The organism is Photobacterium sp. SP02, assembly GCF_038519165.1.
GTDB lineage: Bacteria > Pseudomonadota > Gammaproteobacteria > Enterobacterales > Vibrionaceae > Photobacterium > Photobacterium halotolerans.
This window is the reverse complement of sequence record NZ_JASJOJ010000037.1, coordinates 1-47,485: the sequence shown is the minus strand read 5'-3', so window position 1 is coordinate 47,485 and position 47,485 is coordinate 1. Positions and strand designations below refer to the sequence as shown.

Genomic DNA, 47,485 nt, shown 5'->3' with positions numbered 1-47,485 from the left:
GGCGCTGTAACTGGTGCCGCTGCCGGTGAAGTTCGACAGGCTGCCGCCCGTTACTGCCACATCACCGATAGCGAAATCGCTGCTGCTCTCGCTGAGGGTGAAAGTAATGGTGGCGGTTTCACCCGATTTCAGAACAGCTTTATCACTGCTGATACTGACAGTGGGCAGCACGGTATCAACCGTAATAGTTGTCTGTGTGGCCTCGGTGTTGTTATTGCCGGCAGCATCAGTGAACTTGTCGGCAGCGATATCGATCGTACCGCTTGTGACATTGGCATCAGGGGTAAAGGTGGCGCTGTAACTGGTGCCGCTGCCGGTGAAGTTCGACAGACTGCCGCCCGTCACTGCCACATCGCCGATAGCGAAATTGCCGCTGCTCTCGCTGAGGATGAAGGTGATGGTGGCGGTTTCGCCCTGTTTCAGCGCTGTTTTATCGCTGCTGATAGTCACTGTCGGCAGCACAGTATCAACCGTAATCGTTGTCTGCGTGGCCGCGCTATTGTTATTACCAGCGGCATCAGTGAATCGGTTAGCGGCGATATTGATGGTCGCCCCGGCAGTGCTGTTGTCTGTTGGGGTAAAGGTGGCGCTGTAAGTCGCGCCACTGCCGGTAAAGTTCGACAGACTACCGCCCGTCACTGCCACATCGCCGATAGCGAAATTGCTGCTGCTCTCGCTGAGGGTAAAGGTGATAGTGGCCGTTTCGCCAGATTTCAGGGCAGTTTTATTGCTGCTGATACTGACGGTGGGTGGCGTGGTGTCAGAATCATTACAATCTGCATCTGTCGAACAGACTTGATTATTATTGGTACAGACATACAGATAGCACTCACCAGCAGCCAGCATCGCCTCGCCGGCTTGTGCGCTCCGGTTCGGTACGTTAACGGGTGAGAGTTCACCAACTATATGTTTGGATGCCTGTACACTACGATTGAGATTCTGGGTTTGTGCCAGAAAGGTATTCAGATCAAACTCAAGACCGGCAGACGCAGACTGAGAAATAGCACTGGATGCAGAAACTGGTGCCTGTGAGCTGGTTTGCTGAGTCACTTCGGCATGCGCACTGGCAATCAATAGCTGGCTGCCTGCCAGTCCAAGCGCCAGCGTGGCTACCCACTTTTTAACGTCTTGCTTCACGGGGTGAAGTGAGAGTGTTTCAACATTCACTTCATCCGAACATGCGAAAAACTGCCGCGTAGCTGTTGCTAAACGCGACATCATCAGCCCGTTGTTCATAATTTGCCTGCAATAGTGTGATGCTTCAAAACGAGCCAACCCCGCTTTCCGCCAACCACTCAGGAATGGGCCTTAGCTCCAACAAAAAAATAAAAATTTAAATGCAACTTGTAGCTATTAAATCAGAGGCTAATAAATGTACAAGAAAGCCATATAAAAAATATGACATAGCAGGATATTTTAAACGCAAAAAAATGAAGGGGAACTTTGTCAGAGGTGAAATAAATCAGATAATTCTTCCGAGTTTAAATCAAAAATACGTGGATTATTGCAGCCAAAAACCATTTCGACGTCATAGATCTGATTGAGATCGCCTGAAAAAGTCAGACAGGCAATTTCGCTGCCATCACGGAGATCTATCACACAAATGCCAGAGCGCAGATCTTGCTGTTTTTCCAGCAGAGGCATATCGGTATGCCGGGAGGATCCGTCTTTTGCCTTTCGCACCTTAGAGAGTCCGACGAACGCTATATCACCCACGATACGCAATCCGCGGGTGAAGCCATTCAGTTCGGCCACCAGTTCCAAATCGCTTTTTGATGCCGGCAAGCGCGCTTCGGAACATCGCCATAAGCGCCCGGTTCCCGATTCACAAAAGTAAAGATAGTTCTGGTGAATACGTGGTGAATGCGGAAGACACAGATCTTTAATCACTGGCTGTTCATCTGAAATACGCATAATGGCACCGTCAAAACTGCTGCCATCGCGCCAGCCAAAACGATGATCGGTGGCGGAAAAATAGCTGACATAAGCCGGCTCTCCGTGTTTGAGTGCCAGGCCATTTAAGTGACACCGATCTTCTGCCACCAGCGCGGAAATAAAGGGGGGTTTCCAGACAAAATTGAAACTTTTGCCATAAACAGGGCTGGCAATGCAATTAAACCGGGTATTGACCATGTACAGTCTGTCTTTGCCCCAGGCAAGATCGTGGGTATTAAGGTGCCCTGTGGTCATTGAACCACAAGGGTAAAAAACGGCATCTCTGCCCTGGGTGGACTGGACAGAAGCATGCAGCTCCGACAGCACCGTTATGCGCTGGTAATCCCATACCTGATGATAAGCCGCTAATGACAGGCGCTGTTGATCGTCGCTGAGCGCAATACCCTGTAACTGCGGCAGGCGGACATGCTCAACCTTTATCTCTTCACCGTCACTGCTGATCACAAATAAACAGTCCAGATTATGGGCACTGACCAGTAAGCTGCTCTTCATTGCCTGCAGCAATAATGGAAAGCGGGCACAGCTGGTAATGACATAATTCAGTTTCACTTCGTTGCCTGTCATAGCGATTGCTTTTCATCCAACAATAACGATAAGGTTTGTTATCTCTTTTTGACTTTATACAGGCGAATTATGCTTCTTGACCAAGCCTGCATCCAGATAGGTGACGTCGATATCAGCGACATTAGCCGGTTCCTGAAACAATTACCGGATTCCGCCTGGAAGGCAAACACTTATCGTCAAAACACCTATGAAGTACACAAACAAACTGAAAGTGTCGTGCTGTACTTTAAAACCGATGAGTTCACCGAAAGCAATGATTCGTTGCTCTCTGTGGTTCAGCCGCTCCTCGCCCCGATATTTGCGCGCTTTGCCCAATACTACGGTTATACGCGCCTGGATATCTCCAAGCTGATGTTTGCCAGATTACCTGCAGGGGGAGAAATTGCCGAGCACAGAGACAGCGCACCGATATTCGCCCGATACCACAGAGTCCATGTCCCGATTATTACTCACGACCAGGTGCATTTTTATCTGGGCCGGGAACTGCACCAATTAAAAGCCTGCGTCATGTACGACATTAATAATCTGGGACTGCACAGGGTCATCAACCGCTCTGATACAGATCGCATCCACCTTATTTTTGATGCCCGGCCCGTCAAACGGATTCACAATGCCAAACATCACCTGTTTATTATGAGTCCGAACAATTCAGGCTCATCCCTGGTCTCTGCCGCGCTCGCCGATTGCAAACACGCCATCACACTGCCCGGCGAAGGGCATTATGTGGCGGGTTTTGCCGGCCCGAATCCCAACCGGGACAACAGCCACTTTGTCTGGAGCCAGTTCAATACCATAAATAAGCTCCGCAACCCCAAGGCCTACGACTGGCCAGCTATCCGTAACCTTTGGTCCGGTGCTGCAACGCCACAATCCGATCACGCCAGCGTATTGGTGGAAAAATCCCCCTGCAATATTGCCAGAATGGCCATGCTGGCCGAGGAATTTGATGATGCGAAATTTCTGTTTCTGATCCGAAATCCGTACGCCATGTTTGAGTCGGTTGTCAGGGCAAGGCGTGATTTAGCCGGGATAGAAACCCTCGCTGCACAGCATGTTTTATGGTGTTTCCGGCAACAGGCTTTGAATCTGGAACAATGCCAGTCACCACATATTTTGATTCGCTATGAAGATGTATGCGACGCCCCCGCGCAGACAGCTGAAGTCATACGCCACTTTATTCCTGAATTTGATGACCTGGATTTCAAGCCGCCTCGCTGGGTCAAAGGCCAGCAATCCGCGCTGGAAAACCGCAATGCCAGCCAGATTGCCCGTCTGAGCACCCAAGAGCGCGCCGTTGCTGACAAGCATTTCAAACCGCATGCCAGCTTGTTTGCCCAATTTGGTTATCAGGTGTAGCCCTGCCTGAGACCCGTATCGTCAGAGACCCGCATAAATCTGCCGGGTACCGGGCGGATACCAGATCATCCGCTCATAGGGAGGCTCTATCTGATCAAGCACAAACCCGAGTTTATGGTAAAGCTGTCTGGCACTGTGATTAAGTTGCTGGACAGACAGGAGCATCGGCGCCTTCAACTGGTTAGCGGAATACATGAATGAGCGGATAACCGCCTCCCCCAAGCCGTGTCCTCTCGCCTCTCTTTTAAACACAATATCAATCAGGTGGACTTTGTCCTGCGAGAAATCGAGTACCGCCCGCCCGACCGTCTCTTTGTGATACTCGATAATGAAGTACAGGGCATTGGGGAACTGATCGCCATAGCCCTGATTCATCGCGTTGAACTGCATCTCAATCAGCGATTCAATAAAATCCCTTTCGCCGTCAATTAATCGCAAATCATCCCGGCGTTCATTGTGCAGCTTCTCCAGAAACACCCTGTCTGCGGCAGAAGAATTTGATGGCCGGACATGTAATCCACCCGGCAACTTTAAATCTTGTAATTGCATAATCTGACTTCCCTGAACCGATCGCTTTTAGTGCGTGATACGATTATTTTGCACATGCTGCATCATGCTTTGTGCATTAAACGCTGGCTGGCTGTATTGCCGGATTAACTGGCCCAGCTGTTTGGCGGACAGTGACGGTTCAACACCCAGCACAGCCGCCAACACGCCTGTCATGGCGGCCGTTGCCGCCGAGGTATTGGAATACACCAGGCTGTATTTGCCCGTCGCGCTGGAATAGACCTGATAAGGCACCTCGACATAGCTGGCAATATGGCTGCCTGTCACCGGCCACTTAACACCTTGGCTCACCGCATTCACACTGAGTACCTGAGGTTGAGCGGCCAATGAAAAACCGTTATCAAGTTGATCAGCATGATTGCCTGCTGCCGCAACAATCACAGTGCCTTTTCCCTGCCGTCCATGATAGGACAGATAATCTAACGCCTCCGTGAGTGCTTGCTGGGTAAAAGGTAATATCCAGGCCGCCTGAACCAGATCTGCGCCAGCCAGATAAGACAATTGCAGCGACATTAAAATATCCGAGGTCCAGTTTTTATCACGGCGTAATAAAATGGCACCGGCGTCAGGCGCTATGCCGGGGTAATCGGGATGACGTGACCAAATCGCGGCCAGGCTGGCATCACCGTGTAAAGTGTCAAGCGCAAGCAAGGCCGGGTCTGGCTTCACCGGTAAGGTGCGCCGGTTATCGATATCGTAATGCATCTCAACAGGCATGGAATCAAGCATGGGATCAGACAGGCTGAACGCAGAATCAATCACCGCAATCTTAACTCCACGTCCGGCAACTTCAGGCCAGGCGGTCAGTGACAGTTGCTGCCTGACAGCGGTTGCCGGTGCGCGGGAGACAGGGTTGTTTCCGCTGTCCCGATATAGCCTGACCTGTAACAAATCAGGCTCTGCCAGAGTGATACCTTCTGTACCGCGCAGCTGTTCAATCAAAGACAAAGACTCACTGGCGCTTTGGCTTATGGCTACAGACCAGCAGGCTTGTTCGAGCTCAAACACCCTGGCAAAGCGTCGGCCGGAAAGCGCCTTCACCTGATCTAAATCCAGGGTTTTACTGTGACGGAACAACACCCTTTGACCCAACCGCAACCCTTTGTTTGCCAGCGCTGAATGCGTATAAACCGGCTCGCCCTGCTGGAGAGAATACAAGGTCAAGGCGAGCGGCTGCCCCTGATACAGTATTGAGAGCGAGTCAGGCCAGTCTGTGCCTGCGGCCACCCGGCCCGATAGCAAAACACAGAGCATCATTATGAATCGCATCACGCTGACCATAGACTCCAACAAAAAAGCTCCGGCCGTAATAAGGGCCGGAGGACAAAAGTTACGGTCGCCGCGGAAAGATACCATCTACGCAAATACAAAAGTTGATCGCCAGATAAGGCTGCATATTCTCATGTGCCTGCGTCTGCCCGGTTTCACTCAGGCTCTCCATACTCAATGTCGTATTCGGATCGCCGGTACTGTAGCGGTTTTCAACCAAACCATTTTCGATCAGCAATCCAGGCACTGCGCCTTGTGCCTCAGTGGTCGAAAGTGGTTTCACCGCACCTCTCATCTGATGGCTATGCTCAGGCAGGTTGGCCTCCCACAGGGTGACGACATCACTCCCCGCCTTCTCAGCCAGAAATTGAGGTGTCAGTCCGGGGCCATTGCCGGCTCCAATCGGCGCTCTTGCTCTCAGATCCGGCAAATTGAGATATGTCCGGTTATCCGATCCAAACCTGTCGCCAATGACGGCATACAAAACCTGATTTTGCATCAGGCTGACTTGTTGCCCATTGCAATATGCCCACCCTCTCGGTGCATAGGAATAAGGCATCATCATTATTTCACCGTAAAATGCTTCACTCATTAGCCTTATCCTCTAGCTTTGGGATGGATAAACACCTGCAGTGCAGATGATAAAATTCAGCGCCAGCGAGGGGGCCATATTGGAATGCGCCCGTCCGTCGCCCGTGGAAGCAATTGCCGCTTGCTGCATCTCAACAAGATCCCCGGCGTCAGGATCGGCAAAGTACTGATTCGCCTGTCCCATCACCAAAGCAGCAGAAGGCTCTGGAGACAGGGCCGGATTTGCCGAGGCCTGAAGTCCATGACTGTGATTTGGCAGGTTATCCACTGTTAACTGGACCGTTTCCTGCCCGGTTTTTTGACCCTGTGTTCTTAGTGTCAATCCCGCGCCTTGCCCCATTCCAACAGGGACGCGTCCCTGAAGATCCGGTAACGCAAAACTGGTGCGGCCATCGCCACCATTGGTAATTCCCAGCAAAGAATACAGGGCTTCGTTATTGGCAATCGGCATCAGGGTGCCAGAACAGTATGCCCACTGCACAGGCGCATAGGAGCCTGCAAAGAGGGTGATTTCCGACAGATAACGTGTAGACATATTGGATCTCCGTATCAATCTCTTGCAGGGAAAAGGCCGGTCAGCGCGATACAAAAATTGATCACAGTACTGGGCTGCATGTTGTTGTGGGACTGGCCGGCACCGGTTGAGCTGATCGCCTTTTCGTTCATCGCAACGAGTTGATTGGGCTGTGCGTAAACCGGCGTGTTAAAGGCCGATGACGACAAAACGCTGGCCTGGCTGGCGGCTTTATTGTTCGGCCTGGGCGAATTGCCGGGCTCTGTAGAGGCATACAACTCGTGGGTATGGGCTGGCATTTGCGCCAATGACAAGGCTACCGCTTCCATACCACCCGATTGGCCCTGATCCACCTGCCGGCCCGAATCCTGAAAGACTCCCGGCGCAACAGGCATTCTTCCCCGCAGATCGGGTAATTTAAAATTGGTATTCACCGTGCCGCCAAATGTATTACCCAGCAAGACATATAAAGCTTGATTTTGATTGATCAGAATCGTTTGCCCGTTACAAAAGGCATAATCTTTCGGCGCAAAGCTCGCCCCGAACATTTGAATATTACCGATATAAGGTTCCATGCTGACCTCTGATGGTTATGAGTGAGTGATCTTGCGGGAAAAAATCACTTCCAGCTCTTTTTCAGAATTAGGCGAAACAAACAAAGACGCTTCCCCTAAGCTATCGTGACCAAAAAGATAAGTCCCTTGTTCCACCGCCCCATTCAGCCCACTGCTATCCAGGTACAATGCAAAAGATTCCCATGTTTTACTGTGCGTGCCAGTGCGTTTCACCCCGGTAATTTCCACATCAACCGATGCCCCTTCATCCAGCATCATCGACATCTTGTCGCCCACTAATTTTTCCAACTGTTCAAATGTAAACTGCTCCATTTCGGCTTCCTTAAAAAGGTTGAATTCCCTTTGTCCGTGTATTTTCCACCCGTTAGGTTTAGAGCATGGTTGCATGTGTGAACAAATGTCAGAGTGAAAACTTGATGATTGATCATAAAAATAATGAGCTGCGACTCCTCACGTCCCCTTTGTATTTCCAGCGAAAAGTCAAGCTGAGCCGCATCGATTGGTCGCCATGATCCGGCCCGCTCTTTTCGTAACTTTACATTAGAAATATTGATATGTTTTTCAAAAACCATATAGTAATCGTAATGATAATAATTATCGATTAGGTAAAGGAATTGGAAATGAAATGTTTCGCAAAATCGGGTTTGATCGCGACCGGCTTACTCAGTGTGGGTCTTATGGCCACATTGCCTGTCATGGCTAAATCCGTCACCGTTGACCACATTATGGGTTCAACCACTGTAGAGACTTCACCCAAACGTGTCGTGGTGATCGGCATTGGTGCGTTAGATGCTGTTGATGCGCTGGGAATTAAGCCGGTTGCGGTATCAAAAGGCACGCCATTACCCGGCTATCTCACTCACTATAATGACAATACTGTCTCTTCTGCGGGCACCATTTTTGAACCCGACTTTGAATCCATTTATACCCAGAAGCCAGATCTTATTGTTGTCGGCCCTCGCAGCTCCAAACACTTTAAAGAACTGACTAACATTGCGCCTACCTTTGTCTTTGCGGTTGAAAATGGCAGTGATTACTGGCAAAGCACCCAAGCGCTGTGGCACGACTTGGGGGAAATCTTTGATAAACAGGATGTCGTCAATCAAAAAATCGAAACATTAAACCAGCGCTTTGCGGTAATCAAAGACTACAACCAGAGCCATAATATGGATGCGCTCATGCTGATGAGCTCCGGCGGCAATGTGACGTCATTTGGTGAAGGCTCTCGCTTCGCAGTCTTGTATCAGGATTTCGGCTTTACACCCACGATTGAAACAGCAGTAAAAGATAAAAAATCAGAGAAAACTGGCGGACACGGTCAATTGGTCTCGTATGAACTGGTCAGCCAGGAAAACCCTTCCACCTTGCTGATTTTAGACCGCGATAAATTAGTCAATAAAGGTAAAAGTACGACCCGTCAGGATTTTGATAACGACTTAGTCAAATCAACCAAAGCTTATCAGAACAATCGTATGGTTTACCTTGATATTCCAGCCTGGTATGTCGCCAGCTCGGGTATTACTGCCACACAAACCATGATTGAAGACATTGAAGCGTTGAGCAAAGCGCAATAATCAGATCCGAGGTTGTTGTGACTAAATTGCTGTTTATTTTAGTCTGCCTGAGTCTGTCTTCATTATTTATTGGGGTGGGCAACGTATCGTTAGCCCACCTTATTAATGGTGATGCCAATGCCTGGCAATTATTTATGTCTAGCCGTGTTCCCCGTTTACTTGCAATTTTGCTGGCCGGTGGGGGACTGAGTATCGCTGGCCTTATCATGCAGCAAATCAGCCAGAACCGATTTGCTGCGCCTTCTACCTCAGGCACGATTGAGTGCTCAATGCTAGGTTTTGTCTTAAGTTTAGTGATTTTTGGCAACGGCGATCAACTGTGGCTTATTTTTGCTACTGCAATGATCGGCACGCTTTTCTTTGTACAGCTTATCCAGCGAATTCAATTTAAAAACGCGGTTTTTGTCCCTTTAATTGGGATCATTTTCGGCAATATCATTGCTTCTATGGCAACCTTCATCGCCTATAAATATGATGCACTGCAAAACCTGTCTGGCTGGGCTGTCGCTAACTTTGCCAACATCCTGGCAGGCAATTATGAGCTGCTCTATATTGCCCTGCCTGTCGCCATCTTCAGCTATGTATACGCAACACGCATTTCAGCGGTGGGGATGGGCAAAGACTTCGCAATCAATCTTGGTCTGAATTATCAGCAAGTGATGACGATTGGTGTCGCGCTGGTCTCGATTATGGCCGCTACTGTGGTGATGATTGTCGGCCAGTTGCCCTTTCTCGGCTTGATTGTTCCCAACCTGGTTAACCATTTTTATGGCGATAACCTGCGCAAGAACATTCCGCGCACTGCTGTGTTAGGTGCGATTCTGGTTCTGGCATGCGATCTGGTTGGCCGGGTGCTGATTTTTCCTTACGAAATTCCAATCTCCATGGTGATCAGCCTGCTCGGTGGCAGTGTCTTTATTTTCCTGGTGTTGAAAGGAATGCGCCATGAGCAATAAACAAATAACGGATCAGCATAAAATGTTTATCCTGCTGATTTTAAGCATAGTCATGGCCGGGCTGTTCATTGGTTATGGCCTAACGGCTGACAACTACCAATACTTCTTATCGCGCCGAATTCCCAAGGTACTGGCAATGATCATTGCTGGCTTCGCCATTGGTATTGCGTCTTTTTGCTTTCAGACCATTACCAATAACCGGATACTAACCCCGGGCATCATGGGCTTTGACTCGCTGTATTTGCTTATTCAGGTGCTGGTCGTCAGCCTGTTTGGCGGGCTGAGTGTGATGATGACCCATGCTGTGATCAACTTTTCGATCTCCGTGATCTTGATGATGGCATTTTCTTTCATCTTGTTCTTACTCTATTTCCGGTATTCCGCCAGCAATATTATTTCACTGCTGTTATTAGGTGTTATTTTTGGTCAGCTTTTCCAAAGCGGTTCGTCTTTTCTCACCATGCTGATGGATCCGGATGAGTTTGCCAATGTACAAGCCAGTATGTTTGCAAGTTTCAATAATATTCATGTGGAATTAGTGTATTGGACATTACCTGTTCTGATTCTGGTGTCAGCCTGGTTATTTAACATTCATCGAACGCTTGATGTGTACTTACTCGACCAGGATAACGCCACCAGCCTGGGTGTGGATATTCAGCGAACAACGCGTACCGTTTTATTGCTGTCCTCTGTGTTAATTGCCATTGCAACCGCGTTAATCGGTCCGATTATGTTCTTTGGCCTTTTGATCACCAACCTGACCCGGGAATGGCTGAAAACCTATCAACACAAATATTTATTAACCGTCTGCGGCTTGATGTCTGTCGCGACTTTGCTAACCGGTCAATGGGTTATCGAAAAAGCATTTGGCTTTGAAACCACACTGAGCGTAGTGATTAACTTTGTCGGCGGCATCTATTTCTTATTCTTACTGTTACGAAGTAAAGTGGTGTAACCCTGATGATTGAATTAAAACAATTAACCAAACGCTTTGGCGATCACCCTGTGGTGAACAATGCCAGTGCGGAATTTGCAAAAGGGAAAGTCACGGCAATTATTGGCCCCAATGGTGCCGGGAAAAGTACACTGCTTTCTATGGCCGGACGTTTGTTAAAGCGTGATGAGGGCGAAGTCTGGATTGATGGCCGGGAGCTGGTGGCGTGGGATACCAAGGCCTTGGCCAAACGTTTATCTGTGTTGCGCCAGGCTAACAGCGTTAGCCTGCGGTTTACCGTGCGCGAGCTGATCGCCTTCGGCCGGTTTCCTTATTGCCAGGGCAACTTAACCACAGAAGATAAAGATGTGATCGATAAAGCCATTGCGTATTTAGATCTCGGTAACATCCAGGATAACTACCTCGACGAGCTCAGTGGCGGGCAACGTCAGCTCGCTTTTATTGCCATGGTGATCGCACAAGATACCGATTATGTCTTTTTAGATGAGCCGCTCAATAACTTAGATATCAAGCACTCTTTGCAAATCATGCACACCATTCGTCGTTTAGCCCATGAATTACATAAAGCGGTGGTCATCGTCATTCATGATATCAACTTTGCGTCCTGCTACTCCGACACCATCATTGCGCTGAAAAAAGGTGAAATTGTCGCCAAGGGCCGGGTTGAACAAGTGATTGATGCTGATGTGCTGTCTGAGATATACGAAACCCCTTTTAACGTTATCGAAATCGACGGCAAACGTATGTGTTTATACTTCTCGTAAGCACTGATATCCACTCTTCTACTCGGCATCAACCCGCTTCAGACAAGCTACCAGAGGTTTGAGCAGTCAGGTTAATGGGTTCCAGCCATTCTCTCGGGGCATGCTCATTCAGCGCTTTGATCAGGGTTTGCACTCTGAGCGGCAGCACGCCAGCGGCAAAATAACACACCACAGGGCGGGCAGCGGCATACCACTCGGGTAAACAGGGCATTAAATTACCCGGGTGCGCTTTGAGGTAATTATTGGCAATCCAGGTCGGTAATAACCCGACGCCATAACCCGATGAGATGGAATCAAGCTGCAGCACCAGGTTATCGCTGGTTAACCGGCTGATGGGCGGCATCACCACACAGTCCTCTTGCCCGTTAGAAAGGTAAACGGTATCGCTTTTATCGCTGTCAAACGGCAGCCACTGATGAGAATTGAGCTGTTCAGGGTGTGTAATCACGCCGTTTTTCTGGATATACCGGGGTGATGCATACAAGCCAAACTGCCAGTAGCCGAGCGTTTTCTTACGCCATGTTCCCGGCAGTTCCTGTTCCCCAATCGCTAGCACTAGGTCCGGCTCGTGCTGGAAATATTCATCACGGCCCTCGGTAAATAAGCGGATATTGACTTGAGGATGGGCATCCAGAAAATGATGCAGCTCATGCCTTAACCAGCCTCGCACCAGGCTTTGGGGCGCCAGTAACGTGACTTCGCCTGCCACACTCTGCTTGAGCGATTGCAGCGCATTTTGTGACTCTTCCGCCATGGTCAGTAAACGCTGACAGTATTCCGAAAATACCTCTCCGGCACGTGTCAGCATCAGACGGGAACCTTGCTTGATAAAAAGCCTTTGCCCCATTTCAGTTTCTAACTGAGCCAGCCGGCGGCTGATGGTTGATTTCGGCTGATTCAATGCCTTTGCTGCGGCAGTCACACTATGAAAACGACTCAATGCAGCAAATGCCCGGATACCCTGCAGTTCTGTTTTCATCCTCATCCCATTTTCGGAACGGCCCGTTCCACTCATCGATCTAGTCAATAGCTGCGAATATAGGAATAATCCGCAAATAAATTTAAGAATCATTATCATTTATGGAAAAAATAATGTCTAGCTATCGTTTACCCCTTTCCACTTTGACGGGCTCAGTACTATTGGCAGCCAGTGTACAGGCCGCTCAGCAATCCCCTGTGACCGAAACCATGGTAGTGACTGCATCCGGTTATGAGCAGGCTGAAATCACCGCGCCCGCCAGCATCAGTGTGATCACTCGTGATGAGCTTGAGCATAAATATTATCGTGATGTCACCGATGCACTGAAAACGGTTCCCGGTGTCACCATCACAGGGGGTGGCGACAATAAAGACATCAGTATCCGCGGTATGGGTTCTGCGTACACTTTGATTCTGGTTGATGGTAAACGTCAGTCGTCTCGCCAAACCCGGCCAAACAGTGACGGGCCGGGAATAGAACAAGGCTGGCTGCCGCCTTTAGAAGCGATTGAGCGCATTGAGGTTATCCGCGGCCCGATGTCGACACTATACGGTTCCGATGCCATTGGCGGTGTTGTTAACATCATCACCCGCAAAGACAACCAGCACTGGCTCGGCAATCTTCAATTGGGTACCACCATTCAGGAAAATCGCGACTCTGGCGATGAGCGCAGTGCCAACTTCTTCCTTACCGGCCCATTAACGGAAAATCTCACCGCACAGTTTAACGGCCAGACCACAGTCCGCGATGAAGACACGATCACCAATGGCTATCAAGATAAAGATCTCAACAGCTTCAGCTCCAAGCTCACATATCAGCTGAATGATCAACACGATATTTCATTAGAAGCAGGGATCAGCGAGCAATCCCGCGCCGGAACGGTCGGTAAGTCAGTCGCAACACAAGGCTGCCGCGGAGAATGTGTTGATACTTTAGAAGAATATACCCGTACCCATTACGCCATCACTCACCAGGGTGACTGGGGCGCCGTCGGGCAATCCAACACTTATTTGCAATATGAAAACTCGGAAAACAAAACCCGGGAGATGGAAAGCAAAAACACTGTCTTCAAGACCAGCCTGGTCACTCCAGTCTCTTCCCATATTTTGACATCGGGTTTTGAATATCAATATGAAAAACTTGAAGATTATACATCCAACAGTGCTTCCGACTTAACGGAGCTGGACAGTAACCGTCTGGCGGTCTTTGTTGAAGATGAATGGGCCATTGTCGACTCATTCAGCTTAACGCTAGGGGCGCGTGTCGATGACGATGAAAACTACGGTACTCATGTCAGCCCCCGTGCTTACGGTGTCTGGAGCATCGCATCAAATTGGGTGTTTAAAGGCGGTGTATCGACCGGTTATCGCGCGCCGACATTGCGTGAAACCTCTGCAGATTGGGCACAAGGCAGCCGCGGCGGCGATATCTATGGTAACCCGGATCTGCAGCCTGAAAAGTCAGTCAATACCGAAATCAGCCTGAACTACCAGAATGATGACGGGCTCACTTCGAGCGTCACGCTCTTTAATAACGACTTTAAAGATAAGATTTCTCGTATCGAATGCACCAGTTGTGGCCCGGTCAACAGCAGTGGCAGCGTGGCAACAAAACGCATCAACATTGATGAAGCGACGACACAAGGTGTCGAATTCAGCCTCAGCACACCACTGGGAGACAGTGTATTCTGGAACGCCAGCTACACCTTTAACGATTCTGAGCAGAAATCGGGCGACTATAAGGGTCAGCCACTGGTTCAGTTGCCAAAGCATTTATTCAGTACCGATCTTTCCTGGCAAGCCACGGCTGACTTAGAAACCTGGGGGCAGGTCACCTATCACGGCGAAGAGATGGAACCGACAACAGGGCCATCCTCAAGCAGCCTGGAAGCCCCGTCTTATACCTTCCTAGACATGGGGGTAAGCTATCAGCTGACAGATAATGTGGCACTTAATGCCGCCATTTATAACCTGCTGGATGAAGAAGTCACTTATGACGAATATGGCTATGTGGAAGATGGTCGCCGTTACTGGGTGGGTATGAATGTCGGGTTCTGATACCTGACTTCCCCTTACTATCAATGCCAGCCGGTGTCGGCTGGCATTGTTCAGATCTGTCCCGGTTCATTCAATATCACTGGCATTGCCGCCAAATTTATTTCCACATTCGGGCATATTCTTCAAATTCGCTGACTTTATAAGGGTCAATAACGTAACGTAAAAAACAAGTCACCATGATTCATTCCTTTGTTGTGGTTCATTCATTTAATGCAGAGAAACCAGCTGGCTGTCATGCCAGCGGGACAGCATGAACGTCGCGCACAGCGCTCCGACTAATGCGAATGCCATATCAGACTGGGTATCCCAGACATAACCCTGTGTACCCAGAAACGCCTCTGCGTTTTCACCTGTCGCCAGTGCTACCCACCATTCAATCAGTTCATAAAAGGCGCTGAAGGCTAAACACATAGACACAGCAACCACACTCACCCAAAACCGGCCATTGACTATCTGCTTTCTGATCAGTATTTCCCTTGCCAGAATCGCCGGGACAAATCCCTGAAAAAAATGACCGACTTTGTCGTAGTTATTTCTTTCGGCCCCGAACAGATTGTCGAAGAAAGGCACTTCTGCATAGGTGTAATGCCCCCCCACCATTAACACAATACAATGCAGTAAAATCAGCCCATACAGTAACGGGGTGAGCCTGAAGGTGTTGTACGTGAGCGCAATCAGCACAAGGCCAATCAGCGCAGGCAGCACTTCGAGAAACCAGGTAAAGGTATCTTTCGGCTCAATGCCAGACCAGATAAGCACCGCCGTAAAAACAGATAGCCAGATATATTTCAAATGCTTGTCCTTTTATGCATCGAATTGCCTTTCACTTAAATATCATTTCTCTGCCGCTACAGGCAAGCTCGCGGGTTTCACTGTGAAAAGAGTCTAATACTTAGGCACCAAACCATAAGGCAAGCTCTCAAACATGGCCGGTTGGTTGGTGACTGTCGGAGCGGCATGTACGCCACGCCAGTCCAGTAGCATGATCGCCAGCGTGTTGCGGTGCTCACCGTCATACAGCTCGCTTTCACCTTTTACCGACGGCACCATACCCGTTTGCCGGTCGATCGATGTCTGGATGAACTGGCGCGTTTTTTCGACCACGGGATCATCCTGCAGGCCGGCTAACAGAAAGCTGATACCCACTTCGGCCACCACATCTTCCTTGGTATGCAACAGAATATCGTCGATATGGCGGCGAAAGTGATCATAAATCCACTGAAAATCGCTTTCCTTGAGCTGATACTGATAATACGAGGATGCCGCAAAGATAATATGGGTCATGCCGTATATCTTATTTATGTACTGCTGCTCGCTGAGCTGTTTATCCTGGCTGTCCGGATAGGTCGCCCGGAAAGCAGCAATAAAAGGCTCAACCACGTCCTGCTCGCCGAGCTGACGCAGCCAGTAAACCTGATTGGCAAGCTGTGCTGCCCAGGCGCGGATCATGTCAGGGTCGGTGGCATAACGGGCAAAGTCATAGCGGCGGATGATGTCGCGTAATTTGTGATCGTCTCTGTGTTTGAGACCGTATTCATTGGCGCGGGCCATAGAACCCAGCAGATCGACGCCCAAAAAGTAATACTCAGGGTAATCGCGGGTGGCCAGATAACGTAAATCACTGCGGGCATCATCTTTGCGCTGATATCTGGCTTCACGGGCATCCGAATAGGCTTTTATCTGTGCCGGTGTGTGAATTTCTGTCGTCACGGCATTGAGCCGGCTTGCCACGCGTGCCAAATCTGACCACACGGCCGACTGGTATTTGGGATCCAGTGTCTGGCGATACATCCTCAGGCCATAATGGCCCATTTTAAAAGCCGGTAATGTAAACAGCTGGCTTTCAAAGGTCTGCCGTATCAACGCCGCATCATCGGCATAGGATGGCAATACCTGTTGCTGTACAGGCGGTTTTGCAGGTCTGGGCGAAATTTGCATCGCCGCCCAGCCAGGCAGTGAAAGAAGCGTAATCAGAAGATAAACAACAAAACGACGAATATTCATAGCAACCCCGCAACGATTTAACAACACAATCATAGCAAAGGCGTCGCTGTTCACGTCAGCCTGTTGTCATTTAAGTCAGTGGAATATCAGCATTTTTAACTCTGCGGTGCTGAGCAGTTACGTATTAATCCACCGATAAGTCAGGTTAATCCGTTCACTATGAGGCTTAGTGGTCTTTGGCACGCTGTGCGCCCAGTGCGACTGGGTCTGTCCCGCCATGATGAGCAAAGAGCCGTGGCTGAGCTGAAAATCAATTTTCTGCCCGGTGCGGCGATGTTTCAGCAAAAAGCGCCGGGTATCGCCCAATGTCACCGATGCAATCACAGGCGCGGGGCCGAGTTCGGGCTCGTTATCCTGATGCCAGCCCATACTGTCCTGCCCGTTACGGTACAGGTTGGCCAGCACCGAATTAAAACGCGTATTGGCCACTTGCTCGCAGGCGGCCTTGATCTGCTGTAAGGCTGGCGTCCACGGGTCCGGCTGCATGGTCAGCCCTGAGTAGGTATAGGATGCCTCACCGCACCATGCCTGCAAACGCGGCTGCATCACCCGGCGTCCATACAGTGTGATGGCTTCCTGCTGCCAGTCGAGCGACTGGCGCAGTTCGCTGAAATAGCGGTCTGAATCGGAAACGGTAAAGAAAGCCGGCGCCCAGAACAGCAAACCGTCATCAATAGCAATCCACTCACCCTGCCCGCTCGCTTCACCGAATAAGTCGAGATTGTGCATCAGCTGTACTCGCCCTTCACCGCAGGCAGACGTACATCGACCCATACCAGCCGGTGATCAGAGCTGATATCGGCCCGCTCTTTGCCGTCTTCGCCAGTAACCAGTCTGCGCAGCGGATCTTTTTTATCCGGCCAGAACACGCCGCTGTTCAGCACATCGAAATCGGCAGAGGGCAGAACATAATCCAGTCGCAGGCCACTCAGGTGTGTCCACTCCGAACTTCTGCCCCGGCGCAATTTCCAGGGCCGGAAAAACCGCCCGCCAAGGCTTTTCGGGGTCAGTTTGCCTTCACTGACAACCCGGTGAACCCGAGGGTGATACAGCAGGTGCCGCAGTGCCAGCACCATGCCTTCGCCGTCATGCAAATCGGCGTTGAGATCCCCCAGCAACACAAAAGGCGCGTCTTTGGCCAGACCGCCCGGGTTGCCCTGATCATCCATCAGATACGCTTCGTCATTGATGATATCCGTCAAAAGGCGCAGCTCATCATGGTTACGGCGGGCATTACGGCGTTCAGGTCCGTCAAACACAGGCGGCGTCGGGTGGGCGCAAAGCAGCTGAAATCGCTGATGACCGACCTGTACCGGCAGTAAAAGATGATTTTTTGAAGAGAGCCTGAGCTGTGCCATTGCTTCCGGGCTGTAATAGCCTTCCGGCATATGGTTGTCCGGCATCTGCTGCCACAGCAGGGTTTGCCAGCTGCGGATATCCTCTTCAATCAGCGGATAACGCGACAGCACCACGAAGCTGAAATGACCATGGTGGAAGCCATAGCCCTGGCCATCCTGCGGCAGAGTTCGCTCGCCGTCTCCGTCCAGATCTGCCTCGCACAGCAAGCCGGTATTCGTGGGGGGGCAATAACGGTAAGGGTAATCAATGGCAACCTGACCATATTGCGGCTCGGCCAGGTAATAGCGGCAAAAGTCAGTCAGGCCGCCGTCATCGCCTCCCTCGCCGGGGTGATCAAACTCGCACAGCAACAGGACATCGGGCTGCACGTGCTGAATCATGGCTGCCAGCCGGGCAATTCTGGCGTGGCCCGGCTCCGACAGCTTCTGCCGTATCCTGCCGGGGACAGGATCGGACAAGGCGATATTAAATACCGCCACTCTTAAGGTAGGTGTTGGCACAACGCACTCCCAACAGACTGAAATTCAATAGCCTGTATTGATTGTACGCTGTGTTGTTCAGTTGCTCCAGCGCCTGGCATCAGCCCGGAATGTTCACCAGGCTGCTGATGGCCTGATAAATCTGTCTGGCGTCATGCATGGCTCTGTGCCTTGCCGGGCCGAGCTCTTCCAGCGCACGCTGAAACCGGGCTCTTTCTATGCCGTTCTCCTGCTGCAGCCAGTGGCCGATTTCTGTCAGTGTGAAGGAGGGCCGCATATGGGCAGCATGATAAAGCCGTCCCAGCCAGAACAAGTCCCACTGGCTGTCACAAAACACATAATCCAGCTGCCCCAGTACGCTGTTCAAATGCTGGCAGACTTCCAGCACCTGCATACCATGCTGTTCCAATTCAGAACGGGGAATTCTGTGAATACGTTGCTCGGCGTAGCTGTCCCAAAACTGCCAGACATCGCCGGCGGTCAGCGGATTGATCAGAATACTTTGGCCACTGCCGTCAGGAAGGACATAACCCACTTCTATGGGGTAGGATTGATCCGATAAACCTGACGCTTCAAAATCTAATGTTGCCCACATTGCACTCTCCCTGATGCTTATGTCGTCCACGGCTCAGCCCTTCTGGTTCCTTCCTTACCGGCAAATCCAGACTGCCGGTAAGCTGAGCCGGACATCTCTCAGTACGCACAGCATAGCCGCAGACAGCTCTCATACCCTGAGAGCACAGCGACACTGGCTACCTTCTCATTAACTGTAGACCCGGGATAAGACTTTACCCGCTATTTCATCTGCTTGACGCAGGATTGATACACTTAGTCAGACCGCAGCAAGCTGTGGTAAATGTCGGCATCTTCCTGGCTGAAACAGACAAAGTACACTTTGTCCGGCGTGCTTTGTCCTTCCAGAGACTGACGGACTGTCTGCACGGCAATACCGGCCGCCTGCTGTATCGGGAAACCGTATATCCCGGTACTGATGCAGGGAAAAGCCATCGTTCTGGCGCCCACTTCATCCGCCAGCGCCAGGCAGTGCCGGTAACAACTGGCCAGTAATTCGGCCTCGTTATGCGCACCGTCCTGCCATACCGGCCCCACAGTGTGAATCACCCAGCGGGCCGGTAACTGGTATCCGGGGGTGATTTTTGCTTCCCCCGTCGGGCAGCCGTGCAAGCGCCGACACTCTTCCAGCAACTGCGGGCCCGCCGCTTTGTGAATGGCACCATCCACACCGCCACCGCCCAATAAGCTGTTGTTCGCGGCGTTGACTATCGCATCCACATTCAAGGTGGTTATGTCACCCTGCCATACCAATAAATCTGCCATCTCAGTCTCCGGTTTGATCTGACACAGCAAAACACCAGGGTCCCGGGCAAGGTACTGTGTCGATACTGACTATCATGTTATTTTAGTGCCAATCTTCCATTAACAGGCCAAAGACTTACTATGACACCCGTTATCGGTTTCGCCGGTTTCAGCGGCTCGGGAAAAACCACATTAATTGAGCAGGTTATCCCGTATTTAAAACAACACGGATTGCGTGTTGGTCTGCTGAAACACAGTCATCATGATGTTGATCCGGATACCCCGGGAAAAGACAGTTATCGTCTGCGCCATGCCGGCAGCGATCAGCTGTTGCTGGCAACGCCGCATCGGCACATTCTGTTTTTTGAATACCCGGACGATGAAGATCGTGAGCCGGCGCTGGAAGATTGCCTGGAGCAACTGGATCACAGCCGGCTGGACATAGTGCTGGTAGAAGGGTTTCGCGACCAGCCGATCACCAAAATTGAGATTCACCGGCCGGATTACGGCAAACCTCTGCTGTATCGCAAAGACACCGATATAGTGGCGATAGCCACCAGCGAACCGGGCGACACTCACCCGATCCCTGTGCTGGATTTAAACCAGCCTGCCAGTGTGGCGGCGTTTATTATGACGTGGCTTGAAAGCGCCGGACCGGCGCGCGGCTGACAGCAACTCTCAGGTTTGCTCTGCAAGAGATAACAATCACTGCAGTCGGCATTATTCAGAACATCAGACGTTTGCGGCCTGTCTGTTGATCGGCATCTTTGCCAATCGTTGCAGACTTGCCAGTATTGGCCTTCTTCTTAGCGGCTTTGTTCGCCGACTGATTTTTAGCGGACGGCTTTTTGCCCGGTTTAGCCGAGCGATGGCTCGTCTGCTGTTCTTTTTTCGGTTTCGCGGCTGCAGGTTTGGCAACAGGCTCACTGACCGCTTCTGTCACTGGCTGATCACAGAGCACAACATAAAACTCACCGTTAAACTCTATGACGTCGCCATCATAAATCTTACAGCGTTTACGCAGTTCAATTTCGCCATTCACGGCGACATAACCTTCAGAGATCGCCATTTTGGCCTCGCCACCGCCTCCGACGGCATTGGCAATTTTCAGCACTTTATATAACTCAATGGGCTGAACAGAAACTTCTATCCCGAGTGCTTCAACTTCTATTTCTTCTATTTCCTGATCCTGACTCACGGTGCTCGACCTGTTATTACTGAGAATGCTGTGAGTATACCACTTTGCTTCCCTTGCCGGCGCATCATTCCTGCTTTCAATCAAACCTGGCCGCTGAACATGCTGAATAGGCCGTCAATGGCATCGACCCCAAGGTTTTCGCCCGTTACATAGAGATAACGAACTCAATCGGTTATGCTTGTTACAACTTTCACGTACGTTCCCGTTAACAAGGAAAACATTATGCTGAAACTGCTGTATGCCGCTGTATTCTGTCTGCTTTTCGCCATGCCAGCCTTGGCGCAGGACACAGAAGAAGCGCCGCCCTACTCGGAGCAGCCAGTGTTAGATAAGCCTTTAATGGAAAGGTATATTCTTGATGAAATGAAATCGCTCCGTCAGGATCAGCAGGATCTGGAGCGTCGCTTAACCCTCTCATTTACCGACCGCGAACTGGCCGTGGCCGACAAGTCGCTCAATTATGCCAATGTGACAGTCACCTATTTTTTCTATCTGATCGCCGGTGCAGCCTCGCTCATCGCGCTGGTGGGCTGGCAATCGCTGAAAGAGATCAAGGTCAATACCAAGAAAATGGCCGAACAGCAATTAAAGGAAATCACGGATCAGTACGAGAAGAAATTCCAGATGCTGGAGCGGGATCTGAAACGTAAAACCCGGATCATCGCGCAGAACAACAAAGAGATCGAGATTATCAATGAAGTGCATAATCTCTGGCTTCGGGCACAAAGCTCGCAAACCGCCGAGCAGCAAATGGAAGTGTACGATGAGATCCTCAAACTGCGGCCGGGCGATCTGGAAGCGCTGACTCACAAAGCGGATGCGGCGATGGAAATCCGTGAATTCCATTGGGCACTGAGTATCTGTAACCGGGTGCTGGAAGTGGATAACACCAATGCCAATGCCCTTTACCAGCGCGCCTGTGCGTACGCTTGTCTGGGGGCGGAAGATCAGGCCGTGTCTGATCTTGAGCGGGCCATTCAGGGCAGTGCTTTCCTGCGTGAACTGGCGAAAGAAGAAAATGATTTTGAAACGCTGCATGGTCACGAGCGATTCGATCAGCTGATCACTCACCATAACGAGTAAGTTTTTCTGCGTATTATTCTTACATGGGATATTCACTGGACAAGCTAATAACAGCAAGCTTAGTATCTGGTTATACGGAGATTATGCCGACTTAACGGAGTAACACATGCACGCCACTACCCGACAGATGCAAGCCCAGAAACACATTGCCCTCGTGGCTCACGATAACTGTAAAAGCCACTTACAGCGCTGGGTCAATGAGCACAAAAGTAAGCTGGAAAATCATACCCTGTATGCCACAGGCACTACCGGGCATCTGCTTTCCAAACAAACCGGCCTGCCGATCAATTGTTTACTGAGCGGCCCTATGGGAGGCGATCAGCAGTTGGGTGCGCTGATTTGCGAAGGCAAAATCGACATGATGATTTTCTTCTGGGATCCGCTCAATGCCGTGCCCCATGATCCGGATGTGAAAGCCCTGCTTCGCATTGCCGCGGTCTGGAATATCCCGGTTGCCACCAACCGTGCCAGTGCCAATTTCATGATAGCGTCCACCATGATGGAAGAAGCGGTGTCGATAGAAATTCCGGACTATGAAGCTTACCTGGCCGAGCGCCTGGCTTAAAAGCCTTTGGATCTGAGTGCTGACAACAGGGTGCGATACTCAGCACTCAAGACGTTGTTCTTCAGCATCAGGAGTCCCGCATTGCCGGGGCTCTTTCGTTAGACTCCCCACCCACTTCCCGCTTTTCCCGCCAGCAAAGCCCGGAATTTAGGTATATGCTTTAAATCAATACCAAAAACAACCTGTTACCCTCATGGTGGCTTATGAAAGCATGGACTCTGACTGAACCCAACGGACTGGACAGCCTGCAGCTGACACGTACCACGCGTCCCAAACCCGGTGCGGAAGAAATCTGTATCAAAGTGGCCGCGATGGGCCTTAACCCGATTGATTACAAGCTGGCCGACTGGGGATACGCCACCTGGCATTATCCGCAAATTGTGGGTATGGACATAGCAGGCACCGTTGAATCTGTCGGGGTGAAAGTGCGGCAGTTTAAGCCGGGGGACAGAGTGTTTACCTTTCTCGACCCGCGTCATTGCGGAGGCTTTGCTGAGTATGTCTGCTGCAAAACGGGCGCCGTCAGCCGGCTGCCTGAAAGAGTCAGTGTTGAACAGGCGGCGGCTTTACCTTCTGCCGGTTACAGTGCCTGGCTGGCTGTGTACGATAAACTCAGGCTCAAGCCGGGACAGCGAGTCGCTATCACAGGCGCTGGCGGGGGTGTGGGCGGTTTTGCGGCCCAGTTAGCCAAACTGGCCGGGGCCACTGTGTATGCCATTGCCGCTCAAAGACATCACGCCCGATTACTCAGTTATGGCGTCGATGCTGTGATTGATTCGGATCATGACAATGTCGCCATGAAAATCATTGAATTAACCGAAGATAAGCTGCTGCATGCCGTCATTGACTGTGTTTCTGCCCGTTCAGGCAGCATCATGAGTGCGCTAATCCGCTTCAACGGCCAGATAGTGATGGTGGCTGATCAATTCAATCAGGTTCCCTTACTGGCGACAACAAAAGCACTCAGCATGCACGAAGTGGCGCTACATGGCACCTATGCGCATGGTGCGCCCGAGGATATCCACCATCTGTCTGATATGGGGAACAGCATGAGCAACCTGATCGCCGAAGGAAAACTGGATCCCATGATAGATAAGCTGTTCGCTTTTGAGCAATTGAAGGAAGGGCTGGCGCTGCTGCACAGGCAGCAGCACAGCGGTAAACTGGTGGTGGTACTGGATTAAAATACGAGTGAAGAGCCGCTATCAGCGCTTCATTTTTTTGATCTTATTATTGACCTGATACCTGTCTTCAATCAGTTCATTCACAAACGGTGAGAGGGTTTCCGGGTTGGCGCAGATCCAGACATGCTCTTTCGCCCTTGTCATCGCGACATAAAACAGACGGCGCTCTTCCGCATCGGCAATGCCTTCGTTACCGCCTGACTGCAGACAGGCCAGCAGCCCCCTGTCCCGATCCTGAGCCGGGAACACGCCGCGGTTCACATTGAGCACAAACACAAAATCGGCTTCGCGGCCCTTGCTGGCATGGCAGGTCATGAACTGCAGATTAAGCTGAGGCCACTGGTTCTGCCAGTCGGCCAGCTTTTCGGGTCGCTGATCATGATTACGTCCCAGCAGCAGCACGCTGGCTTCTTTTTTCACTTTAGAGGCAAGCTGTACCAGCTCCTGTTCCAGCAGATCCTGCGCCAGCAAGGTCACCGCTTTTCGCTTCTGTTTTTTCACACTGACCAGCGATTTTTTCAGTTGCTGCGGATTTTGCTGAATGAACATATTGGCCACTTCACCAATCATGTTGTTAAAGCGGTAAGTAGTGTCGAGTTCCATCACATGGCTGGCGCCAAAACGCTGCTCAAACCCTGTGGTCAGATTGACATCGGCGCCTGCAAAGCGGTATATCGCCTGCCAGTCATCACCAACGGCATACAGGCTGGGTGTTAAGTTATCCGTCCCCGGTGTCTGGCAAATGGCATCGATCAGCGCCAGCCGGTGTGGCGAAATATCCTGATATTCATCGACCATGACAAAACGCCACTGCGGAACAAATTTGCCTTGTCTGACATAGTCAGTGGCCGTCTGGATCATGGTATTAAAATCAATCTGGCGATTGGCTTTCAGGTGCTGGCTGTATACCTTGTAACACGGCCACAGCAGGGCCAGCTCGCTTTTCATCTGAGCTTTATCACCACTGCCCATGGCACTGTCGACCAGGGCTGACAATACGGCTTTGTTGCCGCCCTGCTGGCCCATCAGTTCAATATGACGCCACACCCAGTTCAGCAAGGGTTCGCTGCGGGCTTGTTCTTCGATGGAATTGTCGCCACGAAAACCCGGTATACGCCACTGGGTCAGGTGCTTCTGCCAGCGCTTGGCCGCGGTGTCGTTTTGCCACTGATCTTTGAGCAGGGCTGATAACCACTCATTGCGGGCATGCTCATCCTGGACTAACGGCGATACGCCCGGTAATTCACCTTCAACGGCCTGAATAATCTGACAGCCCAGGCTGTGGAAGGTCGCAACCCGGATCTCCCGGCCGACTTTGTCTTTCAGGCGCTCGCTCATTTCTTCCGCCGCTTTACGGCCAAAGGCTAACATCAGAATATCGTCCGGCTGGGCTTGCTGGCTCGCCAGCAGATAACCGGCCCGGGCCACCAGCACACTGGTTTTGCCTGAGCCGGCCCCGGCCAGTATCAGGTTATGATCCTGATTCAGCAGCACCGCCTGCCGCTGAGAATCATTGAGCGGTGACGATTCAATCCGGTCGAACCAGGACGACCATTTCTCGGTTTCTTCCTGCATCCAGGCGGCATTGGTGTCTGTCACCCATTGCGCGTTGTCATCGAGCCAGGGGGATATCTGCTCAAAGGCCATGGGACGGAAAGAAGCGGCCAGCTCATCTGTCAGGCCGGTCTCTGATAAGGCGTTATGCAGGGAAGATTGCAGGTTCAGGTGATCCGAGCGGCGTTTATAGCCAGGCTGGGTGATAAAAGCGTCGATGCGGGTCAGCATCTGTGGCAGGTGCGCATCGAGCTTTTCGACCCGCCCTTTGGCCCACTGGCGGTAAGTATCGACCAGATGGCCAGCGAAAGCCTGACACTCCTGCCAGGGCAAGCCATGCACAGTCCAGCTTGCCGTCTGATCTGCCGAGGTCAGTTCCATCGCGCCCCACAATACCCCGCGGTGCAGCGTCACTGAACCGTCCCAGTCATCAAATGACAGGACTTCACTGTTTTGCAGGCTTTCCAGAACAACCTGTTCTTCATCCAGCTCGATACTGCAATAATCGCCCTGCACTAACCATTGTGCGAGCCAATTGGCCGTTAATCGCATTGTGTTACCTGACACCTTGATTCACTCAGCGAGAAGATTATCAAGAACTGCGCACAGACCATAGCGGTAAGCGCTTTATTTACGTAAAATTTGAGACAAAAATGCCCGCTGCTTCAATGAACAACCCTGTTTATGATCAGCACCGACCGGATACCCGATGACAAAATTTTCTCTGCAGACCACTTTCCGACGTTACTGGGCAAAAGACCGCCTTCACCTCAGTGCCCGCGTCGCATTAGCTTTGATAGGCGCTGTCGTACCCTGCTGGTATCTGAATGCCACCACGGCTGTCACCCCACTGGTGCTGGGGATCATTGCAGCAGCACTGGCGGAAACCGATGACAACCTGACAGGCAGGCTGAAAGCACTGGCAATGACCTTGCTGTGTTTCCTGATAGCCTCGCTATCGGTTGAGCTACTGTTCGATTACCCGGCGCTTTTTGCCATCGGGCTGTTCTCATCCAGCTTTGGCTTCATGATGCTGGGCGCTATGGGTACCCGGTATGCCAGCATCGCCTTTGCCTCCCTGCTGCTGGCTATCTATACCATGCTGGGTGCCGAGAGCAGCCAGAATTTATGGTTTCAGCCCGCCTTGCTGCTGAGCGGTGCCATTGGCTATGGCTTGCTGTCGCTATTGTGGCAGATGCTTTGGCCGAATCAGGCAGTGCAACACAGTCTGGCCAGTGTCTTTACTGCCCTGGCCGATTATCTGGATGATAAAAGCCGCTGGTTCCGCCCGGTCGACAACCTTGACCCACAGCAACTGCGTATTCAGGCTGCAGCCAGCAATGCCAGAGTGGTGTCGGCACTCAATCAGGCCAAGCAGACACTGCTGAACCGGGTTAAACGGGTGCAGCACAACCAGCGAGGCCATCGCTTTCTCAGCCTGTATTTCCATGCGCAGGATATTCATGAGCGTATCAGCTCCTCTCACCAGCGCTATCAGGACCTGGCAGCGGCATTTCGTCGCAGTGACATTTTGTTCCGTTTTCAGGATCTGATGCAGCAGCAGGCAACGGCATGCCGCAATATCAGTAGCAGCCTGGCAATGGGCAATTATTACCGGCACAGCCTGGATAACAGTCTGGCGCTGGACGAGCTGAAAGAATCCCTCAGCTTTCTTAAATCACAGAAGAATCCCGAGTGGCGTGCTTTCCTGACTCAGCTCGACTATCTGTTCAACAACCTCGCGACCATTGAACGTCAGCTCGCCAACCTGAATAATCCCGACGTGGCTGAAGCGCAGGAAGATACTGAACTGGCCGATTCAGAAGCCCATACCTTCTCCGGTTTATGGCAACGGGTGAAAAGCCAGCTGCACACCGACAGCCAGCTGTTCCGCCATGCGGTACGTATCGCCACGGCTTTGACTATTGGCTATGGCGTGATTCATGTACTGGACTTACAGCACGGATACTGGATTCTGCTTACCACACTGTTTGTCTGCCAGCCCAATTTCAGCGCCACACGCCAGAAACTGACGCAGAGGATCATCGGCACGCTCGGTGGCCTGCTCGTCGGTCTGCCGCTGCTGTATCTGTTTCCCGGTCAGGAAGGCCAGCTGGTCTTAATGGTACTGGCGGGGGTGGCCTTTTTCGTGCTCCGTAACCACAAATACACCCTGGCGACAGGGTTTATCACGCTGCTGGTGCTGTTTTGTTTTAATCAGCTAGGGGCCGGTTTTGCAGTAGTGCTGCCCCGTTTGGGTGATACCTTGCTGGGCTGTCTGCTGGCCGTACTGGCTGTGGTCTTTATTCTGCCGGACTGGCAATCGCGCCGCTTACATAAAATCATGGCGGCTGCGGTCACCACCAACCGCGATTATCTGGCACAGATCATCGGGCAATACCGGATCGGCAAAAAGGACAGCCTGAGCTACCGCATTGCCCGCCGCGAAGCCCACAATACCGACGCTCAGCTCAGTACCGCCATCAGCAATATGCTGGCAGAGCCGGGCCGTTACCGGCTGGCTATCGAAGAGTGCTTTCGTTTTCTTACGCTCAATCATGCGATGCTGAACTACATCTCGACCTTAGGTGCGCACCGCACACAGATCGATGAGCACAAAACGCACAAGTTAATTGCACAGGCTCACAGCCAGATCCATATTCAGCTCGATACGCTGGCCCAGCAACTGGCCGACAAACAATGTGCGCCGCCGCCGGAATCGGACAGCAGCCTTGAGCAGGCACTGGCAACCTGGCGGGAAGGGGATGATCAGTCAGTACGCCTGATCCTGCAGCAGTTGTTTCTGATCCAGCGCATGATGCCGGAGTTGTATTCACTGGCCAATAAACTGGCCGCCAGAACGCAGCAGACCAGCGACACTGTGCCAGCACAGAAAACCAGATAATCTGGCATTCCACTGATAAAAAATCAGTCAATCACACCATCTCAGGCGTAAATTTTCTTCATTTAGGCCTGAGATGGTATAGAATCCCGCCCTTCTTACTTTCCTGATTCACATTCACAGACAATGATTGATTTCACTACACTGCCCTTATACCTCACCGCGGTGGTTGCCCTGTTGCTGGTACCCGGTCCGGATATGCTGCTTATCGCCAGCTCCAGCCTGAGTTATGGCAAACGCGTCGGCCTGTTTGCCAGCCTGGGCAATGCCACATCCGGACTGGTACTGACCGTACTGGCTGCGATGGGGGTCTCTGCGCTCATCGCCATGAATCCCCTGGCACTGGAGGCACTGCGTTTTCTGGGCGGTGCGTACCTGTTAAAGATGGGCTGGGACTGCCTGCGCAGCACGCCGGCTGACTCTCCCACCGTTGGCAGGCAACATGGGCTGGCCCGGGCGCTGTATCGCCGCGCTGTCGTCAGCAATCTGCTTAACCCGAAAGCCTTGATTTTCTTTGTGCTGTTTCTGCCTCAATTTGTCTCCGGCCAGATTGAAGCCAGCTCAGGTGAGCAGATGCTGGCGCTGGGTTTGCTGCTGAACATCATGGGGCTGACGTTTAATCTGCTGCTGGTCGTGCTGGCGGGCACCCTTGGGCGGCCATTACTGAATAACCCGACCTTCCGGGCTAACCAGAATAAGTTCATGGGTTGCATCTTCATCGTGCTGGCCATCTGGCTGCTGATTTCTCAGTTGCCGCAGGTGTAACAAGCACCACCGCCTGAGGCGCTGGTGTAGCAATACAATGAAAAATGGCCTCCTGTTCCCAGTGAGGCCATTGCTTTATGGTGACTGCCGGATTCAGGTAAATAACCAGATCCGGCTTTCAAAAGGCCGCAGCCTTCCGGTCAGGCTGATCTCACCGGCTTGCTCATCGTTATAGTTCGCCAGCAAGGTCTCCCCCCGGCTGACAGACAAATCAGACAAACAGCTCAAATCAAACGCTACTCTGTCGGCACTGTAGTTATTGAGGCAGATCAGTACCTGGCCATCGCACTGCCTGCGATACACATGCAGAGCCTGATCGTCCGGTAATAAATCCGTGTAATCGCCGTCTGCTATCACGCCGATTTTCTTACGCAATGCAATCAGCTGCCGGTAATAGTGGAACACGGAATCCGGATCGGCCACCGCCTGCTCCGCATTGATAGCCGGGAAGTTCGCGGCAACGTCAATCCAGGGTGTCCCTTGGGTAAAACCGGCATGAGGACGGCTATCCCACTGCATCGGGGTGCGGGAATTGTCCCGTGAGCGCTCGGCCAGAATCGCCAGCGCATCTCGCTCGCTGATCCCCTGCTCCTGAGTCAGAATCCGGTACATATTGATGCTTTCCACATCACGATACTGGGCGATATCCGAAAACCCGGGATTGGTCATGCCCAGCTCCTCGCCCTGATACACATAAGGGGTGCCCTGCATCATATGCAGTGACGTGGCGAGCATTTTGGCTGACAGTTCACGGTATACCCCGTCATCGCCGAACCGGCTCACCACCCTTGGCTGATCATGGTTACACCAGAACAAGGCGCCCCAGCCTTTGTCATGCAAACCCTGCTGCCAGTGGCTGAACAGCTGTTTCAGTGCCAAAAAATCCATCGGCGCCAGTTGCCACTTTTCGCCATTCGGATAGTCGACTTTCAGGTGGTGAAAGTTAAACACCATAGACAGCTCTTTGCCGTCCTTGGCTGAATACTGCTGGCAATGCGCCAGGGTAGTCGAGGACATTTCTCCGACAGTGACAGCGCCGTACTGCTGAAACACATCGGCGCTGATTTCCTGAAGATACTGATGCACTTTCGGCCCGTCGGTATAAAAACGCCGGCCGTCGCCAGTGGGGTCGTTCGGAAAGTCCTGCTGTTTGGAGATCAGATTGATGACATCCAGGCGGAAACCGTCCACCCCTTTTTCGGCCCAGAAACGGATAACCTGTTTCACTTCCTCGCGCACTTGCGGGTTTTCCCAGTTCAGGTCGGCCTGCTCTTTGGCAAACAGGTGCAGGTAATACTGCTGAGTCGGTTCATGCCACTGCCAGGCATTGCCGCCAAATTTCGACTGCCAGTTATTCGGTTCGCCGCCATCCACGGCATCGTGCCAGATATAGTAATCGCGGTACGGGCTGTGCTTATCCGCCAGTGCCTGCTGAAACCAGGCATGCTCAGTCGAGGTATGATTGACCACTATGTCCATAATGATGCGGATTCCCCGCTGGCGGGCGGCATCGAGCAGACGGTCGAAATCTTCCATGGTGCCGAAATCCGGATTGATACTGTAGTAGTCGGAAATATCGTAACCGTTATCAATCATGGGTGAGGCATAGACAGGAGTCAGCCAGATTGCATCCACCCCCAGGGTCTGAAGATAATCCAGGCGTTGCGTAATGCCTTTAAGATCGCCCGTGCCTTTGTTGCCGCTGTCGGCAAAACTTTTGGGATAGATTTGATAAACCGTCGCTGTTCGCCACCAGGGCTGAGCTGTCTTCGTCATGTTACTTAACCTGTACAGAAAAAACGGCAGCCGCAACGCTGCCGTTGAAGGTGATTGCCATTACGCGGCTTGTGGTTGCTGCTCGAGTTTGCCTTTTGCGGCGGCACGCTTGTACATCACAATTGTCAGCACCAGCGGCACCAGAATCGCCACCAGCATTGCCAGCAGATAGATCAGCCAGTACTGAGGCTGAATAGACAAAATACCCGGCAGACCACCGACACCAATGCCGTTGGCCATCACACCGGCGGCACCACAAATCGCCGCAGCCAGCGCTGAACCTGTCATGGCACTCAGCATAGGAAATTTGTATTTGAGGTTAATCCCGTACATGGCCGGCTCTGTCACCCCCAGATAAGCTGAAATCGCGGCGGGTACGGAAATCTCACGCTCATTTTCTTTCTTGCTGATGATGATGATGCCGACCACGGCAGACGCCTGAGCAATATTAGACAGCGCAATCAGGGGCCAGATTGGCGTTCCGCCCATGTCCTGCATCAGCTGCAAATCCACGGCGTTGGTGGTGTGGTGAATACCGGTAATCACCAGCGGGGCGTACAGGAAACCAAATAACACCGCCCCGAGAATCGCAAAATCCCCTGTCATCGCCGCTTTCGCGACATACGCCACACCATCGCCCAGCATGCGTCCGAACGGACCTATCAGGGCATGGGCCAGGACAACCGCCGTGACCAGCGAAATGAAAGGAACGATAACCAGGTACAAATAATCCGGGATAATGCGTCTGAGATTGGTTTCAATAAAGGCTAACGCAATACCGGCCAGCATGGCAGGGATCACCTGTGCCTGATAGCCCACTTTCTCAATCACAAACCAGCCGAAATCCCACACTTCCGGCACTTGCTTGCCGATCAGATAGGCATTCATCAACTGCGGCGACACCAGGGTGATCCCCAGTACTATGCCCAAAATAGGTGTGCCGCCCAGTTTTTTTACGGTTGACCAGCACACACCCACAGGCAGGAAGAAGAAAATCGCTTCGCCAATCAGCCATAAAAAGGCATGCACCTGCGCCCAGAACGGGCTGATCTGGGTGAGGGTCTGGCCATCAAACATCGCAATATCGCCGATGACATTTCTGAAGCCGAGGATCAGACCGCCGGTGATGATAGCGGGTAACAGGGGAACAAAAATTTCGGCCAGGTGCGAAATACCGCGCTCCAGCAAGCTCATATTCTGGCGGGCGGCGACTTTTGCCTCGTCTTTGCTGACCGCTTTGTCACCTAACATTGCGTTGAGCTGCTTGTACACCTGGTCAACTTCGGTGCCGATCACCACCTGAAATTGCCCGGCGTTGGTAAAGCAACCTTTCACCATAGCAATGGCTTCCAGATCAGGCACGCTCGCCGCTTTCGGGTCTTTCAATACAAAACGCAACCGGGTCAGGCAGTGGCTGACACTGACGATGTTTTCCTCGCCGCCTATTCTGGCGACCAGCTGCTCTATCTGCTGCTTATCTATTTTACTCATGCCAATATCCGTCTAAGTCGTAAGGTACACAGGGTATTGTTATTGTTTTCACATTGATGGGAATGTTCCCAACCAACAACCCCAATGATGAACCTGATAGAAAACATTGAAAATGGGAATGTTCCCATTTTGTGTTTCAGCTCACGAAGCGTGTCATTTTATTCAGAATAGACGGTAAACGGGGAAGATGTGCCTGAGCTCTCAGGCACACAATCAGCATGGCAGACGTGAACGCTGCACCAGATGGGTGACATCCGCACTCTGGCGAAGATGCTGTAACAGCAGATCGGCAGCGCGCTGACCCGCATCAAAATATCCGGGATCGACACTGAAGGTGTTGGGAAACATAAACTGCAGCAGATCTGTCGCCCCGACACCAGACACCAGCACATCGGTCCGGTTTAACTCCTGCAGCCTTTTTGCCACCCCCATCGCCAGGGTATCACTGGCACAGACAATCGCCTGGGTCTGCGTGGAAAGCACAGCGTCTGTTAATGTGTAAGCACTGTCATAACTGAGCTCGCCGGTTTGATAGCAAGGCGCAATGTGCTGCTGCGCGCAGGCTTCCAAATAAGCATCCAGGCGCAACTGCCCTGTGGTCCGATCGGCAATATCAACACCCATATAGCTGATATGTTTAAGGCCCTGGCCGGTGAACTGAGCCATTGCCAGAGAGATCATGCCTTTGTTGTCGTAACTGACTGATGAGACTGAATCGGTATCTACGGCAATCACAACGGCACGCTGCGAAAAGCTATCTAAAATAGCGCAATCAAAGCCGGAGAAACCAAATACGATGACGCCGTCAACATTGCGCTTTTCCAGCACCGCGATGTGCTCGCGGGTTTTATCGGTACTGAACTGGCTTTCCATGATCACGGCGTCATAATCAGCCGCGTAAATGACTTCCAAAATGCCGCGCACCGCTTTATTTTCTGACGGCGAATCCAGCCGTGACACAAGAATACCAATGACCCTGCTGTTACCACCACGCATTGATTGGGCTGACTTAGACGGCACATAGCCGGATTCCCGGATCACCTGCTCCACTTTTTCTCGTGTTGCCGGTTTCACTCGCGGGTCCTGTGTCAGCACTCTGGAGACGGTTGATTTGCCCACCCCAGCCAGTTTAGCGATATCGAGAATAGTGAGTTTTTGTGCCTGTTTTGGTGTCATAGCGCCCTCAGTTCAATACGTCCCCGGGAAAGGGCTTCAGGTTCACAGCCTGTATAAACGCTGTATTGTCACAGTCTTAGAGACAAATGCAATGCCTTTATACCGCAACATCCCCTCACACAAAAAATGCACCGAATTGACAATACACCAACAAAAACAGCGGAGATATCCGATACTTTCTTTAAGTGCTTGAAATAAGTTTTCCATGCACCCATATAAAATAAATACTTACTCACTTTCTGGTGTCGGCCGTTTCTGGCTTTCTGTTCTTTGCCGGTATCAGCCGAAGTACTAAAGGATAATTATGATTACTCATGTTGGCATTATCGATCAGGACCCGGTCAGGCTGATCACTTCCCTTTTAGACCACGGTGTCCCAGCCGGAAAGATGATTTTTATCGGTACAGAAGCGCAGCAAGAAACCTATGGCCGCCTGAGTTCGATACTGATACCCCGCGATATTGAGACTGAATTTTTCACCATTCCCGACTCCATTAATATTACAACCCTTCGCCAGCGACTGAATGAACTGGCAACCCGTTTGAAAGAGTCAAACAGTGAAGTTTGGTTCAATGCCAGTTGCGGCCTTCGCCACCGCCTGCTGTCTGCCTATGAGGTGTTCAGGAGCTACCAATGGCCGATTTATGTCATTGAGCCCTACAGTGATGAGATGTGCTGGCTGTATCCCGCCGGCCGGGAGCAACAGCAGGTTGAAGACCGTATCCAGCTCACCGATTACCTGACTATCTTCGGCGCGCGTGCTGAGCTGCCCGAAACAAGTGTACCGGAAGCCCTCAATCAGCAGCTCTGGGATCTGGGGCAGCGCTGGGCAAGCTCAGCGCTGGAGCTTGGCCCCGGGCTGGCCACTCTGAATTATCTGGCAACAACCTGCCGCAAAGAACAGAAGCTGGATGTCGAGTTGAGTGACAAACAGCAGGGATACAAAGAACTGGCTCTGCTGATCAACGATTTACAGGAAACCGGTCTGGCACACTATGACAATGGCATTCTGACGTTCAGACACGAAGAAGCCCGCCGCTTCGCTAATGGCGAATGGCTGGAGAACCTGGTTCACAGTACCGTCCGGGCGATTCAGAGTAAGCTGCCAACCATACAGGACCACTCGCTGGGCGTGCAGGTTTACCGCCAGATAGGTGATCGGGAAGTGCGTAATGAGCTGGACGTGGCGACTGTCGTTAATAACAAGCTGCATATCATTGAATGTAAAACCAAAGGCATGCGGGACGATGGTGACGATACCCTGTACAAACTGGAATCCCTGCGGGATTTGTTAGGTGGCCTGCAGGCACGTGCCATGCTGGTGAGTTTCCGCCCTCTTCGCCATCATGATCTGATACGGGCTGAAGATTTAGGGCTGGCGATCATCGGACCCGAACAGCTGGGTGAGCTGGAGCAACACCTGCATACCTGGTTCAAAGCAGCTGGCGGCCAGGCCAACCGGCTGTTGTGATCACTTTTGTGCGGTAAAAAAAACCGATGCATCTGGCATCGGTTTTTTTTATGGCTGGTAACTGATTATTTGTTCAGCATACGACGAGCAGCGTCAACAACCACACGGATTGCACGTGCTTCTGTTTCTTTCAGCGTCGCGTGATCTGGCGTCTCTTTCTGAGTACGGTTGATAATCACACCCGCCACACAGCCGGCACGCAGACCCGAGCTTGCACACATGGTCAGTAAGGTAGCTGATTCCATTTCAAAATTCAGCACACCCATGTCCTGCCATTCTTTCATCGAACCCTGGAAACGACGGACAACACGGCCAGAGAAAGTGTCGTAGCGCTCCTGCCCCGGATAGAAAGTATCACTGGAGGCCGTCACCCCTGTGTGCACTCCTGTGTCTTCCGCATCGCACGCTTCTTTCATCGCAGTTGCCACGTCAAAATCAGCCACTGCCGGGAATTCCATTGGCGCAAAGTGCAGGCTGGCACCGTCCAGACGCACAGAGCCAGTGGTCACTATCATGTCACCCACATTGATATGCGGCTGAATCGCACCTGTCGTGCCGACACGCAGGAAAGTACGCACACCCAGCTGAGCCAGTTCTTCAACCGCAATTGAGGTTGATGGGCCGCCGATACCTGTTGAACATACCACAACAGACTTGCCATCCAGCTTTGCACGGTACAGTGTGTACTCACGGGCACTGTTTAAAAACTCAGGCTCATCCATAAGATTGGCGATTTTTTCAACGCGTGCCGGGTCACCGGGAATAATGGCAATTTCAGCGCCCTGAAGATCAGCTTTAGTAACACCCAGATGGAATACCGCGGTCTCAGACATAATTCTATCCTTCATTGTGTGGCCTGCTTTGTGGCGGCCTATTATGGGATCTTATTCAACAACTTGAACTCTCGAATACCCGCTAACCATAGCTCATCACCGCCGTGATATGGGTGATTAACATCACATTAAATACAAATGTAAATGCAACAGATTCATTAAAACAGATCAACGATCACACTAATGTGCAACGCGATTCACTTTACCCGTAACCAATGCGCTTGAACCAGATGGAAAGCATCAGCCCTGCTCCTGGTCTTAACGTGAGCAATCAATGTTCTATGTTGCCTTATTAAGGCTCTGCACAAAGAAAAGGCTCAAGCCAGCGCTTAAGCCTTCTGATTGTAGCCCGGTCTCAGCCGGAGCGCTGAACCCGCGGCAAATTACGCATCTGGCTTAAACCGCAGCAATCGCAGCGCATTCACAGTCACCAGGGCTGTGGCACCGCTGTCTGCCAGTACGGCAACCCAAAGCCCTGTCCAGCCCAGCAAGGTGGTAAGCAGAAAGATCAGCTTCAAGCCCAGGGCCAGGCTGATGTTCTGACGAATATTGGCCAGCGTCATTCGCGACAAAGCAATCATGTCCGGTAATTCATTCAGGCGATTATGGGTCAGTGCGGCATCGGCAGTTTCCAGTGCCACGTCCGTGCCGCTTCCCATTGCGATGCCGACACTGGCCATTTTCATCGCCGGCGCATCATTAATGCCGTCGCCCACCATGGCCACTTTATAGTCACGGCTCCACTGAGCAACTTCAGTCACTTTATCTTCAGGTAACAGGCTGGCCCGAAAATCGACACCGACCTCAGAAGCGATCGCCTTGGCAGCCCGCAAGTTATCACCGGTTAACATCACACTGCGAATGCCTAACGCTTTGAGTCTGTCGACCGCCATCAGGGCATCTTCACGCAGATTATCCCGCCAGGCGATCAGTCCGACCGGCACGTTATCACGCAGCACCACCACCAGGGTTTTGCCCTCATCGCTCAGGCTGTCGATGTCAGCCTGCTGGGATTGGGTTATCCGGCCGGGATCGTCAAGACGATCTGTGGCGATAAGATGGATGACAGTGCCGTCAACCACACCCTGAATCCCGCGACCAGGCAATGCTTTGCGGTTTTCAGCATGCGGCACCGCCAACCCCTGCTGGCGTGCTTTGTCGATCACAGCCTGCGCCAGCGGATGCAGCGATCCGGTTTCTATCGCGGCGGCTTCGCTGAGCAGCCTTGTTTCATCGCCCTGCCAGACGAGCAAATCCGTTACCCGCGGTTTACCCTGGGTTAAAGTGCCTGTCTTATCAAACGCGACCACCTGCGTCTGGCCTAATTGCTCCAAGGCCGCACCGCCCTTAATCAGGGCTCCGCGACGCGCCGCTGCCGCCAGTCCCGAGGTAATAGCCGCCGGGGTTGAGATCACCAGAGCACATGGGCAGGCAATCAGCAGTAATGTCAGTCCTTTATACAGCCATTCATCCCAGGACAGGCCAAAAATCACAGTCGGCACCAGCACAATCAGCGTCGCCAGAGCAATCATCGCGGGGGTGTACCAGCGGCTGAAGCGATCGATAAAACGTTCTATCGGGGCTTTACTGGCTTCTGCATTTTCAATCAGGTGCAGTATGCGGTCGATGGCATTTTCACCCTGCTTAGACTCGACTTTAACCCGCACCAGGTGATCGGCTGACAGTGAACCGGCAAGAATACGCTCTCCCGCAAAACGCTCTACCGGAACCGATTCGCCGGTTAATGCACTTTCATCAAAGCTGGCTGCCTTATCAAGCAATATGGCATCGGCGGGTAAGCGGGCGCCCGGAGCCACTTCAATCATATCGCCGGGCTGGAGCTGATCGGCGGCCACTTCGCGTACCTGGCCGTTGGTGTCGACACGCATCGCTGTCTCCGGCACCAGCGCCATGAGGGCTTTTACCCCGCTGCGGGCACGGGCAGACGCATAGCCTTCCAGTTGTTCACCAATGAGAAACAGCAATAACACCATCGCCGCTTCGGCCGTTTCGCCCAGATAGAGCGCGCCGACAGCAGCCACGCTCATCAGGGTTTCAATTGAAAACGGCGAGCCGTTTTTAGCAAGTTTGATGGCTTTACCAATAATCGGGGTCAAGCCCACCAGCGTGGTGGCTGAAAAAGCAATCAACCCCAGAGTGTCAGACTGAGTGGAGATGACATAAGACACAAAAACCAGCGCGGCTGTCAGCGCGAGCATGCCATAAGTCTGCATGAATCCCGGAGCCGGGGCATCCTTACTCTGTTGCGGCCGACGCAAAGGGAAACCCGTTGCTTTGGCGGTGGCTTCCACCTCAGACATCATGCGCGATGAGATTCCGGCGACCACCAATTTCTCTGTCGCAAAGATCACCGAGGCCTGGTCGACACCCTCGATCGCCAGGATGGCTTTTTCCAGCTTTGCAGCACAGCTCGGACAATCCATGCCCTGTACGTGCCAGCTAAAACGCGCAACGGCACTTGGTTCAGTATGTTGCTGAGGGGCTGCGGCCTTTGCCAGCGATGCCTGATGAGAGGTATTTGGACTATCCGACCCATAGGAATGAGTGGCAGCGGAGCCTGACGGCGTCGTATGGGGGGTAATTTGCCGGATACCGGACAGGGCAGCCGCCTTGTCGCCATCGGGCGGTGTTGACAGTAAAGCTCGCCGCCTGGCGGGGTCGCTCTCTTCACTGCCTCCTGAATCGCACGCTCCCTCACAGCAACTTGCCGTCACAGATGCGGACAGACTACCTGCAGCAGAGGCAGCCATTGCACCCGGCTCGACACGTACACTGCTGCCGGTACTGACAGGCTTGATGGTATGGATGTGCGGTTTTTTATTATGGCATTGATGACACATACTGTTATTCCTTATTCAGTCAAAGTGGGCCTCAGTATCAATATAAACCTTGGAGTTACCTCCAAGGTCAAGCACTAAATACAGCTCTCAATCATTGAATGAATGGATGAAAACAGATCTCAAAAATAAAGGCGCTGAGCAGCGCCTGTATAAATCGCGTTACACCGGGTGCTTAAAGCAATCACCAATTTGATCACTGATGGCGGAAAGCACATTGCGGCGGGTAATAATACCGACCAGTCTCCCGCCTTCCACAACCGGATACAGCTTAGGTTTTTGCCCGGACATGGTTTCAGCAAGGGCAATAATGCTGGTCTCAGGATTGACTGTCAGCACATCCGTTCGCATGACATCACCCACTGTGTGGGTATCCTGGCAGTGATAACCAACTTTCAGTAACTTCTGAATAAAATCCTGTTCAGACACAAAGCCCACCACTCTGCGGTACTCATCAACAACAGGCCCGCCAATCTGCTTGGATGACAGCATCTTGTCCAACGCTTTAGACAACGACATACCTGCTTCAAAGGTTACCGGTCGGGTGTTCATATAATCTCTGACTTTAATCGACTCCATGTATCCCCCTGAAATTTTTCTTATATAACCGCAGGCAGATTCAGAGTGTGTCAATCTGAGTGCTTATCCCTGCGCCGATACCTTAAGTGTCGTCGATTTCAGCCAAATGTCTAAATTGATAGGTTCTATTTTATTCATTGTCGTTACCTATGATGCGCGCTTAAGAAAGGAGCAACATCATAAACATAGCCAGGGGTAATTGATCGCCGTTGCCCAGAATCACCTTATCGCCCACCAGTTTTACAGCAATAAATGCCCTGTCTTCTTTCATTGTCAGAACACCGCTCTTAATCAGCCGGTCGGTCTGAGGCTCCAGCCCTTCGGTCAATGTCAGCAACTCGGACGGAAACTCAAAATACATATCACCATCAAGCTTGCTGGTAACTTGTGCCAGATTTTGCGACGCGCGCGCCAGGCCTGGCTGCACAGTAAGACGGACATGACCTTTTATTGGCCCTTCAGGTGCGACCACACTGATATCTTTCAGGTTCACGGTCAGCCCTTTGGCAACCAGCAGATCCAGCGCTAACGCCATATCCTGAACCTGATCAGGGGATAATTCGCCGTCCAGCTGATCACCCAGCGCACTGAGACGGGTTACCGCGTCATAATCGAGATCAGACAACAGCAAATCGACATTGAATGTCTGGTATTGCTTGCCGTCCAGACTGGTCAGAGACGCGATGCTGAGCTGGTTGCTGTTCGTTAACTGCGCACTGACTGCCGGACTCTCCTCTGTCGCTGCCTGAGCTTCTGACAGGCTATTGAGTGACGCTACCTTGATGGTATCCAGATCCACGGACTCTTGGGTCTGATTATTGGCAAAGCCCAGCTTGCTTATCTGCAGTTGCTGGTTGCCAATCCAGAAGCGTCCGTCCCAGCGGCCTTCCCCGCCACCTGTCACACCAGACACCTGCATGCTTTCATCAGCGACTGTCTGCAATAATGCATCTTTCAGCGCATAGCTGAAACTGCCGTTTCCGTCAGCAGAGACAGTCCCGGTAAAGGTCAGCGGCTCAGACTTAAAGGCGTTGCCATCCTGATCGTTATACACAAAAGGATTCAGGGTTAAATCAAGATCGGTTTTTCTTGTCAGTGCAGTGCGCGTTGTTAAGGTTAATGGCACCGCATCGCTGCCCCACCAGGCTTCAACCTGAGAGGCGACCTTATCATCAACCACCAGCGTACTGTTGGAAGTGACCCCAAAGACACCATGATGAATCTCATGCGCAATGTGCCATTCGGTTGGCCAGTCCTGCTCGGCGAAAACCTCTTTCCAGCTGGATTTCAGCGCAATTTTCGACACAGCATGAGAGGTCAGATAACCACGTTCATAGCGTTCAGTGGTAACAGAAACATAAGGGCTGTTGTATTCCCCCACTGTGTCCTGATAAATACGCTCGCCAATCTGACCGACGGCCAGAGGCCAGCACAACACTACGGCTACCGCACCCGCAACAGCACCTATTTTTCCTAACATGTTTCTTTCCAATGATTATTTCCTGACGAATGCAATGAGTGTATTACAAACACCATCTTTGCTCTATGGATCAATGACTTTTATCACTGAGCACGGGTGATTAATCTGCTTGTCAGCCGGAGCGCACTGTGGGAAAGTGATCGCAATTTCAGATTCAAGGAGTGCAGTGATGAAAGTTGCCGTGTTCAGCGCCAAAAAATACGATCAAATTTCTTTCAATAAGAGCAATCCGCTTTTTGGCCACCAACTGAGTTTCTTTGATATTCAGCTCAACCTGCAAACCGCGAAACTGGCCCACGGCTATGATGCTGTCTGCGCATTTGTCAACGACGATCTGAGCAAACCCGTGCTTGAAGCGTTATCTATTCTGGGGGTGCGAGTCATTGCCATGCGCTGTGCCGGATTTGATAAAGTGGATGTGGATGCCGCCAAAATGTACGGCCTGCAGATTGTTCGGGTGCCCGCATACTCTCCGCAAGCCATCGCAGAACATACTGTCGGGTTAATGCTGAGCCTTAACCGTAAAATTCACCGTGCATACCAACGCACACGCGATGCCAACTTTTCATTGGATGGCCTGACGGGTTTTAACTTTTATGGCAAAACCGTCGGGGTTATCGGCACCGGGCGGATAGGTATCGCCACCATGCACATCCTGAAAGGCCTGGGCATGACCATTCTGGCCCACGATCCTTATGAAAACCCGGAAGCGATAAAGCTGGGGGCGACTTACACCTCGCTGGACGAGATTTACCGCCAATCGGATGTCATTACCCTGCACTGCCCGATGAGCAAAGAAAATTACCACATGCTGGACGCGCGTTCTTTTAGCAAGATGCGCGACGGTGTCATGATCATTAATACCAGCCGTGGTGAACTGCTTAACTCGAAAGATGCGATTGAAGCACTCAAAAGCCAGAAAATCGGCTCACTCGGTGTGGATGTCTACGAAAATGAAAAAGATTTATTCTTTGAGGATAAGTCCAACGACATTATTCAAGATGACGTTTTTCGTCGTTTGTCTTCCTGCCACAATGTGCTGTTCACCGGTCATCAGGCCTTCTTAACGGAAGAAGCGCTGGCCAACATCGCCGACACTACGCTATCGAATCTCAATCATTTTGCGCAAGGGACAAAATCTGGCAACGAATTAATACAATAAAAATCTTCTATCCGTTATTGTGATAAAATGGCTTATTAAAAATTTGTCAATGATCACAATTATGTGATTTTTGCTGCATTTTTACGCTATTGTCCCCGTAATACGGCACTTAATCTAAGGCCAACCTGTTATTGCAGGGACGAGTTGATTAAAATGCTCCAATTCATTTTTTGTTCTTTGGATGAAGATTCATGCGTAAATCGTTTATCGCTGGTGCCCTGCTACTGTCATTGGCTTCAGCAGCTCAAGCTAATTCAGCTAATACTATGAGCAACTTCAGCTACGACTATACAGAAGTGCGAATTGGCCTGAGCCCATTAACCTATGGTGCAGGTTTCAGCAAATCTATCCACCCGAATGCCCATTTAACCGGTAGCATCGATTCTGAATTCGAAAGCGACTGGGATCTTGCCTTAGGTGTTGGCTTCCATGCACCTATTAACAACTGGGCAGATCTGACGGGCGAGCTTAAAGCGCGCAACATCAAGAACAAAGACGAGTTTAACGACAGCACTGGCAAAACAGGTATGGAAATCAACCTGGGTGTTCGTCAATGGTTAGGCCCGCAACTTGAAGTAGGTGCCAAGCTCGGCCACATTAACGTTCATAAAATCGAAGAAACATTCGGTTCTGTTTATGGCCGTTTCCATGCCACTGAGCTGTTTTCAATCGGCGCTGAAGGTCGTTTCAACGATGTTTACGGCGATCAACTGTTACTGACTACCCGCTTCAAATACTAAGCGGGTACGTATAAAACATAGATAAAAGCCCGGCAGTCATGCCGGGCTTTTTTGTTTTATGTGCCTCACTCGCGCCATACCACGTCAGGTTTAATGCCAGGTAAACCAATACACGAGCTGAGATCAAAAAAAGCCCGTCAATAACGGGCTTCTTGTTACAGTCGTAGTCTGACTTGTCTGTTTATTACCAGCCAGTGACTTCTCTCAGTGCTTTACCGATATCAGCCAGGCTCTTAACGGTTTTCACACCCGCAGATTCCAGTGCTGCGAACTTGTCTTCCGCAGTACCTTTACCACCAGAAATAATCGCACCGGCATGGCCCATACGCTTACCCGGAGGAGCAGTCACACCTGCAATATAAGAAACAACCGGTTTGGTGACATTCTCTTTGATAAATGCTGCGGCTTCTTCTTCCGCAGTACCACCGATTTCACCAATCATCACGATTGCTTCTGTTTCAGGGTCTTCCTGGAACAGTTTCAGGATATCAATGAAGTTTGATCCCGGAATCGGGTCACCGCCAATACCTACACAAGTAGACTGGCCGAAACCTTCATCTGTGGTTTGTTTTACGGCTTCATAAGTCAGCGTACCTGAACGCGAAACAATACCCACTTTACCTTTCTTGTGAATATGACCAGGCATGATGCCGATCTTACATTCGTCAGGCGTGATCACACCCGGGCAGTTAGGACCAATCATGCGAACGCCGGTTTCTTCCAGCTTCACTTTCACGTCGATCATATCTGTTGTCGGGATACCTTCTGTAATGGTAACGATCAGCTTGATACCGGCATCAATCGCTTCCAGAATGGCATCTTTACAAAATGGTGCTGGTACGTAGATAACAGAAGCTGTTGCACCTGTTGCTTCTACGGCTTCGCGCACAGTGTTGAACACTGGCAAATCCAGATGTGTTGTGCCGCCTTTACCTGGTGACACACCGCCAACCATTTGCGTACCGTATGCAATGGCCTGCTCAGAGTGGAAAGTACCCTGACCGCCAGTGAAACCCTGGCAGATGACTTTAGTGTCTTTATTAATTAGTACAGACATTCTTATTTGCCCTCCGCAGCAGCAACAACTTTCTGAGCTGCGTCGGTTAGCGACTCAGCTGCAATGATATCCAGACCTGACTTGGCCAGTACTTCGCGACCCAGATCAGCGTTAGTACCTTCCAGACGAACCACAACCGGTACCGTCACGCCAACTTCTTTAACCGCGCCGATGATACCTTCTGCAATCATGTCGCAACGAACGATACCACCGAAGATGTTAACCAGTACGGCTTTAACATTATCGTCAGACAGGATGATCTTGAATGCTTCTGCAACGCGCTCTTTGGTCGCACCGCCACCAACATCCAGGAAGTTTGCCGGCTTGCCGCCGTGCAGGTTTACAATGTCCATGGTACCCATGGCCAGACCCGCACCGTTCACCATACAGCCAACGTTACCGTCGAGAGCAACATAGTTCAGCTCCCATTGCGCTGCGTGTGCTTCACGTGCATCTTCCTGAGAAGCATCGTGCATATCACGCAGTTTTGGCTGGCGGTACATGGCGTTTGAATCGATGTTGATTTTACCGTCCAGGCACAGCAGGTTGCCTTCACCGGTGATCACCAGCGGGTTAATTTCCAGCAGAGCCAGGTCATACTGAGCAAACATCTGGCCCAGACCCATGAAGATTTTCACGAACTGCTTAATCTGGTCGCCTTTCAGGCCCAGTTTAAATGCCAGTTCACGACCCTGATAAGCCTGTGGGCCAACCAGTGGATCGATAGCCGCTTTGTGGATCAGCTCTGGGGTTTCTTCGGCAACTTTCTCGATTTCCACACCACCTTCAGTCGATGCCATGAAAACGATACGGCGAGTACCACGGTCTACAACGGCACCCAGGTACAGTTCGTTTGCAATGTTAGAAGCTTCTTCAACCAGAATTTTGGTTACCGGCTGACCGTTTGCATCTGTCTGATAAGTCACCAGGTTTTTACCCAGCCACTTTTGTGCAAACTCTTTAAGACCTTCTTTGGTGTCATGCAGTTCTACGCCGCCCGCTTTACCGCGGCCACCAGCGTGAACCTGACATTTGATGACCCACTTGTCACCACCGATTTTACTTGCTGCTTCCGCAGCCTCTTGTGGGGTATCACAAGCATAGCCTTCAGGAACTGGCAGGCCATACTCAGCAAAAAGTTGTTTTGCCTGATATTCGTGCAGATTCATTATGTTCTATCCGTTATCTAATCCCTGTGGGACGTGTTATATCCATTGAAATACTCTTGGGTATTCCTTCGTCAATCAATCTGGCTCAACAACCGCCACCTCAGAACAGTGGCGGATCGTTATGCGCAGTGTTACACGTCCAGAAGCAGACGTGTTGGGTCTTCAAGCAACTCTTTAACGGTTACCAGGTAGCCTACCGACTCTTTACCGTCAATCAGACGGTGGTCATAAGACAGCGCCAGGTACATCATAGGCAGGATTTCAACCTTGCCATCAACGGCCATTGGACGGTCCTGGATCTTATGCATACCCAGAATCGCACCCTGAGGCGGGTTGATAATCGGCGTAGACATCAGCGAGCCGAATACACCACCGTTAGTGATAGTGAAGTTACCGCCAGTCAGTTCATCAACTGTCAGCTTACCGTCACGGCCTTTGATCGCCAGTTCACGGATACCTTTTTCGATTTCAGCCAGGCTCAGCTTGTCACAGTCACGCAGTACCGGGGTAACCAGACCACGCGGGGTCGACACAGCAATGCTGACATCGAAGAAGTTGTGGTAAACAACATCATCACCGTCAATAGACGCATTCACTTCCGGGAAACGCTTCAGCGCTTCAACAACCGCTTTGACATAGAAAGACATAAAGCCCAGACGAATACCATGACGCTCTTCAAAGATGCCTTGGTACTGCTTACGCAAGTCCATGATTGGCTTCATGTTCACTTCGTTGAAGGTCGTCAGCATCGCTGTGCTGTTCTTCGCTTCCAGCAGACGCTCTGCAATACGCTTACGCAGACGAGTCATAGGAACACGCTTTTCACTGCGGTGAGCCAGAGGGGCTTCCACTTTCGCTTCAGCAACGGGAGCTGCGGATGCAGACTTGCCATTTTTCACGAACGCTTCTACGTCTTCGCGAGTGATACGGCCACCCACACCACTGCCTTTCACAGCCGATGCATCAATACCGTGCTCGCTGATCAGACGACGTACCGCCGGGCTCAGAGCATCATTGGTCTCTTCAGCCAAAGACGCTGTAGTACGTTTTGTCGGTGACGCTTCCGCACTGGCAGTCTTATCTTTGGTTGGCTCGCCGGCAACCGCGCCAGCTTTGATTTTACCCAGCAGCTGCTTGGTCAGCACTGTGGTACCTTCTTCCTCGAAAATGGCTTCAAGAATACCGTCTTCAGGTGCAGGTACTTCCAGCACTACTTTATCCGTTTCGATATCTACCAGAACTTCATCACGGCTTACTGCATCACCCGGTTTCTTGTGCCAGGTGGCTACGGTTGCGTCTGCTACTGATTCAGGTAAATCGGGAACCAGAATTTCGATTGTCATCTCAGTTTGTCCTTTTTGTTCCAGCTCTGGGTTTATTGTTCTGTGTTCAGCGCGTCATCAATCAACGCTTTCTGTTGTTTCAAGTGTACTGACATATAACCAACGGCAGGGGAAGCTGACGCTGGGCGGCCGGCATAGGCTAGTTGCGCGCCTGCAGGCAGGGCAGCACGGAAATTATGCTGGCTGCTGTACCAGGCACCCTGGTTTTGCGGTTCTTCCTGGCACCATGCGAAGTCAGTCACATGCTGATAATCAGCCAGTGCAGCTTCCACATCCTCTTTCGGGAATGGGTACAGCTGTTCAATTCGGATAATGGCGACATCCGTCTGCTCACGCTTGCGACGTTGTTCCAGCAGATCGTAATACACCTTACCTGAACACAGTACAACACGTTTCACTTGTTTCGGATCCAGCGCATCAATCTCACCGATTGCAGGCAGGAAATTACCTTCAGCCAGATCGTCCATTGTGGAAGTACACAGCGGATGACGCAGTAGTGACTTAGGCGACATGACAATCAGAGGACGGCGCATCGGGCGCAGCACCTGACGACGAATCATGTGGTAAACCTGAGCCGGCGTTGAAGGAATCACAACCTGCATGTTTTGTTCAGCACACAGCTGCAGGTAACGTTCCAGACGCGCAGAGGAGTGCTCCGGGCCCTGGCCTTCATAGCCATGTGGCAGCAGCATAGTCAGACCGCACATACGGCCCCACTTCTGCTCACCAGAACTGATGAACTGATCAATGACAACCTGAGCACCGTTTGCAAAATCACCAAACTGAGCTTCCCAGATTGTCAGGCCACCCGGCTCTGCCGTGGCATAGCCATATTCAAAGGCCAATACGGCTTCTTCTGACAACACAGAGTCGAAAACCTGGAACGGGCCTTGTTTGTCATGAAGGTTAGCCAGAGGCATATAAGTGCTGGCATCCGCTTGGTTATGCAGCACCGCATGACGATGGAAGAAAGTACCCCGTCCGGAATCCTGACCTGTAATACGGATGCGGTGACCATCATCAACCAGCGTTGCGTAGGCCAGCGTTTCGGCCATACCCCAGTCGACACCTTTCTCACCGGCGACCATAGACTGGCGATCGTTATACAGTTTCTGTACACGACTTTGCAGTTTGTGGCTTTCAGGATACTGACAAACGCGCTGACCCAGTTCATGCAGGCGCTGACGACCCACTTTATGGTCCCACTCTTTGGTCCAGTCATGGCCCAGATACGGAGCCCAATCCACTGAGTGCAGTGCCATC

Annotated in this window: 42 protein-coding genes and 1 pseudogene; 15 read left to right on the top strand and 28 right to left on the bottom strand. The window is 51.5% G+C overall.

The features are described from left to right. The coding region (locus P0Y67_RS15355; protein WP_342392570.1) for an Ig-like domain-containing protein at positions 1-1,236 on the bottom strand (1,236 nt) is incomplete at its 3' end. Between the two features lie 210 nt (positions 1,237-1,446). Continuing rightward, positions 1,447-2,520: a TIGR03032 family protein gene (locus P0Y67_RS15350; RefSeq protein ID WP_342392569.1), complete on the bottom strand. Its 1,074-nt coding sequence runs from the start codon at positions 2,518-2,520 to the stop codon at positions 1,447-1,449. A 69-nt stretch (positions 2,521-2,589) separates the two neighbouring features. On the opposite strand from P0Y67_RS15350, the gene P0Y67_RS15345 reads away from it, so the two are divergent. Then, positions 2,590-3,876, top strand: a complete 1,287-nt coding sequence (locus P0Y67_RS15345; RefSeq protein ID WP_342392568.1) for a sulfotransferase — start codon at positions 2,590-2,592, stop codon at positions 3,874-3,876. 21 nt (positions 3,877-3,897) lie between these two features. On the opposite strand, the gene P0Y67_RS15340 is transcribed toward P0Y67_RS15345, so the two are convergent. The 6 genes from P0Y67_RS15340 to P0Y67_RS15315 all read right to left on the bottom strand — a co-directional run bounded on the left by P0Y67_RS15340 (position 3,898) and on the right by P0Y67_RS15315 (position 7,704). Next, positions 3,898-4,425 (bottom strand): GNAT family N-acetyltransferase, encoded by a 528-nt coding sequence (locus P0Y67_RS15340; protein ID WP_342392567.1) that lies wholly within the window; start codon positions 4,423-4,425, stop codon positions 3,898-3,900. 27 nt (positions 4,426-4,452) lie between these two features. Further along, on the bottom strand, positions 4,453-5,712 hold the full coding sequence (locus P0Y67_RS15335) for a S8/S53 family peptidase (protein ID WP_342392566.1): 1,260 nt from the start codon (positions 5,710-5,712) through the stop codon (positions 4,453-4,455). 61 nt (positions 5,713-5,773) lie between these two features. Further along, the gene (locus tag P0Y67_RS15330; RefSeq protein WP_342392565.1) at positions 5,774-6,304 is read right to left on the bottom strand and encodes a phage tail protein; all 531 of its coding nucleotides are present in this window, start codon (positions 6,302-6,304) and stop codon (positions 5,774-5,776) included. Between the two features lie 12 nt (positions 6,305-6,316). Further along, on the bottom strand, positions 6,317-6,838 hold the full coding sequence (locus P0Y67_RS15325; protein WP_342392564.1) for a phage tail protein: 522 nt from the start codon (positions 6,836-6,838) through the stop codon (positions 6,317-6,319). A gap of 14 nt (positions 6,839-6,852) precedes the next feature. After that, entirely contained in the window at positions 6,853-7,392 is a 540-nt protein-coding gene (locus P0Y67_RS15320; protein ID WP_342392563.1) for a phage tail protein, read from the bottom strand. A gap of 15 nt (positions 7,393-7,407) precedes the next feature. After that, entirely contained in the window at positions 7,408-7,704 is a 297-nt protein-coding gene (locus tag P0Y67_RS15315) for a DUF6916 family protein (RefSeq protein WP_342392562.1), read from the bottom strand. 365 nt (positions 7,705-8,069) lie between these two features. On the opposite strand from P0Y67_RS15315, the gene P0Y67_RS15310 reads away from it, so the two are divergent. Genes P0Y67_RS15310 through vctC form a run of 4 tightly spaced genes read left to right on the top strand, consistent with a single transcriptional unit; the run spans position 8,070 to position 11,641 of the window. Further along, complete coding sequence (locus tag P0Y67_RS15310) at positions 8,070-8,966, top strand: siderophore ABC transporter substrate-binding protein (RefSeq protein ID WP_446728845.1); 897 nt, start codon at positions 8,070-8,072, stop codon at positions 8,964-8,966. A gap of 17 nt (positions 8,967-8,983) precedes the next feature. Next, positions 8,984-9,922 (top strand): iron chelate uptake ABC transporter permease subunit VctD, encoded by a 939-nt coding sequence (gene vctD, locus P0Y67_RS15305; RefSeq protein ID WP_161455752.1) that lies wholly within the window; start codon positions 8,984-8,986, stop codon positions 9,920-9,922. Between the two features lie 4 nt (positions 9,923-9,926). Then, positions 9,927-10,877: an iron chelate uptake ABC transporter family permease subunit gene (locus tag P0Y67_RS15300; protein WP_342392572.1), complete on the top strand. Its 951-nt coding sequence runs from the start codon at positions 9,927-9,929 to the stop codon at positions 10,875-10,877. A gap of 5 nt (positions 10,878-10,882) precedes the next feature. Next, entirely contained in the window at positions 10,883-11,641 is a 759-nt protein-coding gene (gene vctC / locus P0Y67_RS15295) for an iron chelate ABC transporter ATP-binding protein VctC (RefSeq protein ID WP_342392560.1), read from the top strand. Between the two features lie 28 nt (positions 11,642-11,669). On the opposite strand, the gene P0Y67_RS15290 is transcribed toward vctC, so the two are convergent. After that, positions 11,670-12,620, bottom strand: a complete 951-nt coding sequence (locus P0Y67_RS15290) for a LysR family transcriptional regulator (RefSeq protein ID WP_342392559.1) — start codon at positions 12,618-12,620, stop codon at positions 11,670-11,672. Between the two features lie 113 nt (positions 12,621-12,733). Between P0Y67_RS15290 and P0Y67_RS15285 the strand changes: the two genes are divergently transcribed. Next, positions 12,734-14,677 carry a ligand-gated channel protein gene (locus tag P0Y67_RS15285; protein WP_342392558.1) on the top strand — a complete coding sequence of 648 codons (1,944 nt, stop codon included), beginning with the start codon at positions 12,734-12,736 and terminating at the stop codon, positions 14,675-14,677. Between the two features lie 207 nt (positions 14,678-14,884). Here the strand turns inward: P0Y67_RS15285 and P0Y67_RS15280 are convergent, their stop codons facing one another. The 6 genes from P0Y67_RS15280 to P0Y67_RS15255 form a co-directional block, all read right to left on the bottom strand. Continuing rightward, positions 14,885-15,469 (bottom strand): DUF2238 domain-containing protein, encoded by a 585-nt coding sequence (locus P0Y67_RS15280; protein WP_342392557.1) that lies wholly within the window; start codon positions 15,467-15,469, stop codon positions 14,885-14,887. 93 nt (positions 15,470-15,562) lie between these two features. Further along, positions 15,563-16,681, bottom strand: coding sequence for a DUF3541 domain-containing protein (locus tag P0Y67_RS15275; protein WP_446728843.1), 1,119 nt, complete (start codon positions 16,679-16,681; stop codon positions 15,563-15,565). A 117-nt stretch (positions 16,682-16,798) separates the two neighbouring features. Continuing rightward, positions 16,799-17,410 (bottom strand): alpha-ketoglutarate-dependent dioxygenase AlkB family protein, encoded by a 612-nt coding sequence (locus tag P0Y67_RS15270; protein ID WP_342392556.1) that lies wholly within the window; start codon positions 17,408-17,410, stop codon positions 16,799-16,801. Beyond that, a complete protein-coding gene (locus tag P0Y67_RS15265) occupies positions 17,410-18,540 on the bottom strand; it encodes an endonuclease/exonuclease/phosphatase family protein (protein WP_342392555.1) in 1,131 nt (376 codons plus the stop codon). The genes P0Y67_RS15270 and P0Y67_RS15265 overlap by 1 nt, the downstream gene beginning before the upstream one ends. A 79-nt stretch (positions 18,541-18,619) precedes the next feature. Continuing rightward, complete coding sequence (locus tag P0Y67_RS15260; protein WP_192014871.1) at positions 18,620-19,114, bottom strand: hypothetical protein; 495 nt, start codon at positions 19,112-19,114, stop codon at positions 18,620-18,622. A 233-nt stretch (positions 19,115-19,347) separates the two neighbouring features. Further along, positions 19,348-19,857, bottom strand: a complete 510-nt coding sequence (locus tag P0Y67_RS15255; RefSeq protein ID WP_342392554.1) for an O-acetyl-ADP-ribose deacetylase — start codon at positions 19,855-19,857, stop codon at positions 19,348-19,350. A 120-nt stretch (positions 19,858-19,977) separates the two neighbouring features. Here P0Y67_RS15255 and mobB point away from each other — a divergent pair, with 120 nt between their 5' ends. Beyond that, on the top strand, positions 19,978-20,505 hold the full coding sequence (gene mobB / locus P0Y67_RS15250) for a molybdopterin-guanine dinucleotide biosynthesis protein B (protein ID WP_342392553.1): 528 nt from the start codon (positions 19,978-19,980) through the stop codon (positions 20,503-20,505). 55 nt (positions 20,506-20,560) lie between these two features. On the opposite strand, the gene P0Y67_RS15245 is transcribed toward mobB, so the two are convergent. Next, the gene (locus P0Y67_RS15245; protein ID WP_027252610.1) at positions 20,561-21,034 is read right to left on the bottom strand and encodes an RNA-binding S4 domain-containing protein; all 474 of its coding nucleotides are present in this window, start codon (positions 21,032-21,034) and stop codon (positions 20,561-20,563) included. A 267-nt stretch (positions 21,035-21,301) separates the two neighbouring features. On the opposite strand from P0Y67_RS15245, the gene P0Y67_RS15240 reads away from it, so the two are divergent. The 3 genes from P0Y67_RS15240 (at position 21,302) to P0Y67_RS15230 (ending at position 23,866) form a co-directional block, all read left to right on the top strand. Further along, positions 21,302-22,117, top strand: a complete 816-nt coding sequence (locus P0Y67_RS15240; protein WP_446728844.1) for a TPR end-of-group domain-containing protein — start codon at positions 21,302-21,304, stop codon at positions 22,115-22,117. 106 nt (positions 22,118-22,223) lie between these two features. Then, positions 22,224-22,682, top strand: coding sequence for a methylglyoxal synthase (locus P0Y67_RS15235; RefSeq protein WP_027252612.1), 459 nt, complete (start codon positions 22,224-22,226; stop codon positions 22,680-22,682). 203 nt (positions 22,683-22,885) lie between these two features. Continuing rightward, positions 22,886-23,866 (top strand): alcohol dehydrogenase catalytic domain-containing protein, encoded by a 981-nt coding sequence (locus tag P0Y67_RS15230; protein WP_027252613.1) that lies wholly within the window; start codon positions 22,886-22,888, stop codon positions 23,864-23,866. Between the two features lie 21 nt (positions 23,867-23,887). Here P0Y67_RS15230 and helD read toward each other — a convergent pair whose 3' ends face one another. After that, a complete protein-coding gene (helD, locus tag P0Y67_RS15225) occupies positions 23,888-25,972 on the bottom strand; it encodes a DNA helicase IV (RefSeq protein ID WP_342392551.1) in 2,085 nt (694 codons plus the stop codon). Between the two features lie 157 nt (positions 25,973-26,129). Between helD and yccS the strand changes: the two genes are divergently transcribed. Next, positions 26,130-28,325, top strand: a complete 2,196-nt coding sequence (gene yccS / locus P0Y67_RS15220) for a YccS family putative transporter (RefSeq protein WP_342392550.1) — start codon at positions 26,130-26,132, stop codon at positions 28,323-28,325. A 123-nt stretch (positions 28,326-28,448) separates the two neighbouring features. Next, positions 28,449-29,087 carry a LysE family translocator gene (locus P0Y67_RS15215; protein WP_027252616.1) on the top strand — a complete coding sequence of 213 codons (639 nt, stop codon included), beginning with the start codon at positions 28,449-28,451 and terminating at the stop codon, positions 29,085-29,087. Between the two features lie 93 nt (positions 29,088-29,180). Here P0Y67_RS15215 and treC read toward each other — a convergent pair whose 3' ends face one another. From treC to treR, 3 genes are all read right to left on the bottom strand, one after another. After that, a complete protein-coding gene (treC, locus tag P0Y67_RS15210; RefSeq protein WP_342392548.1) occupies positions 29,181-30,863 on the bottom strand; it encodes an alpha,alpha-phosphotrehalase in 1,683 nt (560 codons plus the stop codon). Between the two features lie 60 nt (positions 30,864-30,923). Then, complete coding sequence (treB, locus tag P0Y67_RS15205; protein ID WP_342392547.1) at positions 30,924-32,354, bottom strand: PTS trehalose transporter subunit IIBC; 1,431 nt, start codon at positions 32,352-32,354, stop codon at positions 30,924-30,926. 213 nt (positions 32,355-32,567) lie between these two features. Next, a complete protein-coding gene (gene treR, locus P0Y67_RS15200) occupies positions 32,568-33,530 on the bottom strand; it encodes a trehalose operon repressor TreR (RefSeq protein WP_342392546.1) in 963 nt (320 codons plus the stop codon). 304 nt (positions 33,531-33,834) lie between these two features. On the opposite strand from treR, the gene P0Y67_RS15195 reads away from it, so the two are divergent. After that, complete coding sequence (locus P0Y67_RS15195; RefSeq protein ID WP_342392545.1) at positions 33,835-35,001, top strand: Card1-like endonuclease domain-containing protein; 1,167 nt, start codon at positions 33,835-33,837, stop codon at positions 34,999-35,001. Positions 35,002-35,066: 65 nt separating this feature from the next. Here P0Y67_RS15195 and udp read toward each other — a convergent pair whose 3' ends face one another. The 4 genes from udp to P0Y67_RS15175 all read right to left on the bottom strand — a co-directional run bounded on the left by udp (position 35,067) and on the right by P0Y67_RS15175 (position 40,751). Then, on the bottom strand, positions 35,067-35,834 hold the full coding sequence (udp, locus tag P0Y67_RS15190) for a uridine phosphorylase (RefSeq protein WP_027252621.1): 768 nt from the start codon (positions 35,832-35,834) through the stop codon (positions 35,067-35,069). 383 nt (positions 35,835-36,217) lie between these two features. Continuing rightward, a complete protein-coding gene (locus tag P0Y67_RS15185; protein WP_342392544.1) occupies positions 36,218-38,695 on the bottom strand; it encodes a zinc/cadmium/mercury/lead-transporting ATPase in 2,478 nt (825 codons plus the stop codon). Between the two features lie 159 nt (positions 38,696-38,854). Beyond that, a complete protein-coding gene (locus tag P0Y67_RS15180) occupies positions 38,855-39,271 on the bottom strand; it encodes a CBS domain-containing protein (RefSeq protein WP_337113144.1) in 417 nt (138 codons plus the stop codon). Between the two features lie 160 nt (positions 39,272-39,431). Continuing rightward, complete coding sequence (locus tag P0Y67_RS15175) at positions 39,432-40,751, bottom strand: DUF945 family protein (RefSeq protein ID WP_342392543.1); 1,320 nt, start codon at positions 40,749-40,751, stop codon at positions 39,432-39,434. Positions 40,752-40,920: 169 nt separating this feature from the next. On the opposite strand from P0Y67_RS15175, the gene P0Y67_RS15170 reads away from it, so the two are divergent. After that, a complete protein-coding gene (locus tag P0Y67_RS15170; RefSeq protein ID WP_342392542.1) occupies positions 40,921-41,913 on the top strand; it encodes a 2-hydroxyacid dehydrogenase in 993 nt (330 codons plus the stop codon). Between the two features lie 191 nt (positions 41,914-42,104). Beyond that, positions 42,105-42,653 carry a hypothetical protein gene (locus P0Y67_RS15165; RefSeq protein WP_192014853.1) on the top strand — a complete coding sequence of 183 codons (549 nt, stop codon included), beginning with the start codon at positions 42,105-42,107 and terminating at the stop codon, positions 42,651-42,653. A 184-nt stretch (positions 42,654-42,837) separates the two neighbouring features. Here the strand turns inward: P0Y67_RS15165 and sucD are convergent, their stop codons facing one another. The 4 genes and pseudogenes from sucD to P0Y67_RS15145 form a co-directional block, all read right to left on the bottom strand. Next, positions 42,838-43,710, bottom strand: coding sequence for a succinate--CoA ligase subunit alpha (gene sucD / locus P0Y67_RS15160; RefSeq protein WP_337113140.1), 873 nt, complete (start codon positions 43,708-43,710; stop codon positions 42,838-42,840). A 2-nt stretch (positions 43,711-43,712) separates the two neighbouring features. Next, on the bottom strand, positions 43,713-44,879 hold the full coding sequence (gene sucC / locus P0Y67_RS15155; RefSeq protein ID WP_120510421.1) for an ADP-forming succinate--CoA ligase subunit beta: 1,167 nt from the start codon (positions 44,877-44,879) through the stop codon (positions 43,713-43,715). 131 nt (positions 44,880-45,010) lie between these two features. Then, positions 45,011-46,222, bottom strand: a complete 1,212-nt coding sequence (odhB, locus tag P0Y67_RS15150) for a 2-oxoglutarate dehydrogenase complex dihydrolipoyllysine-residue succinyltransferase (RefSeq protein WP_337113139.1) — start codon at positions 46,220-46,222, stop codon at positions 45,011-45,013. Positions 46,223-46,254: 32 nt separating this feature from the next. Beyond that, a pseudogene (locus P0Y67_RS15145) lies at positions 46,255-47,485 on the bottom strand (2-oxoglutarate dehydrogenase E1 component); the annotation flags it as partial.

Coding starts and splice junctions, on each gene's coding strand:
- P0Y67_RS15340 (WP_342392567.1), bottom strand. CDS start 4,425: ATGCAATTACAAGATTTAAAGTTGCCGGGTGGATTACATGTCCGGCCA.
- P0Y67_RS15175 (WP_342392543.1), bottom strand. CDS start 40,751: ATGTTAGGAAAAATAGGTGCTGTTGCGGGTGCGGTAGCCGTAGTGTTG.
- P0Y67_RS15165 (WP_192014853.1), top strand. CDS start 42,105: ATGCGTAAATCGTTTATCGCTGGTGCCCTGCTACTGTCATTGGCTTCA.
- P0Y67_RS15170 (WP_342392542.1), top strand. CDS start 40,921: ATGAAAGTTGCCGTGTTCAGCGCCAAAAAATACGATCAAATTTCTTTC.
- sucD (WP_337113140.1), bottom strand. CDS start 43,710: ATGTCTGTACTAATTAATAAAGACACTAAAGTCATCTGCCAGGGTTTC.
- P0Y67_RS15320 (WP_342392563.1), bottom strand. CDS start 7,392: ATGGAACCTTATATCGGTAATATTCAAATGTTCGGGGCGAGCTTTGCG.
- P0Y67_RS15345 (WP_342392568.1), top strand. CDS start 2,590: ATGCTTCTTGACCAAGCCTGCATCCAGATAGGTGACGTCGATATCAGC.
- P0Y67_RS15180 (WP_337113144.1), bottom strand. CDS start 39,271: ATGGAGTCGATTAAAGTCAGAGATTATATGAACACCCGACCGGTAACC.
- treB (WP_342392547.1), bottom strand. CDS start 32,354: ATGAGTAAAATAGATAAGCAGCAGATAGAGCAGCTGGTCGCCAGAATA.
- P0Y67_RS15275 (WP_446728843.1), bottom strand. CDS start 16,681: ATGAATATTCGTCGTTTTGTTGTTTATCTTCTGATTACGCTTCTTTCA.
- P0Y67_RS15335 (WP_342392566.1), bottom strand. CDS start 5,712: ATGCGATTCATAATGATGCTCTGTGTTTTGCTATCGGGCCGGGTGGCC.
- treC (WP_342392548.1), bottom strand. CDS start 30,863: ATGACGAAGACAGCTCAGCCCTGGTGGCGAACAGCGACGGTTTATCAA.
- P0Y67_RS15235 (WP_027252612.1), top strand. CDS start 22,224: ATGCACGCCACTACCCGACAGATGCAAGCCCAGAAACACATTGCCCTC.
- sucC (WP_120510421.1), bottom strand. CDS start 44,879: ATGAATCTGCACGAATATCAGGCAAAACAACTTTTTGCTGAGTATGGC.
- udp (WP_027252621.1), bottom strand. CDS start 35,834: ATGTCTGAGACCGCGGTATTCCATCTGGGTGTTACTAAAGCTGATCTT.
- P0Y67_RS15325 (WP_342392564.1), bottom strand. CDS start 6,838: ATGTCTACACGTTATCTGTCGGAAATCACCCTCTTTGCAGGCTCCTAT.
- P0Y67_RS15330 (WP_342392565.1), bottom strand. CDS start 6,304: ATGAGTGAAGCATTTTACGGTGAAATAATGATGATGCCTTATTCCTAT.
- P0Y67_RS15260 (WP_192014871.1), bottom strand. CDS start 19,114: ATGTGGGCAACATTAGATTTTGAAGCGTCAGGTTTATCGGATCAATCC.
- P0Y67_RS15215 (WP_027252616.1), top strand. CDS start 28,449: ATGATTGATTTCACTACACTGCCCTTATACCTCACCGCGGTGGTTGCC.
- P0Y67_RS15240 (WP_446728844.1), top strand. CDS start 21,302: ATGCCAGCCTTGGCGCAGGACACAGAAGAAGCGCCGCCCTACTCGGAG.
- P0Y67_RS15310 (WP_446728845.1), top strand. CDS start 8,070: ATGGCCACATTGCCTGTCATGGCTAAATCCGTCACCGTTGACCACATT.
- P0Y67_RS15230 (WP_027252613.1), top strand. CDS start 22,886: ATGAAAGCATGGACTCTGACTGAACCCAACGGACTGGACAGCCTGCAG.
- treR (WP_342392546.1), bottom strand. CDS start 33,530: ATGACACCAAAACAGGCACAAAAACTCACTATTCTCGATATCGCTAAA.
- vctC (WP_342392560.1), top strand. CDS start 10,883: ATGATTGAATTAAAACAATTAACCAAACGCTTTGGCGATCACCCTGTG.
- P0Y67_RS15350 (WP_342392569.1), bottom strand. CDS start 2,520: ATGACAGGCAACGAAGTGAAACTGAATTATGTCATTACCAGCTGTGCC.
- P0Y67_RS15255 (WP_342392554.1), bottom strand. CDS start 19,857: ATGGCAGATTTATTGGTATGGCAGGGTGACATAACCACCTTGAATGTG.
- P0Y67_RS15270 (WP_342392556.1), bottom strand. CDS start 17,410: ATGCACAATCTCGACTTATTCGGTGAAGCGAGCGGGCAGGGTGAGTGG.
- P0Y67_RS15290 (WP_342392559.1), bottom strand. CDS start 12,620: ATGAAAACAGAACTGCAGGGTATCCGGGCATTTGCTGCATTGAGTCGT.
- P0Y67_RS15285 (WP_342392558.1), top strand. CDS start 12,734: ATGTCTAGCTATCGTTTACCCCTTTCCACTTTGACGGGCTCAGTACTA.
- odhB (WP_337113139.1), bottom strand. CDS start 46,222: ATGACAATCGAAATTCTGGTTCCCGATTTACCTGAATCAGTAGCAGAC.
- P0Y67_RS15185 (WP_342392544.1), bottom strand. CDS start 38,695: ATGTGTCATCAATGCCATAATAAAAAACCGCACATCCATACCATCAAG.
- P0Y67_RS15195 (WP_342392545.1), top strand. CDS start 33,835: ATGATTACTCATGTTGGCATTATCGATCAGGACCCGGTCAGGCTGATC.
- mobB (WP_342392553.1), top strand. CDS start 19,978: ATGACACCCGTTATCGGTTTCGCCGGTTTCAGCGGCTCGGGAAAAACC.
- yccS (WP_342392550.1), top strand. CDS start 26,130: ATGACAAAATTTTCTCTGCAGACCACTTTCCGACGTTACTGGGCAAAA.
- P0Y67_RS15315 (WP_342392562.1), bottom strand. CDS start 7,704: ATGGAGCAGTTTACATTTGAACAGTTGGAAAAATTAGTGGGCGACAAG.
- helD (WP_342392551.1), bottom strand. CDS start 25,972: ATGCGATTAACGGCCAATTGGCTCGCACAATGGTTAGTGCAGGGCGAT.